This is a genomic window from Allorhizobium ampelinum S4, assembly GCF_000016285.1.
GTDB classification, from domain to species: Bacteria; Pseudomonadota; Alphaproteobacteria; order Rhizobiales; family Rhizobiaceae; genus Allorhizobium; species Allorhizobium ampelinum.
Window position 1 is genome coordinate 65,001 of sequence record NC_011989.1, and the last position, 57,053, is coordinate 122,053.

Annotated in this window: 51 protein-coding genes, 1 tRNA gene, 2 rRNA genes, 1 other RNA gene and 1 pseudogene (2 of these 56 cut by a window edge); 37 read left to right on the forward strand and 19 right to left on the reverse strand. The window is 57.4% G+C overall.

Annotation, left to right across the window (positions count from 1 at the left end; translation table 11 throughout):
- The 4 genes and pseudogenes from AVI_RS00305 to AVI_RS29405 all read left to right on the forward strand — a co-directional run.
- Window positions 1–2,426: ribosomal RNA gene (locus AVI_RS00305) — 23S ribosomal RNA — on the forward strand; it begins 517 nt to the left of the window's first position.
- Window positions 2,427–2,658: 232 nt separating this feature from the next.
- Window positions 2,659–2,773: ribosomal RNA gene (gene rrf, locus AVI_RS00310) — 5S ribosomal RNA — on the forward strand.
- Window positions 2,774–2,892: 119 nt separating this feature from the next.
- Window positions 2,893–2,969, forward strand: a tRNA-Met gene (locus tag AVI_RS00315).
- A 152-nt stretch (window positions 2,970–3,121) separates the two neighbouring features.
- Window positions 3,122–3,217, forward strand: a pseudogene (locus AVI_RS29405) (transposase); the annotation flags it as partial.
- 135 nt (window positions 3,218–3,352) lie between these two features.
- Here AVI_RS29405 and AVI_RS00325 read toward each other — a convergent pair.
- Window positions 3,353–4,735 carry an MFS transporter gene (locus AVI_RS00325; protein WP_012654553.1) on the reverse strand — a complete coding sequence of 461 codons (1,383 nt, stop codon included), beginning with the start codon at window positions 4,733–4,735 and terminating at the stop codon, window positions 3,353–3,355.
- A 320-nt stretch (window positions 4,736–5,055) separates the two neighbouring features.
- Entirely contained in the window at window positions 5,056–6,003 is a 948-nt protein-coding gene (locus AVI_RS00330; RefSeq protein ID WP_012654554.1) for a dihydrodipicolinate synthase family protein, read from the reverse strand.
- Between the two features lie 163 nt (window positions 6,004–6,166).
- On the opposite strand from AVI_RS00330, the gene AVI_RS00335 reads away from it, so the two are divergent.
- Window positions 6,167–7,198: a LacI family DNA-binding transcriptional regulator gene (locus AVI_RS00335; RefSeq protein ID WP_012654555.1), complete on the forward strand. Its 1,032-nt coding sequence runs from the start codon at window positions 6,167–6,169 to the stop codon at window positions 7,196–7,198.
- Between the two features lie 45 nt (window positions 7,199–7,243).
- Here the strand turns inward: AVI_RS00335 and AVI_RS00340 are convergent, their stop codons facing one another.
- Both AVI_RS00340 and iolG read right to left on the reverse strand, forming a co-directional pair.
- The gene (locus AVI_RS00340; protein ID WP_012654556.1) at window positions 7,244–8,248 is read right to left on the reverse strand and encodes a hypothetical protein; all 1,005 of its coding nucleotides are present in this window, start codon (window positions 8,246–8,248) and stop codon (window positions 7,244–7,246) included.
- Between the two features lie 227 nt (window positions 8,249–8,475).
- On the reverse strand, window positions 8,476–9,465 hold the full coding sequence (iolG, locus tag AVI_RS00345) for an inositol 2-dehydrogenase (RefSeq protein WP_012654557.1): 990 nt from the start codon (window positions 9,463–9,465) through the stop codon (window positions 8,476–8,478).
- Window positions 9,466–9,677: 212 nt separating this feature from the next.
- Between iolG and AVI_RS00350 the strand changes: the two genes are divergently transcribed.
- From AVI_RS00350 to iolB, 6 genes are all read left to right on the forward strand, one after another.
- On the forward strand, window positions 9,678–10,511 hold the full coding sequence (locus AVI_RS00350; RefSeq protein ID WP_012654558.1) for a MurR/RpiR family transcriptional regulator: 834 nt from the start codon (window positions 9,678–9,680) through the stop codon (window positions 10,509–10,511).
- Between the two features lie 127 nt (window positions 10,512–10,638).
- On the forward strand, window positions 10,639–12,543 hold the full coding sequence (locus tag AVI_RS00355) for a bifunctional 5-dehydro-2-deoxygluconokinase/5-dehydro-2-deoxyphosphogluconate aldolase (RefSeq protein WP_012654559.1): 1,905 nt from the start codon (window positions 10,639–10,641) through the stop codon (window positions 12,541–12,543).
- Between the two features lie 131 nt (window positions 12,544–12,674).
- On the forward strand, window positions 12,675–14,498 hold the full coding sequence (gene iolD, locus AVI_RS00360; RefSeq protein WP_012654560.1) for a 3D-(3,5/4)-trihydroxycyclohexane-1,2-dione acylhydrolase (decyclizing): 1,824 nt from the start codon (window positions 12,675–12,677) through the stop codon (window positions 14,496–14,498).
- Between the two features lies 1 nt (window position 14,499).
- Window positions 14,500–15,402, forward strand: a complete 903-nt coding sequence (gene iolE / locus AVI_RS00365; RefSeq protein WP_012654561.1) for a myo-inosose-2 dehydratase — start codon at window positions 14,500–14,502, stop codon at window positions 15,400–15,402.
- Window positions 15,403–15,510: 108 nt separating this feature from the next.
- A complete protein-coding gene (locus tag AVI_RS00370; protein WP_012654562.1) occupies window positions 15,511–15,717 on the forward strand; it encodes a hypothetical protein in 207 nt (68 codons plus the stop codon).
- A complete protein-coding gene (iolB, locus tag AVI_RS00375) occupies window positions 15,714–16,532 on the forward strand; it encodes a 5-deoxy-glucuronate isomerase (RefSeq protein WP_012654563.1) in 819 nt (272 codons plus the stop codon). Before AVI_RS00370 ends, iolB begins: the two co-directional genes overlap by 4 nt.
- On the opposite strand, the gene AVI_RS28920 is transcribed toward iolB, so the two are convergent.
- Both AVI_RS28920 and AVI_RS00390 read right to left on the reverse strand, forming a co-directional pair.
- Window positions 16,529–17,008, reverse strand: coding sequence for a hypothetical protein (locus AVI_RS28920; RefSeq protein WP_012654564.1), 480 nt, complete (start codon window positions 17,006–17,008; stop codon window positions 16,529–16,531). The two genes, iolB and AVI_RS28920, sit on opposite strands and share 4 nt — an antisense overlap.
- A gap of 13 nt (window positions 17,009–17,021) precedes the next feature.
- Window positions 17,022–17,423, reverse strand: a complete 402-nt coding sequence (locus tag AVI_RS00390) for a hypothetical protein (protein WP_012654565.1) — start codon at window positions 17,421–17,423, stop codon at window positions 17,022–17,024.
- Window positions 17,424–17,535: 112 nt separating this feature from the next.
- Between AVI_RS00390 and AVI_RS00395 the strand changes: the two genes are divergently transcribed.
- From AVI_RS00395 to AVI_RS00405, 3 genes are all read left to right on the forward strand, one after another.
- Entirely contained in the window at window positions 17,536–18,252 is a 717-nt protein-coding gene (locus AVI_RS00395) for an SDR family NAD(P)-dependent oxidoreductase (protein ID WP_162292160.1), read from the forward strand.
- Between the two features lie 67 nt (window positions 18,253–18,319).
- A complete protein-coding gene (locus AVI_RS00400; protein ID WP_012654567.1) occupies window positions 18,320–18,874 on the forward strand; it encodes a DUF3833 family protein in 555 nt (184 codons plus the stop codon).
- 5 nt (window positions 18,875–18,879) lie between these two features.
- Window positions 18,880–19,644: an SDR family NAD(P)-dependent oxidoreductase gene (locus AVI_RS00405; protein ID WP_139192433.1), complete on the forward strand. Its 765-nt coding sequence runs from the start codon at window positions 18,880–18,882 to the stop codon at window positions 19,642–19,644.
- Window positions 19,645–19,713: 69 nt separating this feature from the next.
- On the opposite strand, the gene AVI_RS00410 is transcribed toward AVI_RS00405, so the two are convergent.
- The 3 genes from AVI_RS00410 to AVI_RS00420 are packed head-to-tail and all read right to left on the reverse strand — an operon-like array spanning window position 19,714 to window position 23,083.
- The gene (locus AVI_RS00410) at window positions 19,714–20,928 is read right to left on the reverse strand and encodes an SAM-dependent methyltransferase (protein ID WP_012654569.1); all 1,215 of its coding nucleotides are present in this window, start codon (window positions 20,926–20,928) and stop codon (window positions 19,714–19,716) included.
- Entirely contained in the window at window positions 20,925–21,728 is an 804-nt protein-coding gene (locus AVI_RS00415; RefSeq protein ID WP_012654570.1) for a DUF1365 domain-containing protein, read from the reverse strand. Before AVI_RS00415 ends, AVI_RS00410 begins: the two co-directional genes overlap by 4 nt.
- Window positions 21,725–23,083 (reverse strand): NAD(P)/FAD-dependent oxidoreductase, encoded by a 1,359-nt coding sequence (locus AVI_RS00420; RefSeq protein ID WP_041696044.1) that lies wholly within the window; start codon window positions 23,081–23,083, stop codon window positions 21,725–21,727. The genes AVI_RS00415 and AVI_RS00420 overlap by 4 nt, the downstream gene beginning before the upstream one ends.
- A gap of 247 nt (window positions 23,084–23,330) precedes the next feature.
- Between AVI_RS00420 and AVI_RS00425 the strand changes: the two genes are divergently transcribed.
- From AVI_RS00425 to AVI_RS00475, 11 genes are all read left to right on the forward strand, one after another.
- A complete protein-coding gene (locus AVI_RS00425; RefSeq protein WP_041697311.1) occupies window positions 23,331–23,897 on the forward strand; it encodes a sigma-70 family RNA polymerase sigma factor in 567 nt (188 codons plus the stop codon).
- On the forward strand, window positions 23,897–24,589 hold the full coding sequence (locus tag AVI_RS00430; protein WP_012654573.1) for a ChrR family anti-sigma-E factor: 693 nt from the start codon (window positions 23,897–23,899) through the stop codon (window positions 24,587–24,589). Before AVI_RS00425 ends, AVI_RS00430 begins: the two co-directional genes overlap by 1 nt.
- A 27-nt stretch (window positions 24,590–24,616) precedes the next feature.
- Complete coding sequence (locus AVI_RS00435) at window positions 24,617–25,018, forward strand: DUF2177 family protein (RefSeq protein WP_012654574.1); 402 nt, start codon at window positions 24,617–24,619, stop codon at window positions 25,016–25,018.
- 83 nt (window positions 25,019–25,101) lie between these two features.
- On the forward strand, window positions 25,102–25,872 hold the full coding sequence (locus AVI_RS00440; RefSeq protein ID WP_012654575.1) for a DeoR/GlpR family DNA-binding transcription regulator: 771 nt from the start codon (window positions 25,102–25,104) through the stop codon (window positions 25,870–25,872).
- A gap of 76 nt (window positions 25,873–25,948) precedes the next feature.
- Window positions 25,949–27,499 (forward strand): glycerol-3-phosphate dehydrogenase, encoded by a 1,551-nt coding sequence (locus tag AVI_RS00445; RefSeq protein WP_012654576.1) that lies wholly within the window; start codon window positions 25,949–25,951, stop codon window positions 27,497–27,499.
- Between the two features lie 157 nt (window positions 27,500–27,656).
- Entirely contained in the window at window positions 27,657–28,760 is a 1,104-nt protein-coding gene (locus AVI_RS00450) for an ABC transporter ATP-binding protein (RefSeq protein ID WP_012654577.1), read from the forward strand.
- Between the two features lie 3 nt (window positions 28,761–28,763).
- Window positions 28,764–29,858, forward strand: a complete 1,095-nt coding sequence (locus AVI_RS00455) for an ABC transporter ATP-binding protein (protein WP_012654578.1) — start codon at window positions 28,764–28,766, stop codon at window positions 29,856–29,858.
- Window positions 29,855–30,742 carry a carbohydrate ABC transporter permease gene (locus tag AVI_RS00460; protein ID WP_012654579.1) on the forward strand — a complete coding sequence of 296 codons (888 nt, stop codon included), beginning with the start codon at window positions 29,855–29,857 and terminating at the stop codon, window positions 30,740–30,742. Before AVI_RS00455 ends, AVI_RS00460 begins: the two co-directional genes overlap by 4 nt.
- 3 nt (window positions 30,743–30,745) lie before the next feature.
- On the forward strand, window positions 30,746–31,558 hold the full coding sequence (locus AVI_RS00465) for a carbohydrate ABC transporter permease (RefSeq protein ID WP_080516937.1): 813 nt from the start codon (window positions 30,746–30,748) through the stop codon (window positions 31,556–31,558).
- A 13-nt stretch (window positions 31,559–31,571) separates the two neighbouring features.
- Window positions 31,572–31,853 carry a DUF2160 domain-containing protein gene (locus AVI_RS00470; RefSeq protein ID WP_012654581.1) on the forward strand — a complete coding sequence of 94 codons (282 nt, stop codon included), beginning with the start codon at window positions 31,572–31,574 and terminating at the stop codon, window positions 31,851–31,853.
- A 45-nt stretch (window positions 31,854–31,898) separates the two neighbouring features.
- A complete protein-coding gene (locus AVI_RS00475; protein ID WP_041696048.1) occupies window positions 31,899–33,620 on the forward strand; it encodes an ABC transporter substrate-binding protein in 1,722 nt (573 codons plus the stop codon).
- A gap of 153 nt (window positions 33,621–33,773) precedes the next feature.
- Here the strand turns inward: AVI_RS00475 and AVI_RS00480 are convergent, their stop codons facing one another.
- Complete coding sequence (locus tag AVI_RS00480; protein WP_012654583.1) at window positions 33,774–34,331, reverse strand: c-type cytochrome; 558 nt, start codon at window positions 34,329–34,331, stop codon at window positions 33,774–33,776.
- Between the two features lie 157 nt (window positions 34,332–34,488).
- Between AVI_RS00480 and AVI_RS00485 the strand changes: the two genes are divergently transcribed.
- Window positions 34,489–35,238, forward strand: a complete 750-nt coding sequence (locus AVI_RS00485; protein ID WP_041696051.1) for a 3-deoxy-manno-octulosonate cytidylyltransferase — start codon at window positions 34,489–34,491, stop codon at window positions 35,236–35,238.
- A 10-nt stretch (window positions 35,239–35,248) separates the two neighbouring features.
- Complete coding sequence (locus tag AVI_RS00490; RefSeq protein WP_041696053.1) at window positions 35,249–36,103, forward strand: prephenate dehydratase; 855 nt, start codon at window positions 35,249–35,251, stop codon at window positions 36,101–36,103.
- Window positions 36,104–36,151: 48 nt separating this feature from the next.
- Here AVI_RS00490 and AVI_RS00495 read toward each other — a convergent pair whose 3' ends face one another.
- From AVI_RS00495 to AVI_RS00505, 3 genes are all read right to left on the reverse strand, one after another.
- Window positions 36,152–38,122, reverse strand: coding sequence for a glycoside hydrolase family 3 protein (locus AVI_RS00495; RefSeq protein ID WP_012654586.1), 1,971 nt, complete (start codon window positions 38,120–38,122; stop codon window positions 36,152–36,154).
- A gap of 289 nt (window positions 38,123–38,411) precedes the next feature.
- Window positions 38,412–39,377: an NAD(+) diphosphatase gene (gene nudC, locus AVI_RS00500; protein WP_012654587.1), complete on the reverse strand. Its 966-nt coding sequence runs from the start codon at window positions 39,375–39,377 to the stop codon at window positions 38,412–38,414.
- On the reverse strand, window positions 39,374–39,781 hold the full coding sequence (locus tag AVI_RS00505; protein WP_041696055.1) for an HIT family protein: 408 nt from the start codon (window positions 39,779–39,781) through the stop codon (window positions 39,374–39,376). The genes nudC and AVI_RS00505 overlap by 4 nt, the downstream gene beginning before the upstream one ends.
- A gap of 135 nt (window positions 39,782–39,916) precedes the next feature.
- Here AVI_RS00505 and ffs point away from each other — a divergent pair.
- The 3 genes from ffs to AVI_RS00515 all read left to right on the forward strand — a co-directional run bounded on the left by ffs (window position 39,917) and on the right by AVI_RS00515 (window position 42,403).
- An RNA gene (gene ffs, locus AVI_RS29210) (signal recognition particle sRNA small type) lies at window positions 39,917–40,013 on the forward strand.
- A gap of 71 nt (window positions 40,014–40,084) precedes the next feature.
- Window positions 40,085–41,980, forward strand: coding sequence for a DNA polymerase III subunit gamma/tau (locus AVI_RS00510; protein WP_012654589.1), 1,896 nt, complete (start codon window positions 40,085–40,087; stop codon window positions 41,978–41,980).
- Window positions 41,981–42,079: 99 nt separating this feature from the next.
- On the forward strand, window positions 42,080–42,403 hold the full coding sequence (locus tag AVI_RS00515; protein ID WP_012654590.1) for a YbaB/EbfC family nucleoid-associated protein: 324 nt from the start codon (window positions 42,080–42,082) through the stop codon (window positions 42,401–42,403).
- A 36-nt stretch (window positions 42,404–42,439) separates the two neighbouring features.
- Here AVI_RS00515 and AVI_RS00520 read toward each other — a convergent pair whose 3' ends face one another.
- Window positions 42,440–42,763 carry an Rdx family protein gene (locus tag AVI_RS00520; protein WP_012654591.1) on the reverse strand — a complete coding sequence of 108 codons (324 nt, stop codon included), beginning with the start codon at window positions 42,761–42,763 and terminating at the stop codon, window positions 42,440–42,442.
- Window positions 42,764–42,933: 170 nt separating this feature from the next.
- Between AVI_RS00520 and AVI_RS00525 the strand changes: the two genes are divergently transcribed.
- Entirely contained in the window at window positions 42,934–43,122 is a 189-nt protein-coding gene (locus AVI_RS00525) for a YegP family protein (protein WP_012654592.1), read from the forward strand.
- Window positions 43,123–43,171: 49 nt separating this feature from the next.
- Here the strand turns inward: AVI_RS00525 and AVI_RS00530 are convergent, their stop codons facing one another.
- Complete coding sequence (locus AVI_RS00530) at window positions 43,172–43,696, reverse strand: GNAT family N-acetyltransferase (RefSeq protein WP_012654593.1); 525 nt, start codon at window positions 43,694–43,696, stop codon at window positions 43,172–43,174.
- Window positions 43,697–43,712: 16 nt separating this feature from the next.
- Window positions 43,713–44,297 (reverse strand): helix-turn-helix domain-containing protein, encoded by a 585-nt coding sequence (locus AVI_RS00535; protein WP_012654594.1) that lies wholly within the window; start codon window positions 44,295–44,297, stop codon window positions 43,713–43,715.
- A gap of 184 nt (window positions 44,298–44,481) precedes the next feature.
- On the opposite strand from AVI_RS00535, the gene ftsZ reads away from it, so the two are divergent.
- Together ftsZ and lepA are read left to right on the forward strand one after the other, a co-directional pair.
- The gene (ftsZ, locus tag AVI_RS00540; RefSeq protein WP_049777113.1) at window positions 44,482–45,468 is read left to right on the forward strand and encodes a cell division protein FtsZ; all 987 of its coding nucleotides are present in this window, start codon (window positions 44,482–44,484) and stop codon (window positions 45,466–45,468) included.
- An 87-nt stretch (window positions 45,469–45,555) separates the two neighbouring features.
- Window positions 45,556–47,379: a translation elongation factor 4 gene (gene lepA, locus AVI_RS00545; RefSeq protein ID WP_041697319.1), complete on the forward strand. Its 1,824-nt coding sequence runs from the start codon at window positions 45,556–45,558 to the stop codon at window positions 47,377–47,379.
- A gap of 85 nt (window positions 47,380–47,464) precedes the next feature.
- On the opposite strand, the gene AVI_RS00550 is transcribed toward lepA, so the two are convergent.
- Window positions 47,465–48,091, reverse strand: a complete 627-nt coding sequence (locus tag AVI_RS00550) for a ribonuclease D (protein WP_012654597.1) — start codon at window positions 48,089–48,091, stop codon at window positions 47,465–47,467.
- 98 nt (window positions 48,092–48,189) lie between these two features.
- Entirely contained in the window at window positions 48,190–49,716 is a 1,527-nt protein-coding gene (locus AVI_RS00555; protein WP_012654598.1) for an alkaline phosphatase family protein, read from the reverse strand.
- Window positions 49,717–50,415: 699 nt separating this feature from the next.
- On the opposite strand from AVI_RS00555, the gene AVI_RS00565 reads away from it, so the two are divergent.
- From AVI_RS00565 to AVI_RS00575, 3 genes are all read left to right on the forward strand, one after another.
- Window positions 50,416–51,840 (forward strand): phosphomannomutase, encoded by a 1,425-nt coding sequence (locus AVI_RS00565; protein ID WP_041696060.1) that lies wholly within the window; start codon window positions 50,416–50,418, stop codon window positions 51,838–51,840.
- Between the two features lie 164 nt (window positions 51,841–52,004).
- A complete protein-coding gene (locus AVI_RS00570; protein ID WP_041696061.1) occupies window positions 52,005–52,499 on the forward strand; it encodes an acyl-CoA thioesterase in 495 nt (164 codons plus the stop codon).
- A 112-nt stretch (window positions 52,500–52,611) separates the two neighbouring features.
- Window positions 52,612–53,559 carry an AEC family transporter gene (locus AVI_RS00575; protein WP_012654602.1) on the forward strand — a complete coding sequence of 316 codons (948 nt, stop codon included), beginning with the start codon at window positions 52,612–52,614 and terminating at the stop codon, window positions 53,557–53,559.
- A 48-nt stretch (window positions 53,560–53,607) separates the two neighbouring features.
- Here AVI_RS00575 and AVI_RS00580 read toward each other — a convergent pair whose 3' ends face one another.
- Window positions 53,608–55,782, reverse strand: coding sequence for a hypothetical protein (locus AVI_RS00580; protein ID WP_041696063.1), 2,175 nt, complete (start codon window positions 55,780–55,782; stop codon window positions 53,608–53,610).
- 403 nt (window positions 55,783–56,185) lie between these two features.
- Between AVI_RS00580 and AVI_RS00585 the strand changes: the two genes are divergently transcribed.
- A protein-coding gene (locus AVI_RS00585; RefSeq protein ID WP_139192434.1) for a nicotinate phosphoribosyltransferase crosses the window boundary here: on the forward strand, window positions 56,186–57,053 show its 5' portion. Its footprint extends 536 nt past the window's final position; 868 of the gene's 1,404 nt are visible here — the first part of the coding sequence; its start codon is at window positions 56,186–56,188; the stop codon falls past the right edge of the window.

The following is a 57,053-nucleotide window of genomic DNA, read 5'->3' on the forward strand; positions in this document are numbered from 1 at the left end:
ACAGCCCCGTACGCGTAGAACACTCATTGTCCTAGAGTAGGGCGGGACACGTGAAATCCTGTTCGAACATGGGGAGACCACTCTCCAAGCCTAAGTACTCGTGCATGACCGATAGCGAACAAGTACCGTGAGGGAAAGGTGAAAAGCACCCCGACAAGGGGAGTGAAATAGAACCTGAAACCGGATGCCTACAAACAGTAGGAGGGCGAAAGCCTGACTGCGTACCTTTTGTATAATGGGTCAACGACTTAGTGTAACTAGCAAGCTTAAGCCGGTAGGTGTAGGCGCAGCGAAAGCGAGTGTTAATAGCGCGATTGAGTTAGTTGCATTAGACCCGAAACCGAGTGATCTAGCCATGAGCAGGTTGAAGGTTGGGTAACACCAACTGGAGGACCGAACCCGCATCTGTTGCAATAGATTGGGATGACTTGTGGTTAGGGGTGAAAGGCCAATCAAACTCGGAAATAGCTGGTTCTCCGCGAAAACTATTTAGGTAGTGCGTCGATCGAATACCTCAGGGGGTAGAGCACTGGATGGGCTATGGGGACTCACCGTCTTACTGATCCTAACCAAACTCCGAATACCTGAGAGTACTAATCGGCAGACACACGGCGGGTGCTAACGTCCGTCGTGAAGAGGGCAACAACCCTGACCTCCAGCTAAGGTCCCCAAGTCATGGCTAAGTGGGAAAGGATGTGAGGATCCCAAAACAACCAGGATGTTGGCTTAGAAGCAGCCATCATTTAAAGAAAGCGTAACAGCTCACTGGTCTAAATAAGGGTCTTTGCGCCGAAAATGTAACGGGGCTAAAGCCATGCACCGAAGCTGAGGATGTGCACGTAAGTGTACGTGGTAGCGGAGCGTTCCGTAAGCCTGTGAAGGGACAGTCGTGAGACATCCTGGAGGTATCGGAAGTGCGAATGTTGACATGAGTAACGATAAAGGGGGTGAGAGACCCCCTCGCCGAAAGACCAAGGGTTCCTGCTTAAAGTTAATCTGAGCAGGGTTAGCCGGCCCCTAAGGCGAGGCAGAAATGCGTAGTCGATGGGAACCACGTTAATATTCGTGGGCCTGGTGGTAGTGACGGATCACACAAATTGTACAGTCTTACTGGATTGATTGTGCAGTGGAGTGGTTCCAGGAAATAGCTCCACCGTATAGACCGTACCCGAAACCGACACAGGTGGTCAGGTAGAGTATACCAAGGCGCTTGAGAGAACTATGTTGAAGGAACTCGGCAAATTGCACGCGTAACTTCGGAAGAAGCGTGACCCCTTTTTACGCAAGTGGAGAGGGGTGGCACAGACCAGGGGGTAGCGACTGTTTATCAAAAACACAGGGCTCTGCGAAGTCGCAAGACGACGTATAGGGTCTGACGCCTGCCCGGTGCTGGAAGGTTAAAAGGAGAGGTGCAAGCTTTGAATTGAAGCCCCAGTAAACGGCGGCCGTAACTATAACGGTCCTAAGGTAGCGAAATTCCTTGTCGGGTAAGTTCCGACCTGCACGAATGGCGTAACGACTTCCCCGCTGTCTCCAACATAGACTCAGTGAAATTGAATTCCCCGTGAAGATGCGGGGTTCCTGCGGTCAGACGGAAAGACCCCGTGCACCTTTACTATAGCTTTACACTGGCATTCGTGTCGGCATGTGTAGGATAGGTGGTAGGCTTTGAAGCTTGGACGCCAGTTCGAGTGGAGCCATCCTTGAAATACCACCCTTATCGTCATGGATGTCTAACCGCGGTCCGTTATCCGGATCCGGGACAGTGTATGGTGGGTAGTTTGACTGGGGCGGTCGCCTCCGAAAGAGTAACGGAGGCGCGCGATGGTGGGCTCAGACCGGTCGGAAATCGGTCGTCGAGTGCAATGGCATAAGCCCGCCTGACTGCGAGACTGACAAGTCGAGCAGAGACGAAAGTCGGTCATAGTGATCCGGTGGTCCCGCGTGGAAGGGCCATCGCTCAACGGATAAAAGGTACGCCGGGGATAACAGGCTGATGACCCCCAAGAGTCCATATCGACGGGGTTGTTTGGCACCTCGATGTCGGCTCATCGCATCCTGGGGCTGGAGCAGGTCCCAAGGGTTTGGCTGTTCGCCAATTAAAGCGGTACGTGAGCTGGGTTCAGAACGTCGTGAGACAGTTCGGTCCCTATCTGCCGTGGGTGTAGGAATATTGACAGGATCTGTCCCTAGTACGAGAGGACCGGGATGGACATATCTCTGGTGGACCTGTTGTCGTGCCAACGGCATAGCAGGGTAGCTATATATGGAATGGATAACCGCTGAAGGCATCTAAGCGGGAAACCAACCTGAAAACGAGTATTCCCTATCAGAGCCGTGGAAGACGACCACGTTGATAGGACGGGTGTGGAAGCAGGGTAACCTGCGAAGCTTACCGTTACTAATAGCTCGATTGGCTTAATCGTTCTCATTGACCATGCTCATCGACTTCGTCGATGAGCCATCTGTTTAGCGCTCACGCATGAGCGGCTCGTATACGAGCCTATGCTCCGCGAGGGCGCCGAACGATCGGCGACGCGCCTTGCGCTTGCGGACTTCGTCCGAAAGTGCCAAGCAAAACGTCGCGGAATGACGTGTTCACACAATAAGAAAACGGGCAATGCCCGCCAGCTTCTCATCAACATTGCCCTTAGCTGACCTGGTGGTCATGGCGGGGCGGCCGCACCCGTTCCCATTCCGAACACGGCCGTGAAACGCCCCTGCGCCAATGGTACTTCGTCTTAAGACGCGGGAGAGTAGGTCGCTGCCAGGTCTGCTAAGCGCAATGTTCATACTCAAATCAATCATCTTCTCTCATAAACATCGGCCCCGCCGAAAACATAAAGGGTCGCTCAAGCGACCCTTATTCCGTTAACGAATAAAAATATATAACGCGGGGTGGAGCAGCCCGGTAGCTCGTCAGGCTCATAACCTGAAGGCCGCAGGTTCAAATCCTGCCCCCGCAACCAATAACTTACACAAAATATCAATACGATAAGCCCTCCCAAAAGGAGGGCTTTTGGCGTTTCTGGGCTTCAATCGTCTTGACCTTGCCCCTGACCTTGCCCCGCTGAACTAATCCATTTTGAAGTAAGCTCTGGCCGATTGAGAGGACCAGAGAATGAAGCGCAACCGTTTCACAGAAGAGCAGATTATCGGGATATTGCAGGAGCATGAGGCAGGCACGCCGGTCTCGGAGCTTTGCCGCAAGCACGGCGAATGCTGAATATCGAAACTTCTGTTGGTCCAAAAGGTGGAATGGTTCACAGCGCGGCATCTTGAAATGGAGCCATGAGTAGAAAAATCGCCAAATGACTTGGCGGTGGTCGCCAAGCCATCCAGAGTAGCAGTGTCAGGGGGAGAGTTCCTCAAGAACGCGGTCTTTAGTCTCTACCGCGAAGAGAGCTGTCACGAGAGCGCCTACCAGCAGAATTACCGCGAAGGCCCCGAATACATATTGGATTCCCATCGATGACATAACCCAGCCAACAGCAATAGGGCCGGCCGAAGATCCGAGCCGTAACCAGGCGCTGCCTGTGCCCGTGCCGATAGCACGCAGACGTGTCGGGTAGATCTCCGAGGAATAAAGATACAGGGAAAACGTCACCGTCTGGACAATGGCGTAGGCAAGTCCCGCAAGGACCAGAACCTGAACCGCTGACGTCGCTCCTAGCCAGGCGAGAATAACCAGCGGGATCGGGGCGATCAGAAGTGCACCGGTGTACCAGCGTTTACGTCCCACTTTGTCGATGAGAAATGCGCAGATAATGGCTGCGATCACACCACCGACAGAGGTGATAAAGCCGTAGAGGATACTCGTTTCAAGCGGGAGATTGAATGTCTGGCGATAGAGGGTTGGAAGCCAGGTGATCGTGCCATTGGCCACCATATAAGCGCAGAACCACATGGCCCATATCGACAATGTGCGCTTAAGATAAATACCCTGAAACAGCTCGCGCCAGTCGGATTTGCGACGCATGGGCGCGGCGACGATTTTTGGCTCAGGCAGTTCGTTTCCGGCGGCCCTAGCGCTGTTCTCCAACTTGGAGACGATACGATCAGCGTCTTCGTACCGACCATTGGCAACCAACCAACGAGGAGATTCATGCAGGAACCATCGTAGCGGGATCATCAAAATTGCGGGAACCAGGCCGACGACGAACATCGCTTTCCAGCCATAGAGCGGAACCATGAAGTATCCGATCAAGCCTGCGCCCACCAGGCCAAGCAGAAACATGACCTCGTACAACAGAAAGAACCTGCCGCGCCCCTTAGAGCCAATCAACTCGTTGATATAAGCGCTGGCGACCGGTACTTCACCGCCGGTGCCAATTCCTTGTACGAACCGGAATGCCATCATCATGCCGGCGCCTACCGCAAACAAGCACGCGATATCCATGCTGACAAAAAGCAGAATGGTGAACAGCAGCACTTTCAAACGACCAATCTTCTCAGCCATCCAACCGAAGCAGACCGCGCCAATCAGCTGCCCGAGATAGCCCATGGAAAGGATCATGCCGGTTTGTCCCGGAGTGAGGTTCCATTCGCGAACCAGGACCGGCATGGCATAGGCGATTGCGATCACGGTGTAGCCGTCAAAAAAGGTTGCAGCGCCGACAATGTTCCGTGCCCAGAAAACCTCGCGGGTGACCGGCAGCCTTTCAAGGCGCGCACTGATTTCAGCTTGCGGGTCAACAAGCGGCGCCGCCGCCGTGATCCGTTGTTCAATATTCATGATATCCTCCCTCTGCCTGGCCCATTCTCCCAGCCTGGCGTCGAACCTACGCGTTGATTGTCTCGACTTCCGGATCGTTGGACACAGGATGACCAAGAACCCGGAGGACGCGGCTCTTCACGGCGAGAGACGCACCAAGCCTGGCAGTCGGTGCGGATGCGCTGCATCACTCCCAGATGCGGCCGCAATGTCCTCCCCTTGGAATGCCCCCGCCTGATACGAACGATCATTGAAATGACCGTTCGTATTCCTTTGTTGCCCTCAAGGCGAAGATGCGAGTGCATCGTCAAGCCTTGATATGAGAAGCAGGGAATTGCTGACTATTCAGCCGCCATCAGTTGCTCAACGCGGCCAATACCGGCAGCATCGAAGGCCGCAAAGATTTCAGCTTCGGCCTTCTCGCCGAGATTCTTCAGCGGCTCGCGGATAGTGGCGTGCTCCAGAACACCACGATGGACGAGACCGAGCTTAAGGGCCACGGTGCCCTCCATGTGAGAACCTCGATGGTACACGGCTCGTGTAACCGGAAGGAGTTGCTCGAAAAGCTTGCGTGCTTCGGGATAGTTCTGCGCCTTGCCCGCTTTGATCAGGTCGATCAGGAGTTCTGGGGCGATATTTCCATAACCAACGAGCAGGCCGTCAACATCGAACATGGTCGGCAGCAACCATTCGTCGTGGCAGCTCAGGATCTGAAGGTTGGGATTGGCCTTTTTGAGCTCAGGGATCTCAACATACCAGCGCTTCATGTTGCGCACACCGTTTTTGGTGGCAACGACGCCATCCTGGGTCGCGATGGCAAGCTGGGTGTCCAGGTCGTAGGACGCTTTGGTCGCATCCGGATACTGGAAGAGAATGCATTGTAGGCCTGATTCCTGCCAGATCGCCTTGTAGCGATCCTGCGGGGCGCCCTTCTGGAAGCCGAAACGGAGCCAGCCGTGGTTGGGATAAACGAGTGCGCCCGTTGCACCGGCTGCCTTGCACTTCTTGGCTTCTTCCGCCGCGACCCTGGTGCCTTCACCGGTGATACCAGCAATGATCGGAATTCGACCATCAACCGCCTCTACATACGTGCGGATGAGCTTCAATCGCTCTTCTTCCGTCAGAAAAGTACCTTCGCCAGCATGACCAAGAATGACAAGGCTTTTCACGCCGTCCATTCCTGCGAGCCATTTGGCAATGCGGGTATTGGCAGCATAATCGACCTCACCATCGCGGGTGAAAGCAGTGACTGGTGCCGGGCTGAGCCCTCTCATATCCATTGGTTGCATCGGGTATCTCCTCCTCAGATAGCCGCCGCCCGCTTTAGCGACCGGCGATAGGATCGTTAATGGGAACGTTCCCACTATCGTTTCTGATTTTACTGGAGTCAATATTTTTTTTAATGCATGGTTGAAGCTGCAATTGCGCAGGGCTGTCAGCGGAGAACCTCGAATGAATGTAAGGACCGAAGATGCGGGGCGTCTGGGACGCGTGACAATTCTCGATGTTGCGTCGGCTGCCGGTGTCTCAAAATCGACGGTATCGCGCATTCTCGACGAACGGCTTCCCCGATCTGATAACGAAACGGCTCGCCGCGTCCGCAAGATTGCAGAAGAGCTGGGATATGTGCGGGATATCTCAGCGGCGAGCTTGAGGCGCGGCAGCACGATGACTGTCGGCATCATCGTGCCCCGCTTGACCGATACGGTCATGGCCATGCTTTACGAATCGCTGGCCAAGGCCTGTAGCAGAAGCGGTCGCTTTGCAATTGTCGCGACAACCGATGACAAGCCCAGGGCCGACAGGCTTGCTGCTGAATCACTTTTGAACCGCGGAGTGGATGGGCTCATCCTTTCGACAGCGCGGTTGGATGATGATTTTGCTGACGACCTCATCGCTCGGGGAATACCCCATGTCTTCGCTCTTCGCACGGCTGGGGCAAGCCTCTGTTCCGTTGGCGATGACAGGTTGGGCGGATACTTGGCAACACGCCACCTGATAGACCTGGGCCATCGTCATATTGGGGTGATTGCAGGACCATCTTATGCTTCCAGCGCGGTTGGGCGGGTGGAAGGCTACAGGCAGGCAATGCAAGAAGCAGGAATTCCGGTCTTTCCAGAGGCAATCGTTCCGTCGACCTTCGGGATCGACGCCGGTGCGGAAGCCGCTGAATATCTGATGCGGCTGGATAACCGTCCGACAGCAATCTTTGCCGTCAACGACAACACGGCTATCGGTGCGCTCTCAGGCCTTTCGCGCCTCGGAGTTTCCGTACCCAAAGAGGTTTCCGTGGTCGGATATAATGACATTCCGATCGTCAATCATCTCCCCACCCCGCTGACAACGGTTCGGGTTCCCTTCGACCAGATCGCATCGCATGCTTTGGATCTATTGCTGAGTGAGACGGTTTCGGCTGAAGACAGGATACGGATCTCGGCCCCAACGCTTATTCCGCGCAAATCGACTGCTAAGCCGGCGCTGTAGCATTTTAATATCTGCTTCTAACCAATTGTCGGTGACAATCGGCAATCAATGAGACGGCACGTCGCAGATCGGGATTGGGCGCGGAGGCGGTGCGGGATGATCCTGCTTGTATTGAGCGATAATCGGCTCGAGCTTTTCCTTAGGCCAGAACTGCGGGGAGCCAATTTCCTTCAGGCAGGCGTTGTTCCAATAGGTTTTATTCCCTGAAGAGGATCGGCCTGCCGCCAAGTCCCGGGAAACTGCGTTGATGTCTCGCGACTCAGGGTAGATGTAGAGGGTCGTCGGGTTATCCTTGACCAGTGACAGGACTTGGGGCGCGTCGTCCGGAGACCAACTTGTGCAACCGTCACTGCGGCCAGCGGGGTAGGTGACGAGATTACCGCGTGGGACATAGCCGTCTCGATTGGCATAGGTGCTGTCAGGCTTTTTCAGCATGCAAATTCCCGAGACCAATGCCGCCGCATGCCCGCCAATTGCGCGTTGGCGGGCATTGGCGGTCTCACCGGTTCCATCGAACTGTACGAAAGACCGCGTCAGGAAAGATTCCTGATTGGCAGAGGTGCGGTAGTAGCCTTTGAACGTCGTCTTGATTTCGCTCGTCATGTAAGCGCCGCCCGCCGTCAGGTTTGAATCCAGGGCGTTACCAAAGTTCTTGGCGCATTCTCGCCCGTTTGAGAAATTGACGGCGCCTCCGAGGTTGCGCCCGCCGCCGTGTCCCGCTGATATGACCCGGAAGGATCGCTCCGCTTCACAGATGACATAGAAGCGGCCTCCGGAGGCGCCGTCAGTACGGTCGTTTGGCCGGGTGGCATCCATCGCGAAATAACATGCGTTGCTGATTTTGCCTTCCGCCACTCTAGCGAGATAGAGCGCACGCGCCCTCTCCAGGACGACAGGGGCGATCTGGCCGGTTCCTTCCCCCACGTGGTCTTTCAGCCAGTCTGGAAGGCGTGATGGTCCTTCTGCGGCCATAGCCAGGGAAGAGGCCGATGATAAAGCGAAGACGGAGAGAAGCCTGATGAATTTGAAAAAATTGGGAGTGAATTTCATGCACATCTTCCTGAAACATCCGTTGCTTTGCAAATCTTACCGCGGCTGAAACCCACTGGCAGGATGTTGTAGCACTCTAAATTTGCTGCATAATTCTCTCCTCAAATCGGGTCAGATTTAAGGAATAATGCAGTCAAGAATGTTCAGGCAGTGATGATTGGCAACATGCGTTGCAAATAGCCGGGTTTTGGAAAAACCCGGCTATTAACCTTTGGAGACAATCTCGATTACAGCGTAACGACGATCTTTTCCTTGGCAGCTTTGACTGCCGCATCCGCCAGTTTCAGCGCAATCAAGCCATCTTCAATCGATGGAGATGGTGCCTTTCCGCTTTCAATAAAGTCGAGGAATGCGGAGATTTCAGCCGCATAAGCCGCCGTATAGCGGGTCATGAAGAAATCATGCAGCGGTGGGCGGGTGTAGCCGTCCTTGGTGGCGATCTCGATGGAGACCGGGCGCTGGTTTTCTGCTGCGACAGAGCCTTCCGAGCCATGCACTTCAATGCGCTGGTCATAACCATAGGTGGCGCGGCGGGAGTTGGAAATGATGGCCTGACGGCCACTTGCTGTGGTCAGCACAAGGCTGGCGCTGTCATAATCGCCCAATTCGCCAATCTTCGGGTCCACCAGCACGGCAGCGGATGCCATGACCGAGGTGATTTCTTCGCCCAGCAGGAAGCGGGCGATGTCGAAATCATGGATGGTCATATCGCGGAAAATGCCGCCGGAGACTTTGATATAGTCTGGCGGCGGCGCACCGGGATCACGACTGGTGATGGTGACCATTTCGACCTTGCCGATCTTGCCATCATCAATTGCCTTGCGCACCGCCTGAAAATGCGGATCAAATCGGCGGTTAAAGCCCAGCATCACCTTGCCGCCATTGGCGCGTACCACTTCGGCGCAGGCTTCTGCCCGCTTCACATCCAGATCAATCGGCTTTTCGCAAAACACGGCCTTGCCAGCGGCGGTGAACCGTTCGATCAGGTCTGAATGGGTGTTGGTGGGGGTGCAGATCAAAACGGCATCAATCGAGGCATCGGCCTCAATCTCTTCAATGGTCTTGACCGCTGCACCATAGGCATCGGCAATCGCCTTGGCAGCCTCTGGGAAAGCATCTGCAACGGCCACAAATTGGGCGCGCTTGTCTTCGCCAATGGCCTTGGCATGCACTTTGCCGATACGGCCTGCGCCCAGAAGGGCCAGTTTCTTTACCATCGTTCTTCTCCTCCCGGCTTGGACCCGGCCAAGCACATGACACGTTAAGCGCTCTCAAACCCACCGCAATTTTGACAGGTGTCAGCTGTTGCGACAATCCTCGTTTGGAATATATGTTCTATTTTGCTAGATTGGGATAGTGTTCCTGTCAAGGCGGTTTAGAGCACTGCCGCCAAAGACGTTGACGCAAAATTTGAGGCGATAAACCAACCATGACAGACATCACCGTTGCCGAGACCTCCGCGCCCGATACCATCAAAGCGTTTGAAGAACGGCTGATGCAGGTGTCTGACACCTTGCCAAAAAGGCTGAAGCAATGTGCGGATTATGTCGGCGCCAATAAGGACCGCATCGCGGTTTCCACCGTGGCCGAAATGGCGGAAGGTGCTGGCGTGCAGCCCTCTGCCTTTATGCGATTTTGCCAAATATTTGGTTTTTCTGGATTTTCCGAGATGCAAAAGCTGTTTCGGGACTCTCTTGTCGGCGGTTGGCCGGATTATTCTACCCGTCTGCATCATTTGCGCGAAACGGCATCGGGCAGCCCATCGGCGCTTTTGGCGGAATTTGTCGAGGCGGGGCGTGTTTCGCTGGAAGGATTGCTGCAAACGGTCGATCCGCAACTGTTAGAACAGGCTGTGGCTTGCCTCAGCACGGCTGGAATGATCCATATTGTTGGCTTGCGCCGCTCTTTTCCGGTGGCAAGCTATATTGCCTATGCCTTTGAAAAAATGGCAGTTCCGGCCATGTTACACAGTGGCGTTGGCAAATTGGAAAGCCAGCATGCCATCCGCGATGGTGATGTGGTGCTGGCCATTACCTTTGCGCCCTATTCGACCGAGACGCTGGATTTGGTTGAGCAGGTTTCAGCGCGGGGCATTTCCGTGGTGGCGATTACCGATACGGTGGTCAATCCGCTGCGCAAACTGGGGACAATAACCCTCTCAGTCGCCGAGGTGGATTTTGGCGCATTTCGCTCACTCTCTGCCACGCTCTGTCTGGCCATTGCGCTCTCGGTTGCGGTGGGAACGGCCCGACAACAGGACTGAACATTTGTGTTGATGGGTTCAAAAATAGAATATATAGTCCATTTTTAAGCGATAATAGAATGACCTTCCGGGAGTAAGGTCATTGACGGCAGGCAAAGCAAGCCCTGCTGCGTCCAAGGAGGATAGCGTGCCAAAACTTGACCTGATCACCATCGGCCGTTCGTCCGTTGATCTCTACGGTGCGCAAGTGGGTGGCCGTTTGGAAGATATGGCCTCCTTTAACAAATATATCGGCGGCTCCCCCACCAATATTGCGGCTGGCACCGCCCGGCTGGGTTTGAAATCCGCGCTGATCACCCGTGTGGGCGATGAGCACATGGGCCGCTTTATCCGCGAACAGCTGGTGCGTGAAGGGGTTGATGTTCGCGGCGTCAAGACAGACCCCAAGCGGCTGACCGCGCTGGTTTTGCTCGGCATTCGCGATGAGCACCAGTTTCCGCTGATTTTCTACCGCGAAAACTGCGCCGACATGGCGCTGTGCGAGGATGATATTGATCCCGCGTTTGTGGCCGAATCTGGCTGTGTTTGCGTCACGGGTACGCATCTATCCCATCCCAATACCGAAGCTGCGGTGCTGAAGGCGCTGCGATTGGCGCGCGAAAATGGTGCCAAAACCGCGCTGGATATTGATTATCGGCCCAATCTCTGGGGCTTGGCGGGTCATGGCGATGGCGAAAGCCGGTTTATCGAATCGCAGGCCGTCACCACAAAATTGCAATCCACCCTGCATTGGTTTGATCTGATTGTTGGCACGGAAGAAGAATTCCACATTGCCGGTGGCAGCACCAACACGGTGGAAGCACTGCGGGCCGTGCGGAATGTTTCGAAGGCAACATTGGTTTGCAAGCGCGGTGCCTTGGGCGCTGTGGTGTTTGATGGTGATATTCCAGACAGTCTTGATGATGGCCAGACCGGAGAAGGTTTCCCCATTGAGGTCTTCAACGTGCTGGGGGCTGGCGATGGCTTCATGTCTGGCCTTCTCAAAGGCTGGCTGACCGGCAAGGATTGGCCCACGGCCTTGAAATATGCCAATGCCTGCGGTGCCTTTGCGGTGTCGCGCCACGGCTGCACGCCTGCCTATCCAAGCCTTGAAGAGCTGGATTACTTCTTCAAAACCGGCATTCGCAACAAGGCTTTGCGCAAGGATGCGGCGCTGGAACAGGTGCATTGGTCCACCAACCGCGATGGAGAATGGCCGCAGATGCGGGTGTTTGCCTTCGATCACCGTATGCAGCTGGAAGCCATGTGTGATGAGGCTGGTGTTTCCCATGCGCGGATCGGCGCTTTCAAGCAACTCTGCCTGAAAGCAGCGCAGCAGGTGGCCAATGGCCAGCCCGGTTATGGCATTCTCTGTGATAGCCGTCTGGGTCGTGATGCGCTCTATCAGGCCTCTGGGTCTGGCCTTTGGATTGGCCGTCCAGTGGAATGGCCGGGCTCGCGTCCGCTGACATTGGAGCCGGAACTGGGCGAGGATTTTGGTGGTCTCACCGAATGGCCGGTGGAAAATGTGGTGAAGGTTCTGTGCTTCTATCATCCCGATGATGATGCCGCCTTGAAGGAAAACCAAGAAAATACGGTAAAACGTCTTTTCACGGCTGCGCGCCGTAACCGACTTGAAATGCTGTTGGAGATTATCCCTTCCAAGGTTGGCTCCACGGATGATGATACGGCAGCTACCATTATCCAGCGCTTTTACGACATTGGCGTCTACCCCGATTGGTGGAAGCTGGAGCCGATGAAAACGACGGGTGCCTGGGCCAATGCGGTTGATGCCATTTCCCGCAACGATCCCTATACGCGGGGCATTGTTGTGCTGGGCCTCGATGCGCCTGCCGCAGAGCTTGAGGAGAGCTTTAAGACGGCAGCCAGCTTTGATCTGGTCAAGGGCTTTGCCGTTGGGCGCACCATTTTTGGTGATGCAGCCCGCAAATGGTTAGCTGGCACACTATCGGATGGTGATGCGATTGCTGACATGGTGGGTAAATATACATCGCTGTGTCAGGTATGGGATCGGGCGCGTTCAAACGCTTGAGCCTACTGCATCGATCCAAACGGAGGCGACAGCCGAGTTTGGAAAAATCGATGCATAAACAAAAGGCTAGTGCACTATAGCATGAACGAAGTGAATGCGTCAGTGCACTAGGATTTCAGGGAGAGAGACACATGAAAACGGTGCGTTTGACAGCCGCTCAGGCTCTGGTGCGCTACCTTGCCAATCAGATGACGCCGGAAGGCGTGCCGTTTATTGCAGGCGTCTGGGCCATTTTCGGCCATGGCAATGTTGCCGGTCTGGGCGAGGCCTTGCAGGGTGCGAAAGACAGCGTCACCACTTGGCGCGGGCAGAATGAGCAATCCATGGCCCATGCCGCCATTGCCTATGCCAAACAGCTTGGGCGTCGCCGCGCCATGGCTGTCACCTCCTCCATTGGCCCCGGTGCGCTGAATATGGTGACGGCGGCGGCCTTGGCGCATGTCAACCGTCTGCCGGTTCTGCTTCTGCCGGGTGATGTGTTTGCCAATCGCGGGCCCGATCCGGTGTTGCAGCAGGTGGAAGATTTCAATGATGGTGTGATGTCGGCCAATGATTGCTTTCGCCCCGTCAGCCGTTATTTCGACCGCATTTCCCGGCCTGAACATTTGCTGACGGCGCTTCCCCGCGCCTTTCGCACCATGACAGACCCAGCCGATTGCGGCCCGGTAACGCTGGCCTTTTGTCAGGATACGCAGGCCGAGGCCTATGATTATCCTGAGAGCTTTTTTGCACCAAAAATCTGGCACATCCGCCGTCCGCAGCCGGATGCGTTTGAGTTGGAAACGGCGATTGCAGCCATCAAATCTGCCAAAAGTCCCGTGATTGTCGCAGGCGGTGGCGTGCATTTTTCCGGTGCCACGCAAACCTTGCGCGATTTTGCGCAAAAACACCAGATTCCCGTGGTCGAAACACAGGCCGGAAAATCGGCCCTGCCTTGGGATGCTGCCCTGAATTTCGGACCCGTCGGCGTGACGGGTGCGGCCAGTGCCAACACGATTTGCGAGGGTGCGGATCTCGTGATCGGTGTTGGCACACGGTTTCAGGATTTTACCACCGGGTCGTGGGCGCTGTTCAAGAATCCCAACCGCAAGATTCTGGCGCTCAATGTGCAGGCTTATGACAGTGCCAAGCATGATGCGCTGCCGCTGGTGGCGGATGCGAAAATTGGTTTGGAACTGATCTCCTCAGCTTTGGGTGAGCATCGCTTTGCCACACCTGATGCGGGTTTGAAGGCTGACTGGTTTGCCAAAGCCGATGCCGTCACAGCCGCACCCAAGGATGGCAACAGCCTGCCCACCGATATGCAGGTGATTGGAGCCGTGCAACGCGCCTCGCGCGACAACACCGTGGTGATGTGCGCCGCTGGCACCATGCCGGGCGAATTGCACCAGCTTTGGAAATCCAAACTGCCACTCTCCTACCATATGGAATATGGCTTCTCCTGCATGGGCTATGAGATTGCCGGCGGCATGGGCATCAAGATGGCCGAGCCGGAGCGTGACGTGATCGTCATGGTGGGTGATGGCTCTTACATGATGATGAATTCCGAGCTGGTCACGGCCTGCGCTTTGGGTGTCAAAATCACCGTTGTCATCACCGATAACCGGGGCTATGGCTGCATCAACCGCCTGCAAATGGGCACCGGGGGGGCCGAGTTTAACAATCTCTACGCCCATACCTCGCATATCCATGCGCCGGAGATCGATTTTGCCGCCCATGCCGCGTCGATGGGTGCCGATTCCAGCAAGGTCACAACCATTGCCGAGCTGGAAACGGCGCTGGCGAACGCTCGCGAGGCCACAAGACCCACCGTGATTGTCATCGACACCGATCCTTACCCAACGCCTGAAGCTGGCGGGTACTGGTGGGATGTGGCGGTGCCGGAAGTATCAGCTAGAGATGAAGTGCAACAGGCTCGCGCCCGCTACGAGGCAGCGCTCAAGGAAAGACAGTAAGATGATTCTCTACGGAACCAACCCGATTGCATGGTCCAATGACGATGACCGCACGCTGGGTGCCCATATCAGCCTCGACCAATGCCTTGATGAAACATCGAAAATCGGTTTTGACGGCATTGAAAAGGGCCACAAGTTTCCGCAGGAACCAGCGGCTCTGAGGGCTGTGTTGGAGCCTCGCGGGCTTCGCTACGTCTCCGGCTGGCATTCGCTGAACCTGCTGACCAATTCCATTGAAGACGAAAAGGCGGCGATGCAGCCTGCCCTCGATCTGTTGAAGGCCATGGGCAGCAAGGTGATCATCGTGTGTGAAACATCGAATGCGATCCATGGCGATGATGGCAAGCCGGTGAATGATCGCCCGAAACTAGCGGATTCTGAGTGGGCAGCGTTTGGCGCAGGCGTGGAAGCCTTGGCCGAATTTGCGGCGGCTCAGGGCATTGCTCTGGTCTATCACCACCACATGGGTACGATTGTCGAGAGCGAAGAGGAAATCGACAAGCTGATGGCCAACACCGGCCCGCACGCCAAGCTGCTGCTGGATACCGGCCATTGCCTGTTTGGCGGCGGCAACCCGGAGCGGGTGGCAACCAACTATATGAGCCGCGTGGGCCATATCCATGCCAAGAACATCCGCCCCGTCATTGCCAAGCAGGTGCGCGATGAAAAGCTCTCCTTCCTTGAAGGCGTGCGTCGTGGCGTTTTCACAGTTCCGGGCGATAGCGAAGGTGGCGTGAATTTTCCGCCCGTACTGAAAATTGCTGGTGAACATGGTTATCAGGGTTGGCTGGTGATTGAGGCCGAGCAGGACCCGGATGTGCGCAATCCCTATGATTACCAGAGCTTGGGCCTTGCTTCGTTGAAGGCCATGGCCAAGGCTGCGGGGTTGGATAAGGCGGCTTAATCGGTCGGAGCAAGGGGGTTAAGCAAGCACCGACCTATGCTATATCCCTCCCACCACAGCCTCCAACGGTAAAGGGCCAGCCCCGACCCGAACACACAAGGTAAGCCCATGCAATTTCTCGATCCCCACCACCCGTTTTTCAAGCCGCTCTGGGTGCGCATTCTGGTCGTGCTGGTGCCGCTGGTCTGGGCGGGGATCGAGCTTTATAACGGGTCTCAAACCTGGGCGATGATTTCGCTGGCGCTTGGGTTTTATGCCGGTCTGCAACTGTTCTGGGTGTTTTACAAAACACCGGGAAAGGGAGATGAACAATGACCAACCTATTGCGCAAGCCCGTGGGCACCACCGGAAAAGTGCATGACATCACCCCGGAATCGGCCAATTGGGGCTATGTCGGCTTTGGGCTTTACAAGCTGAAGGCGGGCGAGAAAGCTGCCGAGCAAACCGGCGAGACAGAAGTGATTCTGGTGCTGGTCGAGGGCAAAGCCGAAATTTCCGGTGCGGGCAAAAGCTTCGGCGAGCTTGGCGACCGCATGAATGTGTTTGAGAAAAAGCCGCCCCATTGCGTTTATATCCCCGCTGGCAGCGAGTGGAGCGCCACCGCCACCACGGATGTGACATTGGCCGTCTGTACCGCCCCCGCAAAGCCGGGCCGTGAAGCACAAGTGATTGGCCCGGCAGGTGTAGCCCTCACGGAACGCGGCAAGGGTGCCAACACCCGCTATATCTTCCCCATCGCCATGGAAGAGCGCGATGTGGCCGATAGCCTGCTGGTAACGGAAGTGTTCACCCCGCAGGGCAACTGGTCATCCTATCCGCCGCATCGCCATGATGAGGATAATTTCCCTGTTATGACCTATCTGGAAGAGACCTATTATCATCGTCTCAACCCGGCTCAAGGCTTTGGCTTCCAGCGCGTCTTTACCGAAGACGGCACGCTTGATGAAACCATGGCAGTCTCGGATGGCGATGTGGTGTTGGTACCCAAGGGCCACCATCCTTGTGGAGCGCCTTATGGCTATGAGATGTATTATCTCAACGTCATGGCAGGTCCAATGCGTAAATGGCGCTTTCAGAACCATCCGGATCATGACTGGATTTTCAAACGCGACAATCCGCCAAAAGCTTAATTATCCCGTCCCCAAAACCTCCACCAGGGGCGGGGAGGTTTGAAAGATGTTTCCCTGTATCCGGTGCCCGCAATATGATGCTGGTAGGCACCGGCCGGCAAATTCCTGTTTGCCTCGATCATAGGGAAGGGTGAATTTCTGGAGAGTAGAATATTATCTATTAGAAAAGACAATAGTGCTGCGTCATAAGCGCTATTGTCTTTTTGACACACAGCCTCGTCCACATAAGCATTTTTGACATTAAACGTGTTCGATCTTTCAGAAAAATCCACGCGATATACAGCCGCGCCTGTCCAGCTCCGATGAAGAAAGAGTGAATGGGCGGCGAAAAAAATAACCCATTTATCTTCCATGCAATTTGGAATGAAACCTTTCTTGATCGTTTCATATTCCGCCAGTGAAAATCGTGCGGTATATGGAATTGGCTTCAATTTGCCAAACGGTTGAATGTCCCATTGGTCAAAAGGCTCCAGCATTTGCCACCTCAGATTACAGGGATTGCCCGATCCTGGCTGTCCCTTTCTGGCCATTATCGCGGATCCAGTTCAGGCTTTTATCGCCGGTTTTATAGAGCTCGAAACACATTGGCGTGCCTTTATACCAAGTGGTAAAGCGCTGGCAGAGGCGGTCGCCATTGATCCACCATTTGCCGGTATCATTGGGCTTCACGAAGCGGCCGAGACCCAGAGCTTCTCCCGAGCCATCAACGACCCCGCTTGTGCGATAGTTCAGAGGAAACTCCCCGCCCATCGGCGTGGCGAGATAGATGCGCTTGCCGATGATATCGCTTTTGATGTCGGTGGAGGTATAGCGGCTTTCACTGGCGGCCTGCGCGGTGCCGGTAGCACAGGCCACCAGGGCGATACTGATCAATAAACGTCGAAACGGCATGATTCCAATTCCTCCTGTGATCCATCGTTCTGAGTAGAATCGTAGAGGTGTTACGCAGCCCGTCAGCATTCGGATGACTGGCAGAACAATAAATGTCGCAAAGAGGTGGAAAATGCGTCGTTTTACATCAATGACATCGCTTCGCCCAAGCTATAGCGCTCTGGTCATCGGCGCATCCGGCGGTATCGGCTCGGCGCTTTGCGAGGTTCTGAGGCAGGATAGTGCCTGCCAGGATGTGGCGACGCTGTCGCGCCGTGCGGACGGCTTTGATCTGACGGATGAGGCGAGCATCGCTGCCTGCGCGGATCGGCTGGCTGGTCAGCACCAAAGCTTCGATCTGATCCTTTGTGCAACGGGCGCTTTGACCATTAACGGCGTTGGGCCAGAAAAAGCCATCAAAGCCGTAACTTCTGAGGCGATGGCCGCTCAGTTCGCCCTGAATGCAATTGGTCCAGCGCTTGTGCTCAAATATTTCACCCCGCTTCTGGCGAAAAACAGCCGGTCGCTGATGGGTTTCCTGTCGGCTCGGGTCGGTTCGATTGGCGATAATCGTCTTGGCGGCTGGATTTCCTATCGGGCATCCAAGGCAGCGCTTAACCAGATCGTCCACACTGCCGCCATCGAGATTGGCCGGACACGTCCGCAAGCGGTAGTGGTCAGCCTGCATCCCGGCAGTGTCGATACCGGGCTTTCTGCCAATTTCGCCGTGGGTCATGAGCGGTTTGCCCCGGATCACAGCGCGGGCCTGCTGCTATCCGTGCTTGACACGCTCACTCCCGCCCAGACCGGGGGCTTTTTCGCCTATGACGGTTCGGTGATCGAGTGGTAGCAACCAATCCGGCAGCCCGTTTGGCGCGTAGTGAAAGTAACGATAGCAATAAACCGGAGATTTGATCATGTCGGGACTGAAATCTGCGCTTTTTGGTCTGAGTGTCGGGCTGTTTTCCTCGGTTGGCGCCGCAACTGCGGCCGATTTTACCTTCGAGGACTATTTCGTCGGCAAGACCGTGGCCGAGGGGCATTTCGCCGCCATTAATGGTGTGAGCCGCAAATTCACTGTCGATCTCACTGGCAAATGGGATGGCCATGTTCTGACGCTGCGGGAGGATTTCCGCTTCGAGGATGGCACGCGCGACCGCAAAACCTGGCGATTCATCAAGACCGGACCAACGACCTATAGCGGAACCCGGGAGGATGTGGTCGGCAATGCGCTGGTTCGACTGAGCGGCGATACCGCCCGTTTCAACTATCTCGTCTATCTCTCGCCCGAGACCCAGTCCAACAAGGTCCGCTTCTACGACAAGATGGTGTTGAAGCCGGATGGTACTGTGCTCAACACCGCCTGGGTCACGAAATTCGGCTTTCCGGTCGCCAAGACCACCGTGTCCTTCCATAAGGCCGGACATGCTGCCAAGGTAAAGGCACAAAAGCACTTAGGGATTGCGAAGTGATGGTCATGTCATCCTCGCCGCGCGCCAGGGTCGCCTGGATCACCGGCGCCAGTTCCGGTATTGGCCGCTCGCTTGCGCTGAAACTGGCGCGTGAAGGCTATATCGTCGGGGTCAGCGCCCGGCGGACCGAGGATCTGATGGCGCTGGCGGCTGAAAATCCGGACCGTATCCATGCTTTTCCACTGGATATTACCGATGGAAACGCTGTCAAACAGGTGGTGGGCGACATCGAAGCCAAGCTTGGCCCGATCGATATGGCGGTGTTTTCCGCAGGCTCCTATATCCGTGAAACGGCCGAGCGTTTCGATGCCGAGCAATTGCGCCGGATGGTTGATCTCAATCTGGTCGGCACCGGCCATTGCCTGGAAGCAGTGATTGCCGTGATGGTGGCGCGCGGCAAAGGCCGGATCGGCCTTGTCGGTTCGGTCTCCGGCTATAGCGGCCTGCCGGGCGGTGGCATTTACGGAGCGACCAAATCAGCGATGATCACCCTGGCTGAGGCCTTGCGTCCTGGACTTCTCGAAAAGGGCGTGGTGATCAGCATTATCAATCCGGGCTTTGTCAAAACCCCGCTGACCGACAAGAACGACTTCCCCATGCCCTTCCTGGTGACGGCTGAGCAAGCTGCTGATCACATTGAAAAAGGGATGGAGGCCGGAAAATTTGAAATCGCCTTTCCCTGGCAAATGGTGTTGTCGCTCAAGCTTTTGAGACTTTTGCCTTATCCGCTGTATTTCGCGTTGACGCGCAAGATGCTGCGGAAGACCTGAGATATTTCCACAGTGTCATAACGTGAAAAAGGGGGCCTTCGCCCCCTCTTTTGATTGAAGATCGACCGTTTACTTTTCAAGCTCGAACTGCACCACATCGAGCCGTCCGGTTCTAAAGCCTGCGGCGCAGTAATGCAGGTAATAGCGCCACATACGGAAGAACCGCTCGTCAAAGCCCAGCGGTGCGATCTTGGACCAATGGGCGGTAAAGCTTTTGTCCCAGGTGAGAAGAGTGCGTTCATAATCGAGGCCAAAGCGGAAGGTATCGCGGGTTTTTAGTCCGGCTTTCATCGCCGAGATTTCGAATCGCTCGACGGACGGCAGCATACCGCCTGGAAAAATATAGGTCTGGATGAAATCCGCTTCGCGTTGATATTGCTCGAAACGCCCCTCATCCAGGGTGATGACCTGAACCACGGCCTTGCCGCCGTCTGCCAGCAGATCGCGTACCCGGTTGAAATAGACCGGCCAGTTTTCCTCACCGACCGCCTCGAACATTTCGATGGAAACGATCTTGGTGAACCGGCCCTGCACATCGCGGTAATCTTCCAGCCGGATGTCACACCGATCGGCATATCCCGCTGTCTGCATTCGCTGGCGCGCATAGGCGGCCTGTTCGGTGGAGAGGGTCAGGCCCGTTACCCGGCACCCGCTGGCGCGAATGGCATGTTCGGCAAAGCCGCCCCAGCCGCAGCCGATTTCCAGGAGATGATCGTCCGGCCCCAGCGCCAATTGCTCCACGATACGCTGGTATTTGGCGGCCTGCGCCTCGCCAAGCGATTGGCCGGGATGCGTGTAGAGCGCCGATGAATAGGTCATCGTCTCATCCAGCCAATGGCGATAGAAGGCGTTGCCGAGATCGTAATGGAAGGCGATGTTGCGTCGGCTACCCGCTTTTGAATTGCGCCTCAGCTTATGGCGCAGCAGCGCCAGCTTGCCCAGCAGGGCAGAGGGTGACATCAGCCCGTGCCAATTGCCTTCGTTGACAATGGCAAGTTCCAGAAATCCGGCAATATCGGGACTATCCCAGTCCCCATCCATATAGGACCTTGAAAAGCCGAGCGTCCCCCCCGACATCACCCGCCAGACCGGACGGGCATTGTTGAGCTTGAGGACGGCGGATGGTCCGGCTTCGCGGCCGGTGACGTGATGTTCCTTGCCGTCAGGAAACAGCAGCGTCAGATGGCCATGGGTCAGGCGGCCCGCCCAGCCGCACAGCACCCTTTGCCACAGCGGCGCGGAGGTGAGAGAAAGTGTCGCGGTTTGCTGGTCGGCATGGGTCATGACGGGCTCCTTGCGTTTGCAGCCTCAGGCGGAATGATGGAACTGGCGATTGGGTTCTGCGCCTTGCGATGCCGATGCAATGGCACGCCTTTCACCCAGAGTTTAAGCGCTTCCCAATGGATCGCGCCCATGACTTTCAGTGTCATCAGCGGATAGCGCACCAGAACCTTTGCCAAGGCCCGGTCATCAAGGGTGCGGCGCTTTCCGCAAAACGATGCATAGAGCAATGGCCCCTGCTCATCGGCTTCGTTGATGGCGACGGTTACCGTTTCGCCGGGCGGCACGATTTTGAACCGGTAGAGGCATTCCATCGGCATGAAGGGCGAGACATACATCTGCTTGGCGCAGGCGTGGCGGATCGCGCCATCCTCTTCCACGCTGGCCGGAATCACATAGGTGTGCCGCTCGTGAAAGGTATTTTCAACCTCGTAAAGCAGGGCAAGCAGGGTACCGGACGGCCCATAGCAATAATAAAGCGTCAAGGGATTGAAAACATAGCCGAACATGCGCGGGTAGCAGAGCATGCTCACTTTCATGCCTTCGGTATTAAGACCGGCCCGCTCGACATGGTTGGCAACCCAGGCCTTCAAGCCTCCGGGGATCCCAAGGCCATGATCGCGGTCGTCGATCCTCAAGATCGCCCGGCGATTATATCCGAGAAGCCAAAGCGACTTGTCTATAGCTGGCAGTTCATCGAGATCCACCAGCAGGCAGAAGACCTGATATCGTAGACTATGCTTTTTAGGCCGGTGGCGTTGATGCACAACCGCACCGGTGAATATTGCCGATGACCAGCTCATTGCGCTGCCGCCAGCATCGGTTCGACAAAAATCCGGCCTGATTGGTTTTCCACCGACCACGGACGGGCAATTCCTGACAGTTGTTCGGCAACAGCCAGACCGGATTGAAGGCCGTCCTCATGGAAGCCGCTACCAAAATGCGCACCGCAGAACCACGTCCTGTTGCGTCCCTGCAATTGCCAGAGCTGGCGCTGGGCTGCAATGGCCTTGGCATCGAAAAGCGGATGGGCGTAGTTGAAGACCTGATGCACTTTGGACTCGTCGATGTCGCGCGAAGGATTGAGCGTTACGAACAGAGGCAGCGAGGCGTCGAGGCCCTGTAACCGGTTCATCCAATAGGTTACGCACAGCGGCCCTTCGCCAGCCTTGCGCTCTTCGCCGATGTAATTCCAGCTGGCCCAGACCTGTTTGCGCTTTGGCATCAGTCGGGTGTCGGAATGCAGCACGGCAACATTTTTGGTGTAATCGAAGCAGCCAAGCAGCGCCCGTTCCAGCCCTTGCGCATCGTCCAGCAGCGCCAGTGCTTCATCCGCATGGGTGGCGACAACAACCTGATCGAAACGATCCTGATAGCCGCTTTGCGTGACGATCTTCACCCCCAGCGCACTGCGAATAATGGCCTTGACCGGATCGTTGGCCCGGAAATCGGCCTTGGTCGCCTGCTTTATGCGCAGGACATATTCACGACTGCCCCCGGTCACCGTGCGCCATTGCGGCCTGTTTTTCAACGTGACCAAACCGTGATTGATGAAGAACCGGACAAAGGCATTCAGCGGATAGGCCCGCATGTCGGCAGCCGTCGTCGACCAGATCGCAGCGCCCATCGGCAGGAGGTGATCCTCGATAAACGCATTGCTATAGGCTTCAAGATCGAGATAATCGCCAAGCGTTGCCGCTGTCAGGTCTTGGCGCTCGAGCAGCAAAGGCGCTTCCCGGTAAAAGCGCATTATGTCAGCTACCATGCGCCAGAAGCGCGGGCGAAGCACGTTGCTGCGCTGACCGAGCAAACCCGCCAGCCCGCAGCCGGAATATTCGAAACGGCCCGCATCCAGCGAGGCTGCAAAGGACATGTCGGAGGCTTGGTTTGGCACGCCGAGATGATCGAACAGGGCAACGAGATTTGGATAATTACGGTCGTTATAGACGATGAACCCGGTATCAACAGCTACAGGTCCGTTTGGTCCTGCGACGTTGACGGTATTGGCGTGACCACCGAAGCGGTTTTCAGCCTCAAACACCGTTACATCGAAACCCTTGGACAAAAGCCATGCGCAGGATAGACCGGAAATTCCCGATCCGACCACGGCAATGCGCTTTGCACCTGTGGTCAATCCGCTGTCTAATCCGATCTTCATAAGAGCGGTCGCCTCCCGGTTGTTCGTTTACAGTATTTACGAATGCCAAAGGAGGGTGGATTGCCGGGAGTGGAATTTTTTTAGGGCAGTGATCCAGTTTTCGCAAGAAGGCGTAGAAAGCCCCATGACAATAATCATTTCCCAAGCGGCTCTGGAATGCCACAATAAGAGAGTGACGGCCCCGCGCCTTTTCAGGCGCAGCCGGTTGGGTGGGAGATCCGTGCCTTCTGGCGCAAACGGGATGATTATGAAGGCTGAAACCGAAGACATGTCTTCCATGCTCGCAGCCGTTGCTCGCGAACGGGATGTGGAAGCATTCGAAACATTGTTCCGCCATTACGGTCCGCGCGTAAAGGCCTATATGGCTCGCCAGGCGCGTGACCAGCAGGCGGCAGAGGAATTGATGCAGGAAACCATGATGGTGGTCTGGAACAAGGCCGCATTATTCGATCCGACCCGGGGCAATGTCTCCGCCTGGATCTTTACCATTGCCAGAAATCTGCGGGTTTCGGCCTATCGCAAGCAGAACCGGCCGGAATTCGACCCGAACGACCCGGCCTTCGTGCCTGACGAGGTGATGCCAGCCGACAAGGATCTGGAAAACCGCCAGGATGCGGAAAGGCTGCACAAGGCCATGGGACAATTGCCGCAGGAGCAGTTGGAACTGTTGCAACGGTCCTTCTTTCACGAAATTCCGCACAGCGCGCTTGCCAAAGAATTCAATCTGCCGCTCGGCACGGTGAAGTCGAGAATCCGCATGGCCTTTGCCAAGCTTCGTGCCACCCTTGAAGACCGCTCAGAGGAGGATCGCTGATGACTGTTCACCATCATGTCAGCGATGAATTGCTGCTCGATTACGCCAATGGCAGCCTTGCCGAAGGCTGGGGCATCGCCATTGCCACCCATCTCGCCTTGTGTCCCGATTGTCGCCGGCGCCTTGCGACCATGGAGGTTACTGCCGGGGCATTGTTGGAGGCCGAGAAACCTGTTGATGCCGATCTCAGCGTCGACCGCTCCTGGCAAGATATGCGAGCAAGGCTGACTGCCTCCGGCGAACGGTCAAGGGAAAGCACCGTCAGCCGGGTTGAGGCGTCGCCGGACGCCACCCGCCGTCAGCGCGATGCGATCCTGCCGGAACCGCTTCGCTCCTATCTGGGGCAGGATCTTGATGGTTTGAAATGGAAGTCGCTTGGGCGCGGCGCCTATCACATTCCGATCAAGACCCGCGATGGTGAAACCAGCGTGCGTCTGCTGCGCATTCCGGCCGGAAAGCCGGTGCCGGAACATAGCCATGGCGGTCGCGAACTGACACTGGTGCTGAAAGGCAGCTTCCACGATGGACAGGGGCGGTTTGCCCGTGGCGATCTGGAGGAAGCAGATGAGCAGTTGGAACATCAGCCTATTGCTGAAGACGGCGAAGATTGCATCTGCCTGGCTGTGACTGACGCCCCCCTGCGGTTTAAGAGCCGACTTGTCCGGCTATTTCAACCGATCCTCGGTATATAGCCGACACTGTAAAAGGAATGAGACCTGATGCGCAGCTATGCAATTGCCTATTGTGCCACGGCTGCGGTGTTTTTCACCTTGGATTTCCTCTGGCTTAGCAAAATTGCGCTGGGTTTTTACAAGTCCCGCATCGGTGATATGATGCGGGATCAGCCCAATTTCACCGCTGCGGGCCTGTTCTATCTATTTTATATCGTCGGCATTGTTTATTTTGCGGTCGGTCCAGCCCTGCAAAGCGGCAGCCTGTTAACGGCTCTGGTCAGCGGTGCCCTTCTGGGGCTGATCGCCTATGGCACCTATGACATGACCAATCTGGCCACCTTGAAATCCTGGTCACTGACGCTCAGTCTGGTCGACATGGCCTGGGGCACGGTACTGACCGCCACCGCAGCCGGGATTGGCTATCTGATTACCAGCCGGTTCGTATAAACGTTTCACGTGAGACGTCAGGCGCATTGCACCGCTTTCGTTTTGGATTATGATGAAAGAAAAACGAAAACGGGGAGGGGTGCATGTTTCTGTCTGCCCGGCAATCCGACATTCTCGACATCGCCAAGGCGGAAGGCCGGGTGCAGGTGGATGATCTGGCGGTTCGCTTTTCAGTGACGCCGCAAACCATTCGCAAGGATCTCAACGATCTCTGCGAAACGCGCCGGCTGACGCGGGTCCATGGAGGGGCGATCTTTCCAAGCGGTGCCGAAAACGTTCGCTATGAAGCGCGCCGCTCAATGGCCGCGCCGGAAAAGCAGGCGATTGGCCGTGCTGCTGCCGAATTGATCCCCAACAATGCATCGCTGTTCATCAATATCGGCACGACGACTGAGGCGGTGGGCGAAGCATTGCTTGATCATAAGGACCTGATGGTCATTACCAATAATATCAACGTTGCCAATCGCCTGCGGGTCTTTCCAGGCATTGAGGTGGTGATCGCTGGTGGCGTCGTGCGTGGCTCCGATGGCGGTATTGTCGGGGAAGCGGCGGTCGATTTCATCCGCCAGTTCAAGGTGGATTATGCGGTGATCGGCGCTTCGGCTATCGACCCTGACGGCGCATTGCTGGACTATGACTATCGGGAGGTGAAGGTGGCGCAGGCGATTATCGCCAATGCCCGGCACGTGATTCTAGTGGCTGATTCCTCCAAATTCGAGCGCGCCGCCCCGGTGCGGATCGGCCATCTCAGCCAGGTTCACACGTTCATCACTGACGTCTGCGATATCGAAGGCCTTGCCGCTATTTGCCGTGAGCATGATGTGCGGTTGATCGAGGCATTCAGGGCCGCATAGCGGTCTACTGAATAGGAACTGCTAAACTTTCGTTTGACATTCGTTTTAAGTTCGTTTTAGCTATATCCAGTTTCGCATGCGCACTGTAATGCTGCATTGCGAAAGGGAGAGAAACGTGTCCGGCGATCCTGTCTTCGACATATTCGTTATTGGTGGTGGCATTAACGGCTGCGGCATTGCCCGTGATGCTGTCGGGCGGGGCTATACCGTTGCGCTGGCGGAAATGAATGATTTCGCGTCAGGCACCTCTTCGGGTGCCACCAAGCTCATTCACGGCGGCTTGCGCTATCTTGAACATTATGAATTTCGGCTGGTGCGCGAAGCGCTGATGGAGCGTGAAGTACTCTGGGCCATGGCGCCACATATCATCTGGCCGATGCGTTTCGTGCTGCCGTTCCACAAGGGCGGCATTCGTCCCGCCTGGCTGATCCGGCTGGGCCTGTTTCTCTACGATCATCTGGGTGGCCGTAAATTACTGCCCGCCACCAAAACATTGAATATGCGCAAGGACAAGGCGGGCAAGCCGCTGAAGCCTCTGTTTACCCGCGCCTTTGAATATTCGGATGGCTGGGTCGATGATGCCCGTTTCGTCGTGCTGAATGCCCGCGATGCTGCGGATCGTGGCGCCACAATCCTCAGCCGCAACCGCGTCATTGGCGCGCACCGGGATGGCGATCTCTGGATCATCGAGGTCGAGGACCGCGCCAGCCGCGCACGCAGCACCTACAAGGCGCGGATGCTGGTCAATGCAGGCGGCCCATGGGTCGATAGCGTGCTATCCAATGCGGTCGGCAGAAACAATGTTCACAACGTGCGGCTGGTGCAGGGCAGCCATATCGTGGTAAAGAAGAAATTCGATGATCCCCGTGCCTATTTCTTCCAAAATCCGGACAACCGTATCATCTTCGCCATTCCCTATGAGACGGATTTCACCCTGATCGGCACGACCGATCAGGATTATCAAGGTGATCCGAAGGATGTGAAGATTTCCAGCGCCGAGATCTCCTATCTTTGCGATGCCGCCAGCGAATATTTTGCCGAGCCGGTCCGGCCTGAGGACATTGTCTGGTCCTATTCCGCCGTGCGGCCACTCTACGATGACGGTGCTTCCAAAGCGCAGGAGGCCACCCGCGATTACGTGCTGAAACTGGAAACGCCGGAAAAGGCCGCGCCGCTGCTTAACGTATTCGGCGGCAAGCTGACCACCTATCGGCGTCTGGGTGAACATGCATTGGAAAAGATCGGCGAGGCCATCGGCGTCAAGGGCAAGCCCTGGACCGCGACAAGCCATTTGCCGGGCGGTGATTTTCCGGCAACCGGCTATCTGGCGGAAGTGGAGAGGCTGAAAAAAGTATTTCCATTCCTGGAGGACCGTTGCGCGCGTCGGCTCGTGCGGTGCTATGGCACGTTTGCCACGACGATCATCAATGGTGCCAAAAGCCTGGAGGGGCTGGGGCACTATTTCGGGGGAACCCTGTATCAGGCAGAGGTGGACTGGCTGATTGCTCGGGAATGGGCGGCAACAGCGGAGGATATTCTCTGGCGCCGCACCAAGCAGGGCCTGTTCCTCAGTGTCGAACAGGCACAGGTGCTGGAAGACTATATCGAGGAGGCGCGGGCGGCCTGACAGGCCAAGCGCGCAAGAGGGAGTGCCCGCATAAGGACCTGGACCGAGTCGGTCAAAGGTTTTGAGCGCGGCAAATGCAAGAATGATAGCGGATGGATGTGTCGGTTCCGACGCAGACCGTTGTCATTGTCGGCGGGCGGAGGAGGCCTGACGCACAATGCTGGAATTGCGAAACCTGTCCAAGGTGGTGGCGGGGGATGTTCACATTCATCCCGTCAACCTGACCCTGCAACGCGGGTCGCTGAACGTTCTGCTTGGGCCGACCCTGTCGGGCAAGACATCGTTGATGCGGCTGATGGCCGGGCTGGACAAACCGACGTCAGGTTCCCTGCTGTTTGATGGCAAGGACGTCACCGGGTTGCGGGTGCAGGACCGGTCGGTTGCCATGGTCTACCAGCAATTCATCAATTATCCGGCCCTCAGCGTCTATGAAAACATCGCCTCGCCGCTCAGGGTGCGCAAGGTCGATAGGGCCACCATAGACCGCGAAGTGAAAAAAGCCGCCGAGCTTTTGAAGCTGACACCCTATCTGGAGCGCACGCCGCTCAACCTGTCCGGCGGCCAGCAGCAGCGCACGGCGCTGGCCCGCGCCATCGTCAAGCAGGCAAGCCTGGTGCTGCTGGATGAGCCGCTGGCCAATCTGGACTATAAACTGCGTGAGGAATTGCGCGAGGAACTGCCGAAGATCTTTGCCGAACTGGGCGCAATTTTCGTCTATGCGACGACGGAGCCGTCGGAAGCCCTGCTTCTGGGTGGCCATACCGCCACGCTGTCGGAAGGCCGCGTCACGCAATATGGCCCGACCATCGACGTTTATCGCCGCCCGGCGGACCTGAAAACCGCCCGTACCTTTGCTGATCCGCCGTTGAACACTGTTCAGGCCATCCGGCGGGAAGGGCATTTCATGATCGGCGGTATTCCGGTTCTGACCGTGCCCCGGCACCTTGCGCATGTGCCGGAGGAGCCGTTGACGCTGGGCTTTCACCCGCATCACCTGTCGCTGGCAGGAGCCTCGTCGAGTGAAGGGGTCGCTCCTTTGGTAGCCCGCTCGATGATCTCGGAAATTTCCGGCTCGGAAAGCTATATTCATCTCGACTATGCCGGGGAGCGCTGGGTGATGCTGGAGCATGGCATTCACGATATCGAACCGGGCCGCGACGTGCAGGTCCATCTCGATACCCGTCACCTGATGGCCTTCGATGCCAGTGGCCGGGCGCTTGCCGAATATCTGGCCGGACAGCTTGAAGCGCAGGGGGAATAGACCATGGCCCGAATTTCCCTCGATCATATCCGCCACGCCTATGGCCCGAAGGGGCTGGCCAATCCGCTCTATGCGCTGAAGGAAGTGCATCACGAGTTTGACGATGGCGGTGCCTATGCGCTGCTCGGTCCCTCCGGCTGTGGCAAGACCACCTTGCTCAACATCATGTCCGGCCTGTTGCAGCCTTCGGATGGGCGCATCCTGTTTGGCGATAAGGATGTGACGCACTTGTCCACCGAGGCGCGCAACATTGCCCAGGTGTTCCAGTTTCCCGTCGTCTACGACACCATGACGGTTTACGACAATCTGGCCTTTCCGCTCAGAAATCGGCGTGTGCCGGAGGTGGAAGTCGATGCCAGGGTGCGCACCATCCTGAAGATGATCGACCTCGAAGCCTGGGCCAAGCGCAAGGCGCAGGGTCTGACCGCCGACCAGAAGCAGAAGATTTCACTTGGTCGCGGATTGGTGCGCTCCGATGTCAATGCCATCCTGTTCGACGAGCCGCTGACGGTGATCGATCCGCATATGAAATGGATGCTGCGCGCCCAACTCAAGCAATTGCACCGGGAATTCGCCTATACCATGGTCTATGTCACCCATGACCAGACCGAGGCCCTGACCTTCGCCGACAAGGTGGTGGTGATGTATGACGGGCAAATCGTCCAGATCGGTACGCCAGCCGAGTTGTTCGACCGGCCTAAACATACATTCGTCGGTTATTTCATCGGCTCGCCGGGCATGAACGTGCTGGCCGCCGGTATCGATGGCGATACCGCGATGATCGGCGGTGAGCGGGTCGCTCTTCCGGGCCGTCCGGTCATTCCCGGGGAAGCCCTTACCGAGCTTGGCATTCGCCCGGAATTCATTCGCCTTGGCCGCGAGGGCATGCCGGTGCAGATTTCCAAAGTCGAGGATATCGGACGCCAGAAAATCGTGCGCGCCCGTTTTGCCGACCAGCCGATTTCTATCGTGCTGCGGGAGGATGCCGATATTCCCGCTGAGCCAAAGGTTAGCTTCGATCCGACCGCCATCAACATCTACGCAAATTCCTGGCGGGTCGATTTCGCCGGTGCCGGATTGGGAGGTGTAAGGCCATGAACAAGACCTGGAACAACAAGGCCTGGTTTCTGGTGCTGCCCGTGCTGCTGCTGGTGGCTTTTTCCGCTGTCATTCCGCTGATGACCGTGGTGAACTATTCGGTGCAGGACACGTTCGGCAATAACGACTTCTTCTGGGCCGGTTCCGATTGGTTTACCCAGACGCTGCAATCGGAACGGTTCTGGGATGCGCTGTGGCGTAACCTGATCTTCTCGATGATCATTCTCGCCATCGAAGTGCCGCTTGGCATCCTGATCGCGCTGAACATGCCGAAGACCGGGCTCGGTGTGCCGGTCTGCCTGGTGCTGATGGCCCTGCCGTTGTTGATCCCGTGGAATGTGGTCGGCACCATCTGGCAGGTGTTCGGACGCAGCGATATTGGCCTGCTCGGCTATACCCTCAACGCCGTTGGTCTCGATTATAATTATGTGGCGAATCCATTCGATGCCTGGGCGACCATCGTCGTCATGGATGTCTGGCATTGGACCAGCCTTGTTGTGCTGCTGTGCTATGCCGGTCTGGTGTCGATCCCGGATGCCTATTACCAGGCGGCCCGGATTGATGGCGCCTCGCGCTGGTCGGTGTTTCGCTATATCCAGCTGCCAAAGATGAAACAGGTGCTGCTGATCGCCGTGCTGCTGCGCTTCATGGACAGTTTCATGATCTATACCGAGCCTTTCGTCGTCACCGGCGGCGGTCCGGGCAATTCCACCACCTTCCTGTCGATCGATCTGGTGAAAATGGCGCTCGGCCAGTTCGATCTCGGACCTGCGGCAGCGATGTCGATCATCTACTTCCTGATCATTCTGCTGCTGTCCTGGGTCTTCTACACTGTCATGACCCATAGTGACGCCCAGAGTGCGTCAGCACCGAAGGGAGACTAAGCCATGAACAACAGCCGGTCCCTTCGCTCCGTCCTGATCGTCAGTCTCTACATTTTGTTTCTGTTGCTGCCGATCTACTGGCTCGTCAACATGAGCTTCAAGAGCAATCAGGAAATCCTCAGTTCCCTGACGCTCTATCCGCATGAGCCGACGCTGAAGAATTACATCACGATTTTCACCGACCGGTCCTGGTATTCGGGTTATATCAACTCGATCATCTATGTGGTGCAGAATATGGTAATTTCGGTCGCCTGCGCGCTTCCGGCTGCCTATGCCTTCTCGCGCTACCGGTTTCTGGGCGACAAGCACCTGTTCTTTTGGCTGCTGACCAACCGCATGGCACCACCCGCCGTGTTTGCCCTGCCGTTTTTCCAGCTCTATTCGGCCTTTGACATGATCGACACGCATATTGCGGTGGCGCTGGCCCATTGCCTGTTCAACGTGCCGCTGGCGGTGTGGATTTTGGAAGGTTTCATGTCCGGTATCCCCAAGGAAATCGATGAAACGGCTTATATCGACGGCTATTCATTTCCCCGCTTTTTCGTGAAGATCTTCATACCGCTGATTGCTTCCGGCATCGGGGTCGCGGCCTTCTTCTGCTTCATGTTCTCATGGGTGGAGCTGCTGATCGCCCGCACGCTGACCACTGTCGATGCCAAGCCGATTGCGGCCGTGATGACCCGCACGGTGTCAGCATCCGGCGTCGATTGGGGCCTGCTGGCCGCAGCCGGTGTGCTGACGCTGATTCCCGGTGCCGTGGTGATCTATTTTGTCCGCAATTATATCGCCAAGGGCTTTGCCCTGGGCCGCGTCTGAGGAGGAGGACACGATGAACCTGTCATGGATGGCCTGGACCACGCCCACGGCGCTGTTCTTCATCACCATTCTCGCCCTGCTGATCGCCCTGTCGGTCTGGGAATATGTTTCGCCCGGCGGCAGTCCCCGCGTCGGCATTCTGCGGTTCGAGACGACACGCGGCGACAGGCTGTTCGTGTCCCTGCTCGGCTCCGCCTTCATTCATCTCGCATGGTTGGGGCTATCCAGTCTCAGCCTGTGGTGGGCTCTCGGCCTTTCGGTCATCTACGCCATCGGCGTGTTCCGGACGGTTTAAAAGCCCAGTAAATACGCATGCAATCGCAAACTCTGGGAGGACATGATGCGAAAGCACTTAATGACGACAACGGCGGCGATGCTGCTGGCCATGACTGGTGCTGCCTATGCCGGTATGGATGAGGCCAAGCAATTTCTCGATGAGGAGATCAAGGGGGAATCCTCGCTGTCGCGGGCGGATCAGGAAAAGCAGATGCAATGGTATGTGGATGCTGCCAAGCCCTTTTCGGGCATGGAAATCCATGTCGTTTCCGAATCGCTGACCACCCATGCCTACGAATCCAAGGTGCTGGCGCCGTGGTTCAGCAAGATCACCGGCATCAAGCTTACTCACGACGTCATTCAGGAGGGTGATGTCGTCGAGAAGATCCAGACCCAGATGCAGACCGGCCAGAACCTCTATGACGGCTGGGTCAACGATTCCGACTTCATCGGCACCCATTGGCGCTATGGTCAGGTCCGCAACCTGACGGACTGGATGACGGGCGAGGGCAAGGATGTCACCGATCCGATGCTGGATTTGAAGGATTATATCGGCCTGTCCTTCACGACAGCCCCGGATGGCAAGCTCTACCAGCTTCCCGACCAGCAATTCGCCAACCTCTACTGGTTCCGCTACGATTGGTTCAACGACCCGAAGATCAAGGAAGAGTTCAAGAAGGAATACGGTTACGAGCTGGGTGTGCCGGTCAACTGGTCGGCCTATGAGGATATTGCCAAATTCTTCACCGGACGCGAGATTGGCGGCAAGAAAGTCTATGGCAGCATGGACTATGGCAAGAAGGACCCCTCGCTCGGTTGGCGCTTTACCGATGCCTGGCTGTCGATGGCCGGTAATGGCGACAAAGGTCTGCCGAATGGTAAGCCCGTCGACGAATGGGGCATCCGTGTCAACGACAAGGACCAGCCGACCGGTTCCTGCGTCGATCGCGGTGGGGATACCAATGGGGCGGCCTCGGTCTATGCCGTCACCAAATATCTGGAATGGTTGAAGAAATATACCCCGCCAGAAGCGCAGGGCATGACCTTCTCCGAATCCGGCCCGGTTCCCGCCCAGGGCAATATCGCCCAGCAGATCTTCTGGTACACGGCCTTTACCGCCGATATGGCCAAGCCCGGTTTGCCTGTGGTCAATGACGACGGCACGCCGAAATGGCGTGTGGCACCATCGCCGCATGGTTCCTACTGGCATGAAGGCCAGAAGCTCGGCTATCAGGATGTCGGCTCCTGGACGCTGATGAAATCCACGCCCACGGATCGCGCCAAGGCTGCCTGGCTCTATGCCCAGTTCGTCACCTCGAAAACTGTTGACGTGAAGAAAAGCCAGACCGGTCTGACTTTCATCCGTCAGTCGTCCATCATGGACAAGACCTTCACCGACCGCGCCCCGAAACTCGGTGGTCTGGTGGAATTCTACAGGTCGCCTGCCCGCGTCCAATGGACGCCAACCGGAACCAATGTGCCTGATTATCCGAAGCTGGCGCAATTGTGGTGGCAGAATATTGGCGATGCGGCAGCCGGTGCCAAGACCCCGCAGGAAGCCATGGATGCCTTGTGCAAGGCGCAGGACGGCATTCTCTCCCGTCTGGAACGCGCCAAGGTGCAGGGCGAATTCGGCCCCAAGCTGAACGAGCCGAAGGACGCCGCCTATTGGGAAAAATACGCCAAGGACCACGGCAGCCTTGCGCCGCAGCCCAAGCTGGCTAACGAAAAGGAAAAGCCGATCACCATCAATTACGACGAATTGGTGAAGAGCTGGCAGAAGTAAGAAACATCAATGATCGATGCCGCGCATCATGATGCGCGGCATCGGAAATGTTCTTCACCGCAGCAAAATACGGTACAAAAAACGCCCGGCAATGTTGCCGGGCGTTTTATCTATATCATGCTTTTCCCCTGCCGCGTTTACGACAGCGGTCGATCAATTGGTCGGTAACGCCACCGGATTGTCGGACTGGTTGTGAAGATACACCAGCAGGTTGGCGCGGTCCTGTTCCTTGGGAATACCGGCAAAGCCCATCGCCGTACCCGCCACGAATTTCTTTGGCGCGGTCAGGAAGTGGTTGAGGTTTTCAAAGGTCCAGTGCTCGGAGCTGCCTTTGGAGAAATCCTTCATACCGGCGGAATAGGCAAAGCCTTCATGGCTGGCGACGGGCCGGTCGACAACGCCCCAAAGGTTGGGTCCAACCTTGTTGGCTCCGCCCTTGTCGACGCTATGACAGGCTGTGCATTTCTTGAAAATGGCCTCGCCAGCCTTGACGTCTGCCGATGCCAGCAGTTCCGCAATCGGCTTGTCGGCTGCGGCTGGTGCCGCACCTTCCGCGCCGCCAGCGGCAGGCGCTTCGGCAGCCACGATGGCATAGCCTTCCTTTTCGGGGGTCGGCGCGTGGAAAATCCCCTCCGACGCAATGGACACTGACATCAGTACGAAGATCGTACCAAGCAGTGCGCCTGCTCCCATATTCATGTAGGAATTCATTGGTTATCGCTCCCCATGCAGTCCGCGCAGTAGAAATCGGACAAGCCTCCATCTATGAAAAGGCTAAGACTTTTGCTTGACAGTTGCAACCCGATTATGCTCCGCCGCCCTGAGACGTTTTGCCACTTACCCCCATTGCTTTCAAAGGCGAATACCGATGTCTGACCATACACGCTTCAAAACCCTGGTTCTCATCCCCGCCCGCATGGCCTCCACAAGGCTTCCCGGTAAGCCCCTGGCTGACATTGCCGGCCTGCCGATGATCGTCCAGGTGGCAAAGCGCGCAGCGGAGGCCAATGTCGGACGTATCGTCGTGGCGGTGGATCATCCTGACGTGTTCGCCACGGTGACGGCAGCCGGTTTTGAAGCCGTGATGACCGGCGAGCAGCATCAATCCGGTTCCGACCGCATCCATGAAGCGCTGCTGAAGGTCGATCCGAAAGGCGAGGCCGAAATCATCATCAATGTTCAGGGTGATCTGCCCACCATTGACCCGGAGACGATTCGTGCCGCCTTGCGCCCCCTGGAGGACCCGCAGGTCGATATCGCCACGCTGACGGTGGAGATCGAGGATGAGGCGGAAAAGACCAATCCCAACGTGGTGAAGGTTGTCGGCTCGCCGCTGTCGGACAATCGCCTGCGGGCGCTTTATTTTACCCGCGCCACCGCCCCGCATGGCAAAGGACCGCTTTATCACCACATCGGCCTCTACGCCTATCGCCGCGCTGCATTGGAACGGTTCGTCGCGCTGTCTCCCTCGGTGCTGGAAAAGCGCGAATCGCTGGAACAGTTGCGGGCGCTGGAAGCGGGCATGCGTATCGATGTCGAGATTGTCGATACTGTGCCGCTTGGCGTCGATACAGCGGCGGATTTGGAAAAAGCCCGCGCCATTCTGGCTGCAAAATAAGGATAAGCCCGTGGTCACGCTCACCAACAAAATTTCCTTCCAGGGCGATTATGGCGCCAATTCCGACATGGCCTGCCGCGATATGTTCCCGGATATGGAGCCTTTGCCATGCCCGACATTCGAGGACGCTTTCACGGCGTTGGAAAACGGCGAGGCGGATCTGGCGATGATCCCGATTGAAAACACCCTGGCTGGGCGGGTCGCCGATATTCACTATCTGCTGCCGCTGTCACGCCTGAAGATTATCGGTGAATATTTCATGCCGATCCGGTTTCAGCTCATGGTGCTGCCGGGGGTGAAGGCCGAGGAGATCCGCACGGTCCACAGCCACATCCATGCGCTCGGCCAATGCCGGAAGATCATCCGTAGCCATGGCTGGAAGGCCGTGGTGGCGGGCGATACGGCAGGGGCTGCCAAGCAGGTTGCGGAACTGGGCGACCGCTCCATGGCGGCCTTGGCACCGCGCCTGGCCGCCTCGCTCTATGGGCTGGATATTCTCGCCGAAAATGTCGAGGATTCCGAAAACAACATCACCCGCTTCGTTGTGCTGTCGCGCGATGAGATGGCGTTGACGCGGGCGGCTGCGGATGAAAGCTTCATCACCACCTTCGTTTTCAATGTCCGCAATATTCCGGCAGCGCTGTACAAGGCCATGGGTGGTTTTGCCACCAATGGGGTCAATATGACCAAGCTGGAAAGCTACCAGATCGGCGGCAAATTCATCGCCACCCAGTTTTATGCCGATATCGAAGGGCATCCAGAGGATGCGCCGGTCAAGCGGGCGCTGGAGGAATTGCGCTTCTTCTCCGAGAAGGTCCACATTCTCGGCGTCTACAAGGCTCACGCCATGCGCGGCAAGTTTTAATCATAGATTGGAACAATGGCGGCGGGGTGCCGCCATTGCTCTGCGCACTCAATATGTCTGCGAATAGCCGATCTTGTAGAGCGGCTTTTTCGAATCATGCGGTGTGCTGGGCGCCTGTGCCTCGACAGCCTGCATGGAAGACGGCAGTTCAAACGGCAGCTTGCCTCGCGCCTTCTGCTTGCCCTCAATGACGTTGAACAGCGCCTCGTCACTGGCGCCGAAATTGCCGATCAACGCCTTTGTCTGATCCTTCAAATTGGTGAGAATACTCGGGCGTGACAGAAACACCGTGGCAATGATCGGTGTCTTTCCGGCAATGGCGGTCACGGCGTCGTAATCGGGGTTGCCGGGCTTGAAGGATAGGTCGCCTTCCTCATGCCGCGCCCCGAAGAAATAGTTGGGATGCAAGCGCTCAAACGGTGCCATCAGACGGACCAGGGCAAAATCCGCATCTTCTGGTTTTGTCACCACCTGATAGCCGCGCTTCTGGGCAGTGGCGGCATCGACATTGAGAAGATAGACCTTCTTTCCAGGCTTGACGGGAAGAATTTTCCCCTTGTTTTGCAGAACAACCATGGCGCGGGCTTGGGCCTTTTCGCCCTCGGCGACAAAATCCGCATTGCCAACGATGGCTTTGGCCTTTTGCGGGTCGGCATAGGGGTTTTCAAACAGGCCCTGCTCGAATTTCTGGATCAGCAACCGCTTGGCAGACTGATCGATCCTGATTTCGCTGACTTTCTTGTCTTCCACGGCTTTCACCAGGATATCGGAATTGGCGACGCCGCCGAATTGGTCGATGCCGGCGTTTACCGCCTTAGCAAAACGATCCTCGCGGCTGAGATCCTCCACCCCCCAGGGCATGCCAAACGTATCGGGCCGGATGATCGGCGTGTCGCCGGGCTTTTCGCCATTCAGGCATTCATCCTTGCAGTCATTGGTAATCAGCCAGTCGCTGACCACGACGCCATCGAACTTGTAGCGCTTACGCAGCAGATCGGTCAGCAATTGCTTGCTATAGCCTGCGGCCACGGGCTCCAGGGGTTTGCCGTCAAGCTTCACGCCATCGACAATCGAATAGGTCGGCATGATGCCCGCCACCTTGGCGGCAAAGGCACCCTTGAAGGGGGTGACATGCTTTTCGAAGTCCTTGGCCTTAAAAACCACGTGGCGACCATAGGAGTTATGGCCGTCAAAGCCTTGCGGTGCTGCGCCATAGCCCACCCAGTGCTTGGCGACGGCGCTGACGCTGCCGGGTTTCAGGCCCGTGGTGCCGTTCTGGAAACCTGCGACATAGGCTTCCGCCATGCGCCTGGAAATCTGCGGATCTTCTCCGAACGTGCCGGTCGAGCGTGGCCAGCGTGGTTCCGTGGCAAGATCGATTTGCGGTGACAGGGCCTGCTGGATGCCAACGGCCAGATATTCCTGTCGAGCGATATCGCCGAACTGGCGCGTCAGTTTCGCGTCGTCGAGCGCCCCAAAACCCAGGCTTTCCGGCCATTTGGAGAAACCACCGCTCTGGGCCGAAGCGCCCAGCACATATTGGAAATGGTTGCGCGGATCGGTACTGATCGTCAGCGGAATGCCAAGCCGGCTGGCCTCGGCAATCTCCTGGAGCTTATTGTTTTCTGCGGCCAGCTGTTCGGGCGGCAAAGATAGCCGGGTAATATAGGTGGCAACCTTGGCGTCGTTGATCAGGGGCTTGATCCGCTCCAGATCGTAACCGCTGCCGCGTCCCTGTCCGGCCTCCGATCCGGACGCCAAAGCTGGTGCCGTCCCATGCATCATCAACCCGGCCTTTTCGATGAGGGTCATCTGGCTGACGAGGTCACTTGCCCGTTCTGCCGGAGAACGTCGCCAATCCTCATAAGGGTCCAGGCGGCCGTTGCGGTTAAGATCCTTGAAGGTCTTTGCATCGACCGTGAGGATCGCGGCGGAACGGGCGGTGACGACAGGCTGGTTTTGAGCGATGGCAACAGACGCCATCAGAATGGCGCAGGACGCCAAGCTAAACATTTTCATCGATGATTTCCTGAATTGATGAATTTTCGCCGAAAAACGGGCCAAAAAACGGATTGCTGAAAAGCCAAGCGGAGGGCCTACCGAGGCACAGCCCGCCGTTTCACCGTGGCATTGGGTTTTGAAAGCAAAGATATATCCTCCCTCGAAATAGGCTATCGCGCGTGATGTTTTGCGTCATCGTCCGCTGACCCCTCCCATCGGACGATGACATCACATTCGCTTACCATAGCCTCACACGTTTTCCGCGTAAATGGTGTTAAAGGCCGTTCCAGACGCAGCATTCACCACCTTAACCAGCCTTGCCCCAGTCAAGCCAGTCGCTCATCAACCGATGGGCAATGGTGCCGGGCGCGGGGGCCTTTACCGTTTCAGTCTCAAGATCGATCATCGCCTGCAACTCGGCCCGGCTGAACCAGCGGCAATCGGCCAGTTCGTTCTCGTCGCGGGAAATCTCGAAGCTCAAGGCCTGTGCATAGCAGCCGATCATCAGTTGATGTGGCATCGGCCAGGGCTGGGAGGCGTGGTAGCGCACACGCCCAATGGTGATGGCGGCCTCCTCATAGGTCTCGCGCCGCACGGCGTTTTCGATGGTTTCCGCCGGTTCGACAAAGCCTGCAAGGCAAGAATACATGCCTTCTGGAAAATGCGCTCCGCGCCCCAGCAGGCAGCGGTCGTTGTCCTCATCCACTGTCATCATGATTACCACGGGATCAGTGCGCGGAAAGGCCATGCGCCCACAGGCCGGACATTCGCGCTTGTAGCCGCCAAGCCGTGGCTCCATCGGCTTGCCGCAGGTGCCGCAGAAGCGGTTCTCACTGTTCCAGTGCAAGAGACTGAAGCCCTGTGCTGCCTCGCCGACCAGTTCGGCATCAATATTGGGATCACGAAACAGCTCGCGCGCTGTTAAGGCCTTGTAGCCAGTGGCAAGCTGCTCCTCGCTGATTGTCACGGGGACGGCGATGCGCGGCTCGCCGCTGGGGCGGCGACCCAAAAGCACGGCATTGTCGAGGTCCGGTCGCAGGGCGGTCAGCTCGTAAGGCGCAAATAGCGGGTCCAGCACCAGTCCTTCATGCTTGAACACCAGCCGATTGCCGGCAAAAGCCAGCACATGCATGCCCTCGGCCTTGAAAGCCTCGGAAAGGCTCTCTTCCGAGCGATGCTCGGCATAGCGCTCCAGTCCGTTGCCGGAAAAGGCGGTGAGGGCGCTTGCCTCTGGATGGGGTGTATCGATATCAAACAGGGAAATTGAGGTCATGTCAGCGCATCCAGAATTGTCGTTGTCATCGTCGCAAGGGCTGTGTCCGAATAGGGCTCTGCCACCCCATGTCCCCAGATCGGCCCAGGCCAGTTCGGGTCGGTTTCAAAGCGGGCAACGACATGAACATGGAGCTGGCGCACCACATTGCCAATGGCGGCGATGTTGATCTTGGTGGCGCCGGTCGCGGTTTTTAAGGCGGAGCCGACGTGCACCTGTTCGTGCAGCAGCTGGATCTGGTCGTCCTTGGAAAGCTCGAAAATCTCAGCGACATCATTGCGGCGCGGCACGAGGATCAGCCAGGGCCAGCGGCTATCCCTGGACAGGCGCAGGTCGCTTAACGGCAGCTGCAAGATTGACTGGCTGTCGCGCGCCAGCCGTTCATCGAGACGGAAAAGCTCCAAGATCGGTCTCCTCAAGGCTATTTTGTTTTTACGCATGCCTGACCGTAAAGCCGATATCCACTTTTACCGGAAAGGCGAACAGTTTTTTTGGTCCTCGGCTTGCAATTGCCGCCGGAATTGCCGATATGTCGCTCGGGAGGTTGGTGGTGGACGAGCCACTCGCCAACCGGGTCAGGTCCGGAAGGAAGCAGCCCTAACGAGCGCGGCACGGGTCATCGTGCCAGCCTCCCACCCTTCATGTTTATGGCCAGTCCTAATCAAGCGTGGCCGTATCCCGCCCGAAACGGGGAGACTGGCAGCGCGATGTCCGATCTGGAACCAACAGCACAAGCTGCTCCCGCGTCCGGCCAAGCCTCCGGTGCTTACCGGGTTCTGGCGCGCAAATATCGCCCCAAGGATTTCACGGACCTGATGGTCGGCCAGGAGCCGATGGTCCGCACCCTCACCAATGCGTTCGAGACGGGCCGGATTGCCCAGGCCTATATGCTGACAGGCGTGCGCGGGGTCGGCAAGACCACGACCGCCCGCATTCTCGCCCGTGCGCTGAACTACAAGACCACTGAGATTGACCGCCCGACCATCGACCTGAAAATCCCCGGCGAGCATTGCCAGGCGATCATGGAAGGCCGCCATGTCGATGTGATCGAGATGGATGCCGCCTCCCATACCGGTATCGACGACATCAGGGAAATCATCGAGCAGGTACGCTACCGCCCGGTATCGGCCCGCTACAAGGTCTATATTATCGACGAAGTGCATATGCTCTCCACCGCTGCCTTCAACGGTTTGTTGAAGACACTGGAAGAGCCGCCGGAACACGTCAAATTCATCTTCGCCACCACTGAAATCCGCAAGGTGCCGATCACGGTGCTGTCACGCTGCCAGCGCTTCGATCTGCGCCGCATCAGCGCTGGCGATCTCGTCGGGCTGTTTTCCACCATTCTCTCCAAGGAAAATATCGAGGCGGAAGACGAGGCGCTGGCAATGATCGCCCGTGCCGCCGAGGGTTCAGCCCGTGACGGACTTTCCTTGCTCGATCAAGCCATTGCCCATGGGGCAGGGCGGGTCGAAGCAGATGCCGTGCGCTCCATGCTGGGTCTGGCCGACCGCGCCCGGGTGGTCGATCTGTTTGGCCATATCGTGCTCGGCGATGTCGCCGCAGCGCTTTCGGAATTCAACAGCCAATATGAAGCCGGCGCCAGCCCAAGCGTGGTGCTGACAGATCTTGCTGATTTTACCCATCTGGTGACGCGGCTGAAATATGTACCCAATGGTGCCAATGACCCGTCGCTGAGTGAAGTCGAGCGGGTGCGGGGGGCGGACTACGCCGAGAGCGTTGCCGTCACCACGCTGTCGCGCATCTGGCAAATGTTGCTCAAGGGCATTCCCGAGGTGGAAAACGCCTCCCGTCAGGCCGGTGCCGCCGAAATGGTGCTGATCCGGCTGGCCCATGCCGCCCATCTGCCGTCGCCGGAAGAAGCGGCGCGCCGCCTGCTGGACATGGCACAGGATGGCGGGGGTGCCCCGCAGGGGACCAGTCCCAGAGGCGGTAATGGCGGTGGCGCATCGGCCAGCTATGGCGGGCAGGCGGTGGCGCGGGCGTCGAGCGATCCGGCCCCACGTGCATTAGGCCAGACCCAGCCGACCGCGCATTTGCAGGTGGTTCCCAAGGCATCACCGTCGCCTGACATTGCCGCCCGCCCGGAGACAAAACCTGAGATCCAACCGGATGTGCCCGAGCCCAAGGTTCCCGTGCGGTCGCTGGATGACATCGTCCATCTCTGCACTGCAAACCGCGATCCGAAGCTGAAAGCTTTGACCCGCGCCTATGTGCGGCTGGTCAAGCTGGAAAACGGCCGGCTGGAGATTAATCTGCCGCCGGAGGCACCGAAATCGCTGGTTGGTGATCTGCAAAAGCGGCTGGAGGAATGGACCGATATCCGCTGGATGGTCATCCTCAGCCGCGAGCCGGGGGAAAAGACCCTGGCCGAGCAGGAAAAGAGCGATCACGAAGCGCGGATGACCGATGCAGCCGCCGATCCGGATGTGATGGCGATCCTGTCGCGCTTTCCCGGTGCGAAAATCACCGACGTGCGCATCCGAACCGTCACGGAGGAAGAGGACGAGGCCCTGCCGCCGCCAGCGGCCGCCGAATCCGCCGAGGGCGATATTCTTCCTGGAGACGATATCGAGTTTTAGAGTTTAGCCGGCTTATCATCTGTCGCGGAAGCGTGAAACCGCTGCGCGTCTGACAGACGAAGCCAAGAACAACGGACTATATTAAAGGAGGCAGGTCATATGCGCGACATCATGGGCATGATGGGCAAGGTCAAGGAAATGCAGGCCAAGATGGAGAAGATGCAGGAAGAGATTGCATCGCTTCAGGTCGAGGGAAAATCCGGCGGCGGATTGGTGACGGTGACGATGACCGGCAAGGGTGAGTTGAAGGGACTGAAGATTGATCCGTCGCTCTTTAAGGAAGACGACGTGGAAATTCTCGAAGACCTGATCGTCGCGGCCCACAAGGACGCCAAGGACAAGGCCGAGGCCATCGCTGCCGAAAAAACCAAGGACATGACCGCTGGCTTGCCGATCCCGCCCGGTTTCAAGCTGCCGTTTTAAGTTGGTCGCGACAGTTCCGAATTCGTAAAGGCGAGGTCATTCCTCGCCTTTTTCCGTCTTGCCATTAGTGCGGTCGACATGACCGAGATCCTTGCCGGGTTCGATCACATCACGCACCCGCTGTTTCAATTCCTTTGGCCCCGGAAATCCGCCGTCGCGCTTGCGTTCCCAGATCAGCGCACCATTGACGCGGATCTCGAAATTGCCGCCGGTGCCAGGAATCAGGCCCACTTCGCCTAGGCTATCGCCAAAGGTTTGCAAGAGTTCCTGTGCCATCCAGGCGGCGCGCAGCAACCAATTGCATTGGGTGCAGTAGAGAATGGTTATTTTCGGCTTATCGGTCTCAGGTTCAGTGGTCATGGGGACAAGGCTCTCGGTGTTTCGCATAGGTCGCGTTGGCGCATAAATACAGTATAAGTGAAATTGAATTTGAATCTTTCCCGGTGTAGGCTGGGCAGTGATAGTCTTAGAGTTTGCCTTAAGAAAAGTGAAATCCGTAGAAATGTACAGCACCGGCTTGGGAGGGCAGAATGTACAAATTTGAAGTTTATAAAGACAAGGCAGGCGAATTCCGGTTTCGGTTCAAGGCGTCGAATGGCGAAACAATGTTCAGCTCTGAAGGCTACAAGGCAAAAGCCTCGGTGATGAGCGCGATTGCCTCCATTCAGAAAAATGCGCCTGAGGCAAAGATCGAAGACCAGACCACGGCAACTGTCTGATAAGGCGTGATCGGCGTGGCCAAATTGCCTCGCCGATGTGCCCAAGCTCTTATAGAGAGCCCACACGCTTGTAGAAAATCGTCGTATCGCAGAAGCGCCCGTCGGGAAACAGCGCATAATCCGGCACGACACCAGCCCGCTTCCAGCCGAGTTTATCGTAAATTGCTTCAGCCGGTTCGCCGGTCGCTGTATCCAGTACGATCAATGTCTTGCCTGCGCGGGCGGCCTGATGCTGCGACGCCTCCATCAGTTGGCGCGCGAGACCAAGTCCACGGGCAGAGCGATGCACCAGCAATTTTTTGAGATCGGCACGGTGCGGCTGGTTGGGCGGCTGTTTCAGGCCGATCTGTACCGTACCCACCACGGTTCCCTGATGTTCTGCCACCAGCAGCAGGCTATCACCCGCCTCGACAGCATTGGCGACGCCCTCCCAAAAGGGCCTAGCCGTTTCAAGGTCGAAGGGCAGCATGAAACCCACCGATGCGCCGCCATTGACGCAATCGGAGAGAATCTCACAGAGGTCGGGAATCGCTTCACGGGCGTCAGAGGCGTTTAGCAGCCGAATTGCAGTCATGGTCATTTCCTTCGAATCAGCGGCCAAGATCGATGATCACGCCATAGCGGGCAGGGCGGTCCGTGGGGTTATGGAAGGCGTGGACCTCGCCGATATCCATATAAAGACAGTCGCCCGGCTCCAGCCGGTGAACGGTATCGCCGACGGTCAGCTCGATAGTGCCTTCGAACAACCAGACATGTTGCCATTGCCTGCTGCTGGGATGGGGGCTGGCAGGCTGCGCGGAAAATTGGACACGCGCGCCCGGCGGCAGTTCCACCTCCACCACATCGACCCGCGCACCGGTGCCGGGTGCGGAAACGGCGCGGCGCAGATAGCCGGTTTCGGGGTCTTGCCACACTGGCTGGTCGGCGTGGCGCATCAAGGGTGAGCCATGATTGGGTTCGGCAAAAAATATCGAAAGCGATTGACCCAGCGCCGAGCATAGCCGTGCCAACAGGGTGGCGGTCGGGCTGGCTTCAGCGCGCTCGATACGGGAAATCATGGCCCGGCTGACGCCGGAGAGATCCGCCAACTGGTCGAGTGTCAGACCGCGTGCTGTGCGGATCGCTTTTAGTCTGGCTGCAATGGCGAGAGTGAGGGTATCAGGCGTATTTTCCATGATATAAGAAATATAGTATCTTATAGTGGAGTCAATAACCTTTCTCGTGCGGCTCACAGCAGCAAAATCACGTTTTATCAACAAGCCTCTTGCATGTCGCCCAACTCCCGGCCTTTTTCGCGTGCCAAGAGAGCGTATGATTCGCACGACAGGACGAGTCGAGCACAACCCCAAGGAGACAGACGTGATTGAGATCAGAAAACCGCAAATCGAGGAAATGCGGCCGAAGATTACCGTCATCGGGGTTGGTGGTGGGGGCGGCAATGCCGTCAACAACATGATCAACGAAGGCCTGCAAGGCGTCGATTTCATTGCCGCCAATACCGATGCCCAGGCGCTGACCATGTCGAGAGCCCCGCGCCTCATTCAGCTTGGTGCCGAAATGACCGAGGGTCTCGGTGCCGGTTCGGTGCCGGAAACCGGACGGATGGCCGCAGAAGAATCCCTGCATGAAGTGATGGATCACCTGGCCGGTACGCATATGTGCTTCGTCACTGCCGGCATGGGCGGCGGCACGGGGACAGGTGCAGCGCCGGTGATTGCGCGTGCGGCCCGTGAGGCCGGTATTCTGACGGTCGGTGTCGTCACCAAGCCCTTCAGCTTTGAAGGTCGCCGCCGGATGCAGGCTGCCGAAGAAGGCATCGAGCGGCTGCGTGAAGCTGCCGATACCGTTATCGTCATCCCCAACCAGAACCTGTTTCGCATTGCCGATGCCAAGACCACCTTTGCCGATGCTTTCGTGATTGCCGACAAGGTGCTGTTTTCGGGCGTGTCCTGCATTACCGACCTGATCGTCAAGGAAGGCCTGATCAATCTGGACTTCGCCGACGTGAAATCCGTCATGAAGGGCATGGGCCGGGCGATGATGGGGACCGGCGAGGCGACCGGCGACAGCCGCGCCATGAAGGCGGCGGAAGCGGCGATTGCCAATCCGCTGCTGGACGAAGTGTCGATGCGCGGCGCGCGCGGCGTGCTGATCTCGATTTCCGGCGGCATGGACATGACGCTGTTCGAGGTCGATGAGGCCGCTACCCGTATCCGCGATGAGGTCTATGACGAGGCCGATATCGTCGTCGGCGCGATCTTCGACAAGGAACTGGACGGTACTTTCCGAGTGTCGGTGGTCGCCACCGGGCTTGGCGAAGAGGGCGACCATCAGCAGGCACGCTGATTTCGCCCGGCCTTTGTCAAAATTATCCTTCAAATGCCCCGCATTTCCGCTTTGCGGCATGCGGGCGCGCTGCTATATGCGCAGGCCATGAGCACACAGAACCGCACGCCTCTCGACCATATCCGCAACTTTTCCATCGTCGCCCATATCGACCATGGAAAATCGACGCTGGCCGACCGCCTGATCCAGAATACCGGCGGCCTTGCCGAACGGGAAATGTCGGAACAGGTGCTCGACAGCATGGACATCGAGCGCGAGCGCGGCATCACCATTAAGGCCCAGACCGTGCGTCTGCATTACAAGGCCAATAATGGTGAAACCTATGTGCTGAACCTGATCGACACGCCCGGCCATGTGGACTTCGCCTATGAAGTCTCGCGGTCGCTGTCGGCCTGCGAAGGTTCGCTGCTGGTGGTGGATGCGTCCCAGGGCGTTGAAGCCCAGACGCTGGCCAATGTCTATCAGGCCATCGACAACAATCATGAGATCGTCACCGTTCTCAACAAGATCGACTTGCCTGCCGCCGAACCGGACCGGATCAAGGAGCAGATTGAGGAAGTCATCGGCATCGATGCCTCCGAAGCCGTGCTGATTTCGGCCAAGACCGGGCTTGGTATTCCCGACGTCTTGGAAGCGATCGTTCACAAGTTGCCCGCGCCGAAAAGCGCGCTGGGCGACAAGGGGCCGCTGAAAGCGCTGCTGGTCGATAGCTGGTACGATACCTATCTCGGCGTCATGGTTCTGGTGCGCGTTATCGATGGCGTGCTGACCAAGGGCCAGACTATCCGGATGATGGGGACGGATGCCAAATACCAGGTAGAGCGCGTTGGCGTGCTGACGCCGAAAATGGTCGCCATGGACAGTCTCGGTCCCGGCGAAATCGGTTTCTTCACCGGTTCGATCAAAGAAGTGGCCGATACCCGCGTCGGCGATACCATTACCGAAGACAAGCGTCCGACGGAAACGATGCTGCCCGGCTTCAAACCTGCCCAGCCGGTGGTGTTCTGTGGGTTGTTCCCGGTTGACGCCGCCGATTTCGAGGATCTTCGTGCTGCGATGGGCAAGCTGCGTCTCAATGATGCCAGCTTCTCTTTTGAGATGGAAAGCTCGGCGGCTCTCGGCTTCGGCTTCCGCTGTGGCTTCCTTGGCCTGTTGCATCTGGAAATCATCCAGGAGCGGCTTGAGCGTGAATTCGATCTCGACCTGATCGCCACGGCCCCTTCGGTTGTCTACAAGCTGTTCATGACCGATGGCAGCGAGCGTGAGCTGCACAATCCCGCCGATATGCCTGACGTGGTGAAGATCTCCGAGATCCACGAGCCCTGGATCAAGGCGACGATCTTGACGCCGGACGATTATCTCGGCGGCATCCTGAAGCTTTGCCAGGACCGGCGCGGCATCCAGACCGAACTCACTTACGTGGGCAAGCGGGCCATGCTGACCTATGAGCTGCCACTCAACGAAGTGGTGTTCGATTTCTACGACAGATTGAAATCGATTTCCAAGGGCTATGCCTCGTTCGATTACCATCTGGATGGCCACAAGGAAGGCAATCTCGTCAAGATGTCGATCCTCGTCAATGGCGAGCCGGTCGATGCATTGTCGATGATGGTTCACCGCATGGCAGCTGAAAAGCGTGGCCGTGACATGTGCGAAAAGCTCAAGGACCTGATCCCCAAGCACATGTTCAAGATCCCGATCCAGGCCGCTATCGGCAGCAATGTCATCGCCCGCGAAACCATTTCGGCGCTGCGCAAGGACGTGACCGCCAAGTGCTACGGTGGCGATGCCAGCCGCAAGCGCAAGCTGCTGGACAAGCAGAAGGCCGGCAAGAAGCGGATGCGCCAGTTCGGCAAGGTCGAAATCCCGCAGGAAGCGTTTATTGCCGCTCTGAAAATGAGCGACGAATAAGCGGTCTCGATGATCTGATGCTATATCAATGCAAAAGGCGGAAAACCGGGAGGTTTTCCGCCTTTTTTGTGAGAAAAATCTGCACTCAGCTATGGGCGAAAATATCGGTCTCTTCCCAGCCCAGCAGGTCCAGTTTGGCCCGGGTCGGCAGGAACTCGAAGCAGGCGGTGGCGTGGTCCATGCGGCCATCGCGCACCAGCCGGGCGGTTAGCTTGTCGCGCAGCGCATGCAGATAGAGCACGTCGGAGGCGGCATATTCGAGCTGCGCCGGAGACAGCGTTTCTGCCGCCCAGTCGGAGGATTGCTGGGCCTTGGACACATCCACATCCAGCATTTCCTTGAGGTTGTCCTTTAGTCCATGCCGGTCGGTATAGGTGCGCGACAGACGCGAGGCGATCTTCGTGCAGAACACCGGCGTGGTGGTGACACCAAACGTATGGAACAGCACGGCGATGTCGAACCGGCCATAATGGAAGATTTTTTCCCGGGTCGGGTCTTCCAGCAGGGCGGTCAGGTTGGGCGCCTGGCGCTGGCCCGGCGCAATGCGAATGACGTCGGCTGTGCCGTCACCCGGCGAAAGCTGCACCACGCAGAGCCGGTCGCGGCGGGGGATAAGCCCCAGCGTTTCGGTGTCGATGGCGATGGCGCGGGTATAGCGCGCCGCGTCTTCGCTGCTGATATCACCTTCATGGTAGCGAATGGTGGAAGCCATGCCTGTCTCCTGCTGTCTCTTTGGTCTTTGTGCGGCCTATAACGGAAACAGCCGTGCAGCGATACCGAATATCAAGAACCACGCCTGAAATCATCACGTCACAGTTTCGGATTGCTCACCGGTCCTTCGTCGCAAAGCTCGGTATAGGCCAAGGTCTGGTCCAGATGCTCGGCGCGAAGCGACAGCAGCTTTTCGGCATAATGCAGCCTTATCGCACCATATGCCGGGTCCTCTGCTAGGTTGGTCAACTCGCCCGGGTCAGCCTGAAGATCGAACAGCAGCGGTGGCAGTCCGGCAAAATGCACATATTTGAATTTTTCGTCACGGATCACGGCGAGATTGCACTGGCTGGATTTCAGACCGAGGGCATTCTCCGTGGAATTTGTCACCACATCCCGGAAATCGAATTCCCAGAATGCGTGGTCCCGCCAGTTATCGGGTTGTGTGCCGCCAAGAAACGGCAATAGGGAGCCGCCGTCCTGATGATTGAGAGGGCTGACGCCCATTCGGTCCAGCAGCGTCGGCATCAGGTCGGCGGCGCTGGTGAAGGCTTCCACCACTTGCCCGTGGGTGCTAGTGTTCGCCGGATCGCGGATCACCAGTGGAATGTGATAGCTGCCATCATAGGCGCCGCCCTTGCCCAGCATCCAGTGGTCGCCCAGCATTTCGGCATGGTCGGAGGTGAAGACAATGATTGTGTCGTCCCAGGTGCCGCTGTCTTTCAGGGCATCGACGATCCGGCCAAATTGGGCATCGACCTCGGCGATCATGCCGTAATAGGTGGCGCGGATTACGTCGATCTGTTCTGAACTCCAGTCGCAGACGCGGCCTTCGGCGCCGGCAATGAAAGAGGATTGAGGCAGCTGCGGCAGCATCAGCTCTGCCAGTGGATGCACGGCCATTTCCGCTTCCAGCGTCGGATGACGCACAGGTTTGGGTCCATTGCCCGGCGTAAACATCCGGTTATAGGGTTTGGGAACACAGAAGGGCGGATGCGGGCGCAGGAAGGAAATATGCGCAAACCACGGGCGCGTCTGCTCCTCGCGCCAGTTCAGGAAAGCCTCGGCCAGAAACGCGGTCGGTGTTTCTTCCGCACTATAGGCCGGTGGTTCCTGATTGGGCTGGACTGGCCGCTCCTGCCCGGTCTGATGGAGTTCGCGCCCGGGCCGCACGCCGCCGCGCCGGGTTTTCAGCCAGCTCAGCCATTGCCGATCATCTTCCAGCAGCAATTGCCCAACCGTAAAGCCCGGCAACACGCCCTCATAACTGGTCAGATGCGGATCGGCGGGCGGCAGGTGGCGGGGATCGAGCGATACATCGGTATAGCCGAACAGCGTCGGATCGTAACCAGCCCGGCGCGCTGCCAGCGCCACCGTGTCGAAACGGGCATCGAGTGGCGAGCCGTTGCGACAGACCCGGTTGTTCATCTGGTAAAGCCCGGTATAGATCGCTGCCCGCGCTGGCGAGCAAGGGGCGGCTGCGGCAAAATGTCGATGAAACAACAGGCCTTCTGCCGCCAGTCGATCAACATTGGGGGTCTGCACCACGGGATGGCCGACCGCTGACAGGCAATCGCCCCGCCATTGGTCCGCGGTGATCAGCAGGATATTCGGCTTTTTCTGCATGGATGAGGTCTTTGCTTGTTTTGCCACGGACGCGATGCGCAAAATTTATATCGGCGAGGATCTGGTTTTCCTAGGACGGTTTTTGGGTCTTTCTAAGGTCCATGCAGGCTTGGTTTTCGAGCTTGGCTTCCAGCGGGGGCTTTGTCTGTCAGGCCATTGCGCAGATAGGTCTCGTGGGCAATCTTCCAGCTCTGCCCGCGCTTGATCCGGGGGCTATGCAATCGTCTCGATTGGAAATGCGCAAATTCTACTCATTCGTCAGCGGATGATCGGCGATCGAGGGTGAAAGGCCTTCGTTTCTTGATAGATTTCGCAAAACGCCGGTATTTTCGCTCCTTTGCTATGCGCTGGATACATTGCTGCAATGCGGTATTAACGATATTCATCCCCGGGAAATCCTCTATATTGAAATCATCGAAGCGACGCACTCCTCCTCCCAGTGTCGCTTTGAAGGGATCGGCGATACTCCTCCTCCCAATTGCCGATCAAGTTCAAGAGCCCGACGCATCCTCCTCCCGCGTCGGGCTCTTTTGCGTTCTGGCCCTAGCCTTTCCTCTCTTCAATCCCGTCTTATCCGGTTCGATGCATAAACGATGCTTTCGTCTGCTTTGAATTGGTTTAAACAGTCTGGGCAAACCTTAGCGTGATGACCGCGCGGAGGATTGGTGCGATGACTGGATGACAGTGAGGCTTGACCCTATGGCGGTAAAATTCGGCACTAGCGGACTGCGCGGTCTCTCTTTGGACCTGGTTGGCAGCGTTTCGGCTCTGCATGCGACGGCATTTGCCAGAATGCTGCTTGCCAAGGGCTATGCCAAGCAGGGCGCGACCGTGCTGATCGGCCAGGATTTTCGCCCCTCCAGCCCCGAAATCGCTGCCACCTGTATGGGTGCGCTGCAACGGGAAGGGCTGGTTCCGGTCGATTGTGGGGCCATTCCCACGCCAGCGCTGGCCTTTTATGGCAGTAAGATCGGTGCGGCCTCGCTGATGGTGACAGGCTCTCACATTCCTGCCGACCGCAACGGCATCAAATTTTATCGGCCGGATGGAGAAATCGACAAGGCTGACGAAGAGGCGATCACTGCACTTGCCGCTGAGTTGGCGGCTGATGAGGCCGCTAACCGCGTTGAGCATGGCACAGGCGAAGACCGATACGCGATTGCCGTCGACCTGTTTCTGAAACGCAATATGGCTGTCCTGCCCCCTGCCGCCTTTAAGGGCATGAAAATCGGCGTCTATCAGCATAGCAGCGTGGGGCGTGACATGCTGGTGACCCTGCTTGAGGGCTATGGCGCATCCGTCCTGCCGCTGGGGCGCTCGGAGATCTTTGTCCCTGTGGATACCGAGGCGGTATCGCCTGAAACAATCGGCAAGCTTTCCGCCTGGGCAAGCGAGCATGGCCTGGATGCCATCGTCTCCACCGATGGCGATGCCGACCGTCCGCTGGTGGCCGATGAAAAGGGCGCGTCCTTGCGCGGCGATCTGCTGGGGTTGATCACTGCAAACCTGTTGGGCGCCAAGGTGATTGCGACACCTGTTACCTCCAATTCGGGCATTGAAGCCGCAAGCGGATTTAAGGTCCTGCGCACCCGTGTCGGCTCGCCTTATGTGATTTCCGCCATGAATGCGGCGCTCTCGGCGGGTGAAAGCGGCGTGATCGGCTTTGAGGCGAATGGCGGCGTGATGTTGGCCTCCGATTTCACTGTTCATGACGGCGGTCTTGCCGCTCTGCCGACCCGCGATTGCGTTATGCCTATCCTGGCAGCGCTCTATGCAGCGGCCAGCACCGGACAGACACTCTCCGCCGTGGTGTCAGATTATCGCCTGCCGATTGCCCTTTCCGACCGACTGGAGCACTACGCCTTGGACAAAAGCAGTGCGCTGATGGCATTTCTGCGCGTCTCGGACGAAAACCTGAACACCTTTCTGGCACCAATAGGGACCGTGCGGGAAACCAGCGATATCGATGGTTTACGGGTGACGCTCAGTGATAACAGGGTCATCCATTTCCGCCCTTCCGGCAACGCCCCGGAAATGCGCTGCTATGTCGAGGCAAGCGATCGGGCATCGGCGGCCAGCCTGCTGGCCCAAGGTCTTGCCTTGCTGGCAAAATGGCCAGATTGACAAACCCAGAGGCCTGTCAATCAAGCGGATAAACAAGGTGATACGCTTCCCGGCGGGGTGCTGTCCTTGGAACGCAAGGGATTGTCATGCGCTTTTCGCTTCCGCCGCGTGCCTGCTGCGGCTACATCATTTGCAGGATTGATTTTTTGCAAAAAGGATGACCGATGGACCGTGGCCACGACCCCAGTGAACTTGAAATGGTGGTATTGATGACGCCGGATATGGCGAATTTTTCCGGCAAGGTGCATGGCGGTGCGCTGCTGAACATTCTCGACCGGGTCGCCTATTCCTGCGCCTCGCGCTTTTCCCAGCAATATGCGGTGACGCTGTCGGTGGATCAGGTGGTGTTCCGTCAGCCGATCCACGTCGGTGAACTCGTGACGTTCCGCGCATCGGTCAATTATGCCGGGCGCACATCAATGGAAATCGGCATTCGGGTCGAGGCGGAGGAAATCCGCACCGGTGAACGCCGCCATACCAATTCCTGTTACTTCACCATGGTTGCCGTGGATGCCGAGGGCAAGCCGACCGCCGTTCCATCCTTCTGTCCCGAAACGCCGGCGAAAATCCGGCGGGAAAAGGCGGCCCGTGAGCGTCGCGCCCTGCGTCAGGAATTCGAGCATCGTTTCAAGCAGGTCAAGTTGTCCGGTCAGGACTAAAACATCATAGTTTGGGATTTGATCGTTTAACCCTCAATGGCGCCTTTTTGCGTTATGACCTGCGGCTCTCTTTTGCCCCACCGATGCTCTCCCGCCGAAACAGATCGATTACATGACCGAAATCACCTTGAATGTCCTGCCGATTTTCCTGCTGATTTTTTCCGGCTGGGCGCTGGTGCGCAGCCGGTTCCTGAACGTGGATATCGGTGATGCCTTAAGCGAATTTGTTTTCAAGGTCGCGGTGCCGGTTCTGCTGCTGCATACGATTACCCAGGCTGATTTTCAGGGTGCATCGCCTTTTCGTTTGTGGATTGCCTATTTTGCCGGAGTAGGTGTCACCTGGACCATCGGCCATCTCGTGGCGACACGGGTTTTTGGCCGCGACCAGCGGATCGGTGTGCTGGCCGGGGTATCCTCAGCCTTTGCCAATAATGTTTTCATCGGCCTGCCCTTGGTCAGCCGCATGCTTGGCAATGACGGTGTTGTTGCTCTGTCCATTCTGCTGGCCGTGCACCTGCCATTGATGATGGTGATCGGCACGGTCTTGATGGAACATGCCGAGCGCCGGGAAAGCGGGGTGCAATTGCGGGGAATGCTCGCCGTCTTGCGCCAGGTCGGGCGCAATCTTGTCACCAATCCGCTGGTGATTGGCCTTGCCATCGGACTTATGGTGCATGTGATCGGCCTGCCGATCCCGGCGACGATTGAGACCGTGCTCAGTCAGATCTCCGCCATGGCTGGGCCGGCGGCGCTGATTTCGCTGGGCATGGCTCTTACCAAATATCGTGTCACCGGCAATGTCGGTATTGCCAGCGTTACCTCGGCCCTGAAATTGGTCCTGATGCCCGCATCCGTGTGGATGGCCTGCCACCTTCTGCATTTGCCGCATGAATGGACCATGGCGCTTGTGCTGACGTCTTCCGTGCCGACGGGCGTTAACGCCTGGCTGATCGCCAATCGGTTTGGGGTCGGCCATGCGCTGGCCGCCTCGACCATCACCATTACAACAGCACTTGGTGTGTTTTCCGTCACGTTCTGGGCGTGGCTGCTGGGCGCGTGATATGAATGCTTTGCGTACAAAGCCAGAATGGGAGCGATGTGTAAAAACTCAGGCCAGATCGGCGATCCGCCAATAGAGCGCTTCGGCGGGTAGGGCGTCTTCCTGCGGCGCCGCTAGCGCCAAGGTCGGGGCAGTATAATGTTCTGTCTCAAGCTCCAGCACGTCGGTGTGGTCGGCTGTTTCAAGCGTCACATCGTCGCTCAGGACATAAGACTGGCTTTCGGATAGGGTTTCTGCCGCGCTGCCGCTGTCTTCTTCCGCCGTTTCCTCATCCTCGGCAGAGCCGTCGCGCTGGTGCTGGCCGTTGTTGTCCTGGTGCGCGTCGTCGTCGCCCAGAGCCTCGATGGCATCCACAGTCTCAGTCTTGCCGCGACCGGGTTCATCCTGAACCGCAAGATAGCTCACCACCGGAAACGGCACGAAGGGCGGCACATGCAAAACCGATGCATGCACTATGGCCTGTGCTCCGGCAAGCGATAGAATGGCCTGCTCACGGGTAATCTCTTCTTGCCGTACGGAAACCAATACCGCTTGCGCTTCGCCGGCTGGTGTCTGGTTTGCCGAGGAATTTGCCTGCATCTGGCCGGCTTGCATCTGGCTTAAACGCCTTTGGTTTATCTCCAGCAATGTAGCCTGGTTGGCGCGGGCATCGGCATTGATCGCAGGGTGCAGATCGTTCTGTTCATTCTCCTGCATATCCTCCGTCTGGAAAAACATTTGGCGCAGCAAATCCGTGTCGGAATCCTCTTCCGGCATTGTTGGGGGGTGGAGTGATGCTCCTGTTACATCCATCCAGCCTTTCAAAGACAGCACGGTGGCGACCATTGTATCGATGCCATCGCCGTCAGTGCTGCGGGGCAGAATTGGGTCCTGATGATTATCCTGCAAGGGAGCCGGCGTGGTGAAAGCTCCATAGGCTCGGTTCGTGGCTTGTGTCGCCAGGCCGTCCATCGCGGCTTCCCGCGCTGTCTGGGCAAGGCCTGTGGCAAGAGGCGGTACTGCACTATTCCCCATCGCCACGGCTGCGGGCGTTCCGGTTGTTCCTGGCATTCCGGTCATTCCAGAGGTTCCAGTCTGGCCATTGCGGTCGAAAGCTAGCGCTTTCAAGCCTGTCTCCGTGGCAGCTTTGGCCGCAAGTCCCGTGCTTGTTTCCTCCGGCAGGTCATCCATGCGGGTCATAACCGTTTCGGATTCTACCATATTGCCAGCAATTAACCTGTTGTCCGTGGCTGGTGCTGCGCCTGTCGTTGCCGTTTCGTTTGTCACCAGCGCCATTGCGGCAGAAAGCGCTTCAGGGCGGATAGCTTGTAAAGGCGTCTGGCGCCCTGCCACTTCAGGGTTTGCGGGCGCTTGCGCCGAAAGGCTGCGAGGGGCCGGAGTTTCCTCCGCCTGCGTACCATCAAGAACTGGTGTGGATGGCGTGCGGTTCGTGGTGACGTCTTCCGGTTCCGACACAATCGGCGCGGTTTGAGTAACGACTGCCGCCTGTTCGGCTCGCGGTTGCGCGGTAGAGACCGCCGCGCTTTGCGCTGCGAGTGCCGCGGTTACGGGTTGTCCCGCAACCGGGCCAGGAGACTGTTCGCTTAACCTGGCAGCTGGCACCTGTTGCCCTGTTGCAGGATTTAACGTTTGCGGTGCCGCTGTCTGGCCCGATGCTGTCTGGCCCGATGCTGGCGGGGCCCCGGCGGATTGAGGTGGTGGTGGGTTGGATGGGCTCGCGCCATTTTGGCTATAGGAGGAAACCACGTTCAGCGCCTTCAGATCACCGCTATTGTTGCGCTTGATTTCCATATAGGCGGATAGCAGGGCTGCTTCCGGACCATCGGTATTTTGTAGAACCCGCAACAGGACCTCGATCTGCAATCCTTTCAGGGCTTGGGTCAGCTGCGTTTGCAGCCGTGCTCTTTGGCCGTCGTCCAGATTGGCAAGGGCTGTCGCGAAGCGCTGGGCAAAGGCCGCGTCGGTTTCGCCGGGATCACGCTTCAGCCCGATCGATTGGCCGACCAGATCGGCGATTTCCGCCAGATCCGTCTGCACGCTTTCCCGGCTGTTGAGCAAGAGGTTATTGATGCGTCCGGCAATCGCCGAACCGCCCTCGCGGTCCACCCGGATCATGCTATCGCTCGTCAAGCCGCTCATGGCCGTGTCGGACAGGGCGGCCTCGGTGGCGCTGTCGTGAAAATTTGGCGCAGTGCGCGATAAAGCTTGAACGGGAGGCAACATAGCATATCCCTTTTTGCAAAAGGACCTGGCCAACCAAGGCCCGGCCATGCAATCCGGAGTTTAAGGGCAGAGTGTGCTGGAAAGTCGCTCATGCGGCTTTGATATCGGCTGCCCCGGCCCAGAACCTTATGCACCGGACCTGAAACCCGTTGCACCCCAGCTACGCGGGATTGCATCGGACGCCGTGCAAGGCAGTTGCGAATCACCTTATCAGGATAGAATGGCTGCACATGGTTAACAATATGTTAAAGCTCTCATCTGCTCGTCTCGGAGAGAGTGTTTCGCCGTAATCCTTTCTATCTGCTGGTTAATTTTCTCCTTAAATCGATTCCGGTTTCGGGAATTATGAAGTAGCATACACCGCACCATAACCCTGCCCGATTGCAACATGCCGGTGAGCCTGATGAGCCGTATCAATCCGATCCTGAACACCGATAGCTACAAGCTGGGGCATTTCCTGCAATATCCTCCCGGAACCCGGGCGGTGAGCGGCTATGTCACCACGCGTGGTGCTTCCCTGCGGCCGGAAGTGGTGTTTTTCGGCTTGCAGATGTTCTTGAAGGAATATCTGTCACAGCCCATCACCCAGGCCGATATTGATGAAGCGCAGGAACTGGCCGCCCTGCACGGCCAGCCTTTCGACCAGGCCGGTTGGCACTATATTCTCTCCGCCCATGGCGGATTTCTGCCTTTGCGCATAGAGGCGCTGCCAGAGGGCAGCTTCTTGCATCGCGGCGTGCCGATGGTGCAGGTGGTTAATACCGATCCGGCCTGCTTCTGGTTGCCCTCCTATATTGAGACGGCGCTGTTGCGGGCGGTGTGGTATCCGTCCACGGTCGCCAGCTCGCTTCGCCATGTGAAGCAGACTTTGAAGCCCTTCCTCGATAAAAGCTGTGACGACCCATCGGACAAGATTGGCTCGCGGCTGTTCGAATACGGCGCGCGCGGTGCAGCCAGCCTGGAACAGGCCGGATTGGGCGGTGTGGCCAACCTGCTGCATTTCGACCACACCGATACGCTGGAAGCGGTGCTCTATGCCCGACGCTATTATGGCGCTGCCATGGCCGGTCTCTCGATTCCGGCCTCGGAACATACGACCATGATCGCCTGGGGCCAGGACCAGGAAGTGCAGTCTTTCGCCAATATGATCGACCGGTTCGGCGATTATCCGGCCTATTCGGTGGTATCGGACAGCTATGACATTCACAATGCAGTGTCCGAAATCTGGGGCAAGACCCTGCAACAGAAAGTGCGCTCCAAGCCCGGCAGGC

Coding starts and splice junctions, on each gene's coding strand:
- AVI_RS00520 (WP_012654591.1), bottom strand. CDS start 42,763: ATGACCACTGAACCTGAGACCGATAAGCCGAAAATAACCATTCTCTAC.
- AVI_RS00425 (WP_041697311.1), top strand. CDS start 23,331: ATGAAGGCTGAAACCGAAGACATGTCTTCCATGCTCGCAGCCGTTGCT.
- AVI_RS00435 (WP_012654574.1), top strand. CDS start 24,617: ATGCGCAGCTATGCAATTGCCTATTGTGCCACGGCTGCGGTGTTTTTC.
- iolE (WP_012654561.1), top strand. CDS start 14,500: ATGATTCTCTACGGAACCAACCCGATTGCATGGTCCAATGACGATGAC.
- iolB (WP_012654563.1), top strand. CDS start 15,714: ATGACCAACCTATTGCGCAAGCCCGTGGGCACCACCGGAAAAGTGCAT.
- AVI_RS00515 (WP_012654590.1), top strand. CDS start 42,080: ATGCGCGACATCATGGGCATGATGGGCAAGGTCAAGGAAATGCAGGCC.
- AVI_RS00340 (WP_012654556.1), bottom strand. CDS start 8,248: ATGAAATTCACTCCCAATTTTTTCAAATTCATCAGGCTTCTCTCCGTC.
- iolG (WP_012654557.1), bottom strand. CDS start 9,465: ATGGTAAAGAAACTGGCCCTTCTGGGCGCAGGCCGTATCGGCAAAGTG.
- AVI_RS00325 (WP_012654553.1), bottom strand. CDS start 4,735: ATGAATATTGAACAACGGATCACGGCGGCGGCGCCGCTTGTTGACCCG.
- AVI_RS00575 (WP_012654602.1), top strand. CDS start 52,612: ATGACCGAAATCACCTTGAATGTCCTGCCGATTTTCCTGCTGATTTTT.
- AVI_RS00330 (WP_012654554.1), bottom strand. CDS start 6,003: ATGCAACCAATGGATATGAGAGGGCTCAGCCCGGCACCAGTCACTGCT.
- AVI_RS00495 (WP_012654586.1), bottom strand. CDS start 38,122: ATGAAAATGTTTAGCTTGGCGTCCTGCGCCATTCTGATGGCGTCTGTT.
- AVI_RS00480 (WP_012654583.1), bottom strand. CDS start 34,331: ATGAATTCCTACATGAATATGGGAGCAGGCGCACTGCTTGGTACGATC.
- AVI_RS00430 (WP_012654573.1), top strand. CDS start 23,897: ATGACTGTTCACCATCATGTCAGCGATGAATTGCTGCTCGATTACGCC.
- AVI_RS00395 (WP_162292160.1), top strand. CDS start 17,536: ATGCGTCGTTTTACATCAATGACATCGCTTCGCCCAAGCTATAGCGCT.
- AVI_RS00565 (WP_041696060.1), top strand. CDS start 50,416: ATGGCGGTAAAATTCGGCACTAGCGGACTGCGCGGTCTCTCTTTGGAC.
- AVI_RS00465 (WP_080516937.1), top strand. CDS start 30,746: ATGAACAACAGCCGGTCCCTTCGCTCCGTCCTGATCGTCAGTCTCTAC.
- AVI_RS00475 (WP_041696048.1), top strand. CDS start 31,899: ATGCGAAAGCACTTAATGACGACAACGGCGGCGATGCTGCTGGCCATG.
- AVI_RS00510 (WP_012654589.1), top strand. CDS start 40,085: ATGTCCGATCTGGAACCAACAGCACAAGCTGCTCCCGCGTCCGGCCAA.
- AVI_RS00525 (WP_012654592.1), top strand. CDS start 42,934: ATGTACAAATTTGAAGTTTATAAAGACAAGGCAGGCGAATTCCGGTTT.
- AVI_RS28920 (WP_012654564.1), bottom strand. CDS start 17,008: ATGCTGGAGCCTTTTGACCAATGGGACATTCAACCGTTTGGCAAATTG.
- AVI_RS00550 (WP_012654597.1), bottom strand. CDS start 48,091: ATGGCTTCCACCATTCGCTACCATGAAGGTGATATCAGCAGCGAAGAC.
- AVI_RS00555 (WP_012654598.1), bottom strand. CDS start 49,716: ATGCAGAAAAAGCCGAATATCCTGCTGATCACCGCGGACCAATGGCGG.
- AVI_RS00445 (WP_012654576.1), top strand. CDS start 25,949: ATGCGCACTGTAATGCTGCATTGCGAAAGGGAGAGAAACGTGTCCGGC.
- iolD (WP_012654560.1), top strand. CDS start 12,675: ATGAAAACGGTGCGTTTGACAGCCGCTCAGGCTCTGGTGCGCTACCTT.
- AVI_RS00415 (WP_012654570.1), bottom strand. CDS start 21,728: ATGAGCTGGTCATCGGCAATATTCACCGGTGCGGTTGTGCATCAACGC.
- AVI_RS00390 (WP_012654565.1), bottom strand. CDS start 17,423: ATGCCGTTTCGACGTTTATTGATCAGTATCGCCCTGGTGGCCTGTGCT.
- AVI_RS00420 (WP_041696044.1), bottom strand. CDS start 23,083: ATGAAGATCGGATTAGACAGCGGATTGACCACAGGTGCAAAGCGCATT.
- AVI_RS00455 (WP_012654578.1), top strand. CDS start 28,764: ATGGCCCGAATTTCCCTCGATCATATCCGCCACGCCTATGGCCCGAAG.
- AVI_RS00405 (WP_139192433.1), top strand. CDS start 18,880: ATGTCATCCTCGCCGCGCGCCAGGGTCGCCTGGATCACCGGCGCCAGT.
- nudC (WP_012654587.1), bottom strand. CDS start 39,377: ATGACCTCAATTTCCCTGTTTGATATCGATACACCCCATCCAGAGGCA.
- AVI_RS00580 (WP_041696063.1), bottom strand. CDS start 55,782: ATGTTGCCTCCCGTTCAAGCTTTATCGCGCACTGCGCCAAATTTTCAC.
- AVI_RS00535 (WP_012654594.1), bottom strand. CDS start 44,297: ATGGAAAATACGCCTGATACCCTCACTCTCGCCATTGCAGCCAGACTA.
- AVI_RS00450 (WP_012654577.1), top strand. CDS start 27,657: ATGCTGGAATTGCGAAACCTGTCCAAGGTGGTGGCGGGGGATGTTCAC.
- AVI_RS00530 (WP_012654593.1), bottom strand. CDS start 43,696: ATGACTGCAATTCGGCTGCTAAACGCCTCTGACGCCCGTGAAGCGATT.
- AVI_RS00440 (WP_012654575.1), top strand. CDS start 25,102: ATGTTTCTGTCTGCCCGGCAATCCGACATTCTCGACATCGCCAAGGCG.
- AVI_RS00410 (WP_012654569.1), bottom strand. CDS start 20,928: ATGACCCATGCCGACCAGCAAACCGCGACACTTTCTCTCACCTCCGCG.
- AVI_RS00370 (WP_012654562.1), top strand. CDS start 15,511: ATGCAATTTCTCGATCCCCACCACCCGTTTTTCAAGCCGCTCTGGGTG.
- lepA (WP_041697319.1), top strand. CDS start 45,556: ATGAGCACACAGAACCGCACGCCTCTCGACCATATCCGCAACTTTTCC.
- AVI_RS00400 (WP_012654567.1), top strand. CDS start 18,320: ATGTCGGGACTGAAATCTGCGCTTTTTGGTCTGAGTGTCGGGCTGTTT.
- AVI_RS00485 (WP_041696051.1), top strand. CDS start 34,489: ATGTCTGACCATACACGCTTCAAAACCCTGGTTCTCATCCCCGCCCGC.
- AVI_RS00335 (WP_012654555.1), top strand. CDS start 6,167: ATGAATGTAAGGACCGAAGATGCGGGGCGTCTGGGACGCGTGACAATT.
- AVI_RS00350 (WP_012654558.1), top strand. CDS start 9,678: ATGACAGACATCACCGTTGCCGAGACCTCCGCGCCCGATACCATCAAA.
- AVI_RS00460 (WP_012654579.1), top strand. CDS start 29,855: ATGAACAAGACCTGGAACAACAAGGCCTGGTTTCTGGTGCTGCCCGTG.
- AVI_RS00470 (WP_012654581.1), top strand. CDS start 31,572: ATGAACCTGTCATGGATGGCCTGGACCACGCCCACGGCGCTGTTCTTC.
- AVI_RS00570 (WP_041696061.1), top strand. CDS start 52,005: ATGGACCGTGGCCACGACCCCAGTGAACTTGAAATGGTGGTATTGATG.